Origin of the sequence: Ktedonobacter sp. SOSP1-85 (assembly GCF_016587415.1) — a bacterium.
Lineage (GTDB): Bacteria > Chloroflexota > Ktedonobacteria > Ktedonobacterales > Ktedonobacteraceae > Ktedonobacter.
The window spans coordinates 1,426,542-1,484,212 of record NZ_BNJI01000001.1 but is presented as its reverse complement, the minus strand read 5'-3'; the positions used below and the strand labels follow the sequence as shown (position 1 = coordinate 1,484,212).

The window sequence follows — 57,671 nt, the reverse complement described above, 5'->3', positions numbered from 1 at the left end:
ACTTTTAAGGTCAAATTTCTGTTTCTACAGAAATTCGTTGAAAATAGTAATTAAAGAGGGTGAAAAACGTAAAAAAACAGAAAAATCTCTTTTGCAGGTTTGCACGTTTCAAGATAACGTCAGCCTTTCCCTTCAGGAATCTTGTTTTGCCAAATGCAGGAAGGAAAGAAACCAAAGAGAATGTAGGGCTCCCGGACGTCGAAAACAATCCATTTAGATGAAGTGGCTCAGTACGGGCGTCCATAGATAAATGCCAATGAGGAGGCCTGCGAGGAAGGAGAGAAAGAGTGCCCCAAGAAACAGCAGCAAGGTGAGTGGACGGCCTTGTTGGGTCCCAGGTTTCATGGAATGCTGTGGTTGTAAGTGGGAAGGTGTGATGGGTTGCAGAGGGCGGATGCCTGGTGGGAGCGCGACTTTATCGGTATTGACCTCGCGCTCATCGTTGGCTCGTCGTGTTGTGACAGAAGGGATGTGGTCGCGCCCTCCCTGTAAGGCGACGAGGTGTGGACGCCCTGCCCTGGCGAAGCGAGGGAGAGACGTTGCGGTAGTATTTTGCTGCTGTGTATGTGAAGATGCGTATGCGCCACTGGACACCTGGCGGGAGGGCGAGGTGAAGATGTGTGCATAGAGTGAGGCATCTGGTGCGACGCGCGGGATGCGGGCAAGTAGAGTATCAAAATAGCGAAAATCCGCAAGTGCCTCACTACAGGAGCGGCAATATTGAAGGTGGCAGGTTATCTGTTGATAGATATCGGCTGCGAGCTGTGCGTCAAGGTAGGGGCTAAGAAGTTCCTTGACCTGCTCGCATTTCATTTTGCCGCTCCTCCCTGTTCCAAGGACCGATAATGCTCTCGAAAGGACTGACGCGCGCGCGATAGGTACATTTTAACGCCGCTCTCAGCGATGTTGAGGGTGTGTGCGATCTCGCTATAGGAGAACCCCTCCTGTGTATAGAGGATGAGGGCCGCCCTATATTGTTGAGGCATACGGCGAAGCGCGGCACGTACCAGCTCAGTGGTGCCATAAATTTCCTGTGGATCCGCGCTCTCAACATCGGCTGGTTCATGATCGAGATCTTGCCAGGGTAACCAGGCAATCAACTTGCGACGACGGAGCGCATCATAAGCGGTATTCGTCGCGATACGATAGAGCCAGGCCGACAATTTGAGATTAGAATCCATTTTAGGAAGGGCGCGAAAGGCCTTCAAGAACGTGTCTTGCGTTAGATCGTCAGCCTGTTCGCGGTCACCCACTAAATGATAGACATAGTTATAAATAGCTGTCTTATATTCGTCGTAGATTTGCTCAAAGGACCAAGTACATTCCTTTGTTTCCACCCGGGCCATGCGTTGTTATCCCTTCGATGGCTACAAATTATCACCTTGTCCGTTCCAAGCAAGAGATAAGCATCCATAAATGGGCAACATAACACGACCAGGTGCGTACACCTGTCGGGATGGCTTCATCCTTCTGTCTAGTGGAACGGACAACTACTGCAATCAGTAACATGTTTAAAGTCGTCTTAAGAGACTTGCAGTTATGCTATGTTTCGTCTATCATGGTAGCATACTTTAGGGTATTTCCTGCTATTTTGGCATGATGGTGTAGTACTATTGGGCGGACAGTGTTTACTTACTTTCCCCTCTCGTTACATTAAGGGAGCTTTTAGGCTTTTGCCAAAGCAGAGCCTGGTGGTGTATTTAGAGGGCGTATGTTCCCTCTTTTCGATACCCGGCAACTCTCCCTGGTGTCTAGTGTCCAGCTAATATCTTGAAGGAGGCTTGTGTCCTCATTATGAAGAGTCAAATCCAGCGCCAACAGATACGGACAGTCTGGTGGGAGGAGGATGAGCAGGGGGCTGCTGTCTGCCTGGTGGATCAGAGTCGCTTACCGTTGCAGGTGAATGTACTGCGTTTGCGCCATGAGCATGAGGTGGCCGAGGCGATTGTATCCTTAAAGGTGCGGGGCGCGCCTGCAATTGGGGTGACGGCGGCTTTAGGGATGGCGCTGGCGGCTCAACGCCTGTGGCGTGAGCAGGGTGAGCGCATGCCCTTACATGAGGCCTATGCTGCATTGGGCAAGGCCACGCGACTCCTGGGGGCAACGCGCCCGACCGCTGTCAATCTCTTTTGGGCGCTGGAACGCATGCAGGATTGCGCTCGGCGTGCTTCTGATGAGCTACAGGTCGAGACCCTGCGGCAACTAGCTCAATTGTTACAGCAGGAGGCGCTCCAGATTGCGGATGAGGATGCGGCCTCTTGCAAACGTATGGGCGAGCTGGGTGCGCAATTTATTCAGGATGGGGATACGCTGCTAACGCATTGCAATGCAGGCGCCCTGGCAACCAGCGGTATGGGATCGGGGCTTGCACCTATCTATATTGCGCAGCAACAAGGCAAGCATGTGCATGTGTTTGTGGATGAAACCCGGCCCGTGTTGCAGGGGGCACGTCTGACGGCCTGGGAATTGCAGCAAGCGGGGGTTCCTTTAACGTTGATTACTGACAATATGGCGGGCCATTTTATGCGGCATGGGGGGATCAAGGCGGTCTTTGTCGGGGCTGATCGTATCGCCGCGAACGGGGATGTGGCAAATAAAATAGGCACATATAGCGTGGCTGTCCTGGCTCATGCCCATCACATTCCGTTCTACGTCGTCGCGCCCTTCTCGACGGTTGATTTGACGCTTGCATCCGGTGAACTGATCCCGATTGAGCAGAGGAATGCGGAAGAGGTTACGAGCATACGCGGCGAGCGGGTGGCGCCCTGGGACGTCACGGTTGCTAATCCCGCGTTTGATGTTACTCCTCATGAATATATAACGGCGCTCATTACTGATTGCGGTGTGGCGCGCGCTCCCTTTACAACTTCACTGCGGGAAATGATGTCCAGCAAGTCCGAGTAAGAACCGGGTGGCACATGCGCTCTTTTCCGCGAACATGAGCAATGATAATACTGCTGCATGCCAGCAGGTACAGCGTATCTTCCCACCTGGGAAGCATAGATCAGAGCACAATCAAAGGCGATACATAAATTGACTATAGGGAGGTTCTGCTGATGGAAACCGATATTGTACATGCGACCGCGCAGTATGTGGAAGAGGTGTTGGGGAGTGAGGGATTGCGCTATGCCAGCGCGGTAGTCGCTAATTGTAAAATGCTCGCCCTCCAGTTGGAGGTACAAGAAGATGCTGCGCCTATCGATATGGAGGCGCTGGTTGTATCGGCATATTTGCATGACATCTCTAACGTTGCGCATGGCTTTGCGGATCACCATCGCAAGTCAGCGGATATGGCTCTCTCTTTCTTGCAGCGCGAACAGGCTCCTGATGCCCTGACGCAAAAGGTGGAACAGATCATTCTAACGCACACTTTGCAGACGAGCGATACCCATCCGGACGTTCCTGTGGAGGCTCGTCTTCTCTATGATGCCGACAAATTGGGGCGTTTGAGTGGGTTGGCGGTTGTAACCTCGCTAATTGAGTTTGGCGCGCGCTATCCCAATCGCGCGGTGAATGGCGATGTCCTGGCTGCGGTCTTGCGGCATGTTGAAGAGCGCTTTATTGAACTCTACCAGTCCTTGCAGACTGACCCAGCCCGTGACATGGCGCAGGAGAAGTTTCACCGCACACTGGCCTTTCTCGATGGTGTGATTGAGCACTTGAGTGATGCTACGCCTGTATAGAAAAACGTGGTACAATCCCCTCTGATGAAGAAAACTCTTTTGGAGGCTGTAAGTAGTGTCGATTCTTGTTGTGGGTTCTGTGGCCTTAGATGCTATTGAGACCCCTTTTCAGAAAGCCGATCGCGTCCTGGGTGGCGCGGCTTCCTTTTTCGCGACGGCGGCATCGCTCTATGACGAAGTCAACCTGGTCGCTATCGTTGGCAGTGATTTTCCCCGCGAGCATTTAGAATTCTGGCAACGCCATCGTATTGATCTCCGTGGCTTGCAGATACAGGAGGGCAAGACGTTTTCCTGGGGTGGGCGCTATCACCTGGATATGAACCATCGCGATACGCTCTACACTGAACTGGGTGTGTACGCGGATTTCCACCCGGTCGTTCCAGAGACCTATCGCCAGAGCCCCCTGCTTTTCCTGGCAAACATCCAGCCCTCCCTGCAATTGGAGGTTTTAGAACAGGCACCCAATGCGCGCCTGACCGTGCTAGATACGATGGAGCTATGGATTACGACCGCGCGCCAGGAGTTGACCGAGATCATCAAGCGCGTCGATGTCCTGCTTATGAGTGAGGAAGAGGTACGCCAGTATACTGAGCAGGCGAGCATCCTTGCGGGCGCACGCCAGTTGCTGGATATGGGCTTGAAATACCTGGTGGTGAAATTGGGAAGCTATGGCGCGCTCCTCTTTGGCGCGGATGCAACCTACTTTAGCGCTCCAGCCTATCCTCTCGAAGAGGTCATCGATCCAACTGGCGCAGGCGATGCCTTTGCGGGCGGCCTTCTTGGCTATCTCTCTACGGTTGAGCCTGGTTCCAATGGTGCCTATAGCACGGAAGATATGAAGCGTGCAGTGGTCCATGGCAACATTATCGGCTCCTTTGCGTGTAGTGACTTTAGTATCAATGGTCTGCGCGAATTGTCGATAGCGGATATCGAGCAGCGTTATAACGAGCTTGTGGCCTATTCGCATTTTGATCCACACTGGAACGTGCGCTAAGAACCTGTACCTGGCTCTCTGCCAATCGAAGCGATTTGTTGTACAATACTATTCAGTTTTGCTGTTGTTTAAGAAGGGAACAATTATAGAATGGCTATTTCAACGCGTGGTGATGTAAAGGATCTTTCGCTGGCTGCTCGCGGTAAGGACCGCATTGAGTGGGCCGCGGAAGATATGCCTGTACTGCGCCTGATCCGCGAGCGCTTTATCAAAGATCAGCCGCTGAAAGGCGTGCGCATGTCTGGCTGCTTGCATATCACAACTGAGACCGCGAATCTGGCGATTACGCTTAAGGCTGGTGGTGCCGACCTGGTACTATGCGCCTCCAACCCGCTTTCGACACAGGATGATGTCGCGGCCGCCCTGGTAAGCGAGTACGGTATTCCCACCTATGCTATCAAGGGTGAGGATGAGGAGACCTACTATCGCCACATCAATGCGGCGCTTGATCACAAGCCGAATATGACTATGGATGATGGTTGTGACCTTGTCTCGATCCTGCACACCTCGCGTAGCGAGCTGGTAGAAAATGTGGTCGCGGGCCTGGAAGAGACAACTACGGGCGTCATTCGCCTGAAGAGCATGGAAAAGGCCGAGGTGCTGCGCTTCCCCGTGCTGGCCGTCAATGACTCTGATACCAAGCATATGTTCGACAACCGCTATGGTACGGGCCAGAGCACACTGGATGCCATTATTCGCTCGACCAACAGGCTGCTCGCGGGTCGTACCCTGGTCGTCTTTGGTTATGGCTGGTGCGGTCGCGGTGTCGCGTCGCGTGGTCATGGCTTGGGCGCGAACGTGGTCGTCTGCGAAGTCGATCCTACACGCGCGCTTGAGGCCGTCATGGATGGCTACCGCGTCATGCCTGGGGTCGAGGCCGCCGCGATCGGTGACATCCTCGTGACGGTCACCGGAGACATTAACGTGATCGACCAGGATCACCTGGAGCATATGAAGAACGGCGCGTTGATTGCAAACTCTGGCCACTTCAATGATGAGATTAACATCCCCGCGCTAGAGAAGCTGGCGACCAACAAGCGCCGCGTACGTGACTTCGTTGATGAGTACACCTACAGCGATGGCCGCCGCGTTTATCTATTGGCTGAGGGTCGCCTCGTTAACCTCTCTGCCGCCGAGGGTCATCCTGCGAGCGTGATGGATATGAGCTTTGCCAACCAGGCCCTTGGTGCTGAGTATATGCTCAAGCTTGCCAAGGACCTTGAGCCTCGCGTCTACACCATCCCGGCTGATATCGACAAAGAGATCGCCCGGTTGAAGCTCCAGTCAATGGGGGTTCGCATCGACACGCTGACCCCTGAGCAGGAGAAGTATCTCAACTCCTGGGAGTCAGGCACCTAATCTCTACAGGTTCTTAAGGATATATCGTATGGGGTGTGGCGCGGGCAGATTGCCCGCGCCACACCCCATACCTTACCCCAAGGCGAGCTTGCGAGCTGAGGCAAGAGCTGGAAGAGTATTTGATGGTTCTACCTCTTGTATAGTTGACAATGGCTGAAGCTTTGACGTAGAATAAATTTAATAAAAAGCGTTCAGGCAGCATTCTGCTGAAGCGCTGTACTTCGAAAATGAAACAAAATACGCATGAGATCGCTCTCATCAAGAGAGGTGGAGGGACACGGCCCGACGAAGCCCGGCAACCCGCTTAACTTGTTTTGCAGTCATGAGTAATGAGGCAAGACGAGGGAGAAGGGTGCCAATTCCGGCGGACTTTTTATAGCCGCAAGATGAGGGGAATGAGCATAAATGCCATACCCCTGCTAAGCAAGGGTTTTTTTATGCCTACAATTCGCTAAGATCTTATTCCGAACCCCAACCCCCATTCGGGGGCGCAGCGCCACTCGCGTGACTAGCGCTTCCCCATTCGGGGACAAGCGCGCTCAGGGGTTTCGGAGAAGAAATAAGGCAAGAGAAAATATCCCGCGTCGCTCCTCGCGCCCACAGGCGTGACCCTGGTTGTATACCATTCCACCTGTTTCTGGCGTACGTTCATGTAGATGAACCTTGTTGTAAGAGAGGAAGGTGCCAACCTTTGAGTAATTTTATGGAGAGCCCAAAGTCGTTTTTTACCAGTGAGTCGGTCACAGAGGGGCACCCAGATAAATTGTGTGACCAGATTTCTGACGCCATCCTGGATGCGATTATCGCGCAGGATCCCCTGGCACGCGTAGCGTGTGAGACGGCAACGACGACTGGCCTGGTGTTGGTGGCGGGTGAGATCTCGACCTCCGCCTGGGTGGATATGCCTGCACTTGTAAGGAAAACAATCGAGCAAATCGGCTACATTAATGCAGACTATGGTTTCGATTATCGCACCTGTGGCGTCGTAACATCAATTGGCAAGCAGTCTCCCGACATTGATATGGGCGTGAGCGCATCGCTAGAGGCGCGCGATGTCCAGTTGCATCTCAGCGATGATGAACTGGAGCGCGTTGGCGCAGGCGACCAGGGCATGATGATTGGTTTCGCCTGTAACGAGACGCCTGAATATATGCCCATGCCAATCAGCCTGGCGCATAAGTTGACGCGCCAGCTTTCGCAGGTCCGTCGCAAGTCCTGGGGCGGCAATGGCCCGATGACCTATTTACGTCCGGACGGCAAGGCACAGGTCACCATCCAGTATGAGCATGGCAAGCCTGTGCGTGTAGATACTATCGTCGTTTCAACGCAGCATGCCGAATATGTGGATCGCGAACAGATTCAACAGGATGTGATCGATCATATTATCAAGCCGGTTATTCCTGAGCACCTGCTTGACTCAAAGACCAAGATCTTTGTGAACCCCACAGGGCGTTTTGTGCTGGGTGGACCGATGGGCGACGCTGGCCTGACGGGGCGTAAGATTATCGTGGACACCTATGGCGGCATGGCACGTCATGGTGGTGGTGCCTTCAGTGGCAAAGATCCCACGAAGGTCGACCGTTCGGCAGCCTATGCCGCGCGCCACATCGCAAAGAATATTGTTGCCGCTGGCCTGGCTGATCGCCTCGAACTCCAGGTCTCGTACGCCATCGGCGTCGCGCGTCCGCTCTCCCTCTTTGTCGAGACCTTTGGCACTGGCAAGGTATCGGACGAAGAGATCATTCGCCTGATCAATGAGCACTTCGACCTGCGCCCGGCGGGCATCATCCAGGACCTGCGCCTGCGTCGGCCCATTTATCAGCCTACCGCGGCCTTTGGCCACTTCGGGCGAACCGACATCGATGCGCCATGGGAAGAGCTAAACAAAGTCCCCATGCTGCGTAAGGGCGTTGGCGCCAACATCGAGAGCGACAAAGCTTTCTCCTAAGCTTTCTTGCACTTAAAAAGAAGGCGAGAGTGCCTACAGGTAATGGTCCTGTAGGCACTCTCGCCTTCTTTTCTTTTTGGTAAGAGAGAGTGGCCTGGCAAGTGGGCAGACGCCCACTTGCCAGGCCACTCTCTCTTACCTCCGAGCGCTACAGGCGCGAAGTAGGTGGGGTGAAAGCAACAACGCTTTGCTGAAATCGGATATAATATGATCTTGGTAGAGATTGCTACGCTCTACTGAAGGCAGCTATGTTGCAAGAAAGGAACCAATGGTATGGACTTTACACTCAACGACGAGCAGATAGCCATACGTGATACTTGTCGCGAATTCGCAGAGCAGGAGATTAAGCCGCGCGCGGAGGAGATGGACGCCACTGGCCAGTTCCCTTATGAACTGGTTGGCAAAATGGGGCAGCTGGGCCTGCTGGGACTGCCATTTCCTGAGGAGTATGGTGGCGCGGGCGCGGATTTTCTCTCGTACTGTCTAGCTATAGAGGAGATCTCACGTGGTGATGTCTCGGTGGGCATTACCATGGAGGCGCATACCTCGCTGGGCGCGACTCCGTTTTATCTCTTTGGCAGTGAGGAACAGAAGCAGCGCTATCTGCTCCCTCTCGCTACTGGTGAACGGCTCTGGGCCTTTGGCCTCACGGAGGCCGAGGCTGGCTCTGACTCGGGCGGAACGCGCACGCGTGCTGTGCTCAAGGAGGATGGCCAGTGGCATATCAATGGCTCCAAGGTCTTTATTACCAACGCTGGAACCAATATAACGGGCGGCGTGACGATTACGGCAGTGACGGGTCAACGTCCAGATGGGCGCAAGGAAATCACCAACTTGATTGTGCCAAAGGGTACGCCTGGCTATGTTATCGGGAATCCATATAAGAAGATGGGATGGAAGGCTTCGGATACCCGCCCGCTTTCTTTTGAGGAGTGCATGGTTCCCGAAGAGAATATCCTGGGGAAGCGTGGCGATGGCTTCAAACAATTTATGCAAATCCTGGATGCGGGGCGTGTCGCGATTGCGGCTCTCTCAGTTGGCCTGGCCCAGGCCTGCCTGGATGAGGCGCTGAGTTACGCCAGAGAGCGCAAGCAGTTTGGCAAGTCGATTAGTGCGTATCAGGCCATTCAGTTTAAGCTTGCCGACATGGATATGGAGATTGAACTGGCACGCCTGATGTACTATAAAGCCGCGTGGCTGCATATGCAAGGGAAGCCCTATCGGCGCGAGGCCTCAATGGCCAAGCTCTTTGCGTCCGAGACGGCCAAGCGTGCGGCAGACCAGGCGGTACAGATCCATGGTGGCTACGGCTTTATGGATGAATATCCTGTGTCGCGCTACTGGCGCAGCGTCAAGATCAACGAGATTGGCGAGGGGACAAGCGAGGTGCAGCGTATGCTGATTGCCAAGGAGCTTGGCTGCTAGCCAGGAGGCGTTATCTACCTGGAAGAGAAAACGCAAGATGGCCTCTCCAGCAATTGCTGGAGAGGCCATCTTGCTACCCCAATTTCATGTCTCTTTAAAGTTTATGAAGTAGGTTATGAAGGGGGAAGATGAAGGGGGGACAAAAAAATGAAAAAGGAGTTTCCTGATGAGCATCACACCCGCTGTAAATGAAAAAGAAGCTCACCACAAGAGCCTGGGACAGTTGAGGTTTCCGCGTTTCGACCATAAGCAGCATGGGCCTGTTGTCAATGTGAATGAGGCAGCCGATCAACATTTGACTGTTGGACAAAAAGTGGCTGACACTGTTGCGTCCAACATGGGTAGCTGGCGTTTTATTATTATTCAGAGTCTTCTTCTTCTGGCCTGGATTCTCTTTAATAGTGTGCAAGCATATTTCGGCCGCTTTGATCCTTATCCATTCATTCTGTTAAATCTGGCGCTCTCATTTCAAGCAGCATTCGCCGCGCCATTTATTATGATCTCGCAAAATCGGCAGGCTGAAAAGGATAGGCTTACTGCCCAGAATGACTACATTACTGATAGCAAAGGCGAGGAGGAGATCAGGCATATTATGGAGCACCTGGATCACCAGGACAACTTAATCCTCCAGGTTGTACAGAGCTTGGAGGACCAGAACAAGCGTTTAGAAATCCAGCATCAGCAAATGCTGAGTTATCTGAGCAAAGTTGACCCCCAGCTGGCGCAGGAAGCCATGAAGAATATCACGCCAGACGCGGAAAGTTAAGAGGGAGTAAGGAACTTAAAGAAGAAAGGCGAGAGGAAATTCCCTCTCGCCTTTCCTGGTGCATTAAGGTGTCTAGTTGTTGGGGGAGACGATCTTCGTGGGCCAGTTAAAGGTCTTAAAGGTGACCGTATTGGCTGGCTGAGTCGTGTTCGCATTGGTGTCGGGAGGAATCAGCCACACAGCGGTATCTCCATGGATAGAGAGGAAGAGCGTGTTGGCTGGAATCTGGGTCCCTACTCCCACCTGGTTGTTAGTCAGAACATCGAACATATTAATGCTCTTGTTCTTGTTCTGCCAGAGTAGGAAGCGGTTGCCGCCCTGGAGGGCCATGGATTGGCCTTCATCGCCAAATTGTTGCGGCGCCAGCGTGGTATCACTGAGCTGATAGCCGAAGAGGGTTCCCTGGATCATGGCATCGGCCTGCAATGGATAGGCGTTGGGATCGCTCTTTGCGATCAGGGGCGCCTGGGTTGGTTGCGTGATGGGTGTTTCGCCTTGGCCTGTTGTCACGGAAGGCGTGAGCACAGGGGTGCTTTTCGCCGCGGAAGGCGTAAGCGAGGCCACTGGCGTCTGTGAGTCTGTCGTAATAATGGGTGACGGCTTGTTTGTCTGATTTGAGGCATCCAGGGGGAGCGTGCTCAGCATAAAGAGCGTGTCGCCCACCACATGTGGATGGAAGGAGGCTTCATCGTTTTTAAACAGCGAACGTACCGTCTCGATATGCGGCGCCCAGCGACCATGCTCTGGCGCGGCCTCCTCTTCCTGGCTCTGCCAGATATTGCCATGCAGGATATTATCGTTCGTGGCCCACTCTTCTCCCCAGTAGATGCTTCTGCCATCGCTGCTTGCGGTAGGAGAAGCCAGGACATGACCCGCATTTACATGGGCCAGCTCCTCGGATTTTGGTGCCTGCTGAGCATCGAGCTGGTAGCGAGTTAGATGGGAGGTGCCCTGGTTATCAAGCCAGGAAACCAGCAGGTTATTCTGATAGGTGCTCGTTCCCTGAAGGGGTGAGTTTACCCATGCCGGAACCGTGTTCTGGTCATACAGCCCTTTGAGTAGGGTAATGGGCTGATTGGCGCTTGCCTCGTTCTTTGCACCTGGAAGATCGTTCTTGTTCGCTTTCGTATCTCCTGAACCCACGTAGAGAGCGTCGAGGCTCCAGGTGCGTGTGAGCGAGCTATTCTGCGTATCTAGAGGCTTGCCCGTGGTGGTTTTAGGTTTATCCAGTTGTAACCAGATGAGCCAGTTCTGGACGTTCTCAAGCAGATAGACGTTACTCGTTGTTGGTTTATCCAGCAGCGGTATCGGTGTGATAGATGGATCGTTGTTGGTATTGAGATGGACCTGTTCAAGCATCCAGGCAGGGTCGCTGCCATCTTGATAGGCACTGAAGTACATGGTATTGCGGTCCGCGAGCGCGCTGACGACATGCGGGTAGGACGTCTGTACCGCAATATTGGCAACCGAGAGAGATGCGCCTCTGGTCACGTTGGCTTGCTCGCCCCCGATAGCAGGTTTTCCATTATTCATTTGCGCCATGAGCACCAGGGATGAAATACCACCCGCCATGATCAACATCAGCACGGCGGCGGCTATCCCGACAATTGTGGTAGGTCCCATACGTGCCAGGCGTGGGCGCTTGCGTGTAATCGGAATAATAGGAAGGGGACCGGTTTCTGCTGACGAAAAGGTGGTAAGAGGCTCCAGGTGTTTTTCCTCGGCGACGATATCTTTGAGATAGGGTTTGAGGAAAGCAGGTGTCGGCGTTGAGAGTTCTGAAGATGTTGCACGCTGAATGTAGCGCGTATGCTCAGCGGCGAGCGCGCGCATGAGTTTAGCATGTGCCTCCGGCGCTGAGGACAATGTAGGTAGCGAGCGAACACTTGCACCGATAAAGTCGCTCTGTTGCTGAATCTGGCGACAGGCAGAGCAAGCCTCCAGGTGAGCATCTAGCTCTGGGAGGATTGCCGCCCGCTCCTTTTGTATGTCTCGATAATTAGCGAGGAGTTCTCGCGCTCTATTGCAGTTCAATCTTCACCGACCTCTTTTTTGTACAATGCGATAAACCGTTCCCGCGCTCGCATCAGGCGCATCTTAACCGCAGATGCACTGATATTGAGCACTTCAGCAATCTCTGCACAAGATAGGCCGTCGTTCTCGTATAGCCAGAGGCAAGAAGAGTATTTAGGAGGCAGTTGATTGAATACGCGCTCCACAAGCTCGCGATCAGCAACGCGATTTTCGAACTTACCGCCATCGTAGCCATTGCGCTCATAGGCAGTACTGACCGCTGTTGCCCGCGCCTCATGTACCTGCTCATCGCCCGCGTAGTTCTCTCCACCCGAGTTCCCGTTGTCTGAGACAACGCCAGCGCCAATGCCGCGATCTTCATTAAAGAGCGACAGTGGAAGCCAGGAAATCAGGCGGCGCCTGCGCAGGGTATCAGTGGTCGTATTTGACGCGATACGGTATAGCCAGGCAGAAAGTGCCCCTGGCTGTACTTGTGTGCCTCCTAATAGTGCCCTGTATGCCTTGACGAAAACGTCTTGTGCCAGGTCGTAGGCTTGCTCCCGGTTGCCAATGAGGTGGTAGATATAGTTCGTAATAGGCCCTTGATATCGTTGAAAGATATCCTCGAAGTCCTCTACGCTCACATGCTCGCTTGCTTGTGCCTGTGACTGCTGTTCTTCGTCAGCAGGTTCAGGTTCAGGTGCCTGTGGGCGAACTTCTTGTGTTTCGAGGGCCTGTTGCTCTACCTCATCCTGACTGGCTGATGTGGATCCTCCAGGAGAGCCTCGGCGTTCCTCTTCCATAGAAGAACGCAGACTGCTATTTGTATTGTACAAACGGATAGGGAGATCCATTGGTTACATCGACCTTATCAGTTTTGCAGAAGTTTTAAATCTGATTGTGTTGTGTGTCTGTGAAGTTTTTGCATATATAAAGTAGCATAGCATATGCTGTCTAGAAAACGCTGTGATCTGGTACACAGGAAACCGCGAAGCTGACAAACCGCTACCCTATACACTTATACGCCAGGCCTGGCGGATTGGTTGTAAACGAGGAGTTGGAATCTGTTTGTATCGCCCTGGTCCTTGTTTTGCGTTACCCATGAGATTTAGTATAGCATACAAACCTTCAAAGCCCTCTCCTGTGGTACCCAGGTCACAACTTGAGCAGGTTTAGTATCTGCTTTCGTGCCTGCGGCACTTCGGGTAACGTGTGTCAGGTGGCGGGTGGGCTTCGCCCACCCGCCACCTGACACACCTATTATCTTGCGTAGTGGCGTGCTTTTTGGTACCATGGGAGCATGATAACTGAGCAAGGACAGTCGCAACAAGGCTGGAATATTATCGGCCACGAACACAGTATCGATATCTTGCGCCGCATGCTGGCGTCGCAGCAGGTTCGTCATGCCTACCTCTTCTCCGGTCCCCCACGTATTGGTAAGTCGCTCCTGGCTCATCGCTTTGCGCAGACCTTGCTCTGTACGGGTGGCCCAGACCCTCGTGTGTCTCCGCTCAACCCCTGTAATACCTGCCTGGCGTGCCGCAAGGTACTGCATGGCAATCATCCAGACGTGCACATTGTGACCAAAGCTCCCGATAAGCAATTTATCGTTATCGAGCAGATTCGTGCTTTGCAGAACGACTCGTCGCGGCGCACGCTGGAGGGGCGACGAAACGTCTTCCTCATACCAGATGCCCACCAGATGAATGTGCAGGCGGCGAATTGTTTGCTCAAGACACTGGAGGAGCCAGAGCCAGATGTGGTACTTCTCCTGACCGTGCCGGAACCGGGTCTACTATTGCCCACTATTATCTCGCGTGTGCAGCAGTTGCCCATGCAGCTTCTGACCACAACGAAGATCCGCCAGGCACTTGTGGATGACTGGGAAGCCGATCCTAAGGAGGCCGACCTGGTAGCCGCCCTGGCCGCCGGGCGTATGGGTTGGGCTGTGCAGGCTATTGAGGATGAAGAGATGATGGAGGAGCGCAAGGCCCAATTAGAGGGGCTGGCCAAACTTCCTACACTGAACAGGGTGCAGCGCTTTGACTTCGTGCAACGCCTGGCCAGTGATAGCGAACGCGCTCGTGAGATGCTTGAACTCTTCCTGCTCTGGTGGCGTGACCTGGTGTTGGCAAGCAATAATTGCCTCGATCTGACCGTCAATGTCGATATGCGCGACCTGCTCAAGACGCAGGCCAGCAAAATTCTCCCCAACCAGGCGCAACAGATGGTGCGCTCGATCCTGAAGACCCTGGAAGCGCTTGAGCAGAATGTGAATACGCGCATGGCCCTTGAAGTTTTAATGCTTGATATGCCTACAATTAAGGGATAGTCAGATTTCACACATCATCAATGATGAGGAGTGTATGCATGCGAAGTGATTTCCAGCACCTGGTAACGCAAACCTCAGAGCATATTTCAACCATTACGATGAATCGTCCCGCAGTATTGAATGCCTTCAATGAGCGCATGCTCGCTGAGCTAAACGAGGCTGTCGCCGACGCCGCGCAAGATGGGGATGTTCGCTGTGTGATCCTGAAGGGAGCCGGACGTGGTTTTGGCTCGGGTCAGGACCTGAGCGAGTTCTCTTCGGCCAATGGCAGCGAGGAGCCGTTGGAGGTTAGCAAGCATCTGGGCAAGTATCACCAGTTGATTCGCACCTTGCAGGAGATGGCGAAGCCGACCATTGCCTCGGTACATGGGGTTGCCGCCGGTATCTCGTGCAATATTGCGCTGGCCTGTGACCTGCGTATCGCCGCCGATAACGCGCGTTTCATCCAGGCATTTGCTCGTATCGGCCTGGTGCCTGATGGGGGCGGTGGCTACTTTCTGCCACGCCTGGTAGGTATTGGCAAGGCCCTGGAGATGGCAATGCTGGCGGATGAGGTGAGCGGACCAGAGGCCGAGCGCCTGGGCCTGGTGAACAAGTGCGTACCCGCCGCCGAGCTGGAACAGGCAACTTTGCAGGTCGCGCAACGCCTGGCGCATGGCCCCACGCGTGCCTATGGCCTGATCAAGCAGCTTATGTACCAGGGCCTGGATAGCGACCTGGCTTCGTCCCTCAAACTGGAGGGCGAACTGCAAGGTCGCGCGATCACCACGGAAGATCACAGAGAAGCCATTCGCGCCTTCTTTGAGAAACGCGCCCCTAAATATCAGGGGAAATAGGCTTTAAAAAATATGCTGGTAGCATAGATTGATGAACGACCTATGCTACCAGCATATTTTTGCCCTGTTCAGTGAGCTTCTGGGCGGGTTATGCTAAATGGCAAGGACGTTACTGAAATAATGAAGGAGCGAATCGGATGAAGCTTTTGCTATTAGGGGGGACCGCTTTTCTGGGGCGGCATATTGTTGAGTCTGCCCTGGCACGTGGGCACGAGGTTACTATTTTTCACCGAGGCAAGACACGGCCAGGCCTCTTTTCCCAGGCGGAGGAGATCTTAGGGGACCGCGAGCATGATCTGCACTTGCTTGCAGGTCGCAAGTGGGACGCGGTTATTGATACCTGCGGCTATATACCACGCATCGTACGCGCCTCCGCGCAGGCGCTGGCTGGCTCGGTTGAGCACTATACTTTTGTCGCCAGTATTAACGTGTATGGCGACTTTAAAGAGAAGGGCATCGATGAGCTGTATCCACTGGCGACCTTAGAAGATCCAGGCATTGAAGAGGTCACGGGTGAGACCTATGGCCCGCTCAAGGCCCTGTGCGAGCAGGAGGTTGAGCAGGCCTTTCCTGGCAAGACCTTGCTGGTGCGCCCCGGCTTGATTGTGGGTCCCTGGGATGCCTCCAATCGCTTTACCTACTGGCCCTATCGCCTGGCTCAGGGGGGCGAGGTCCTGGCACCAGACCACCGAGATATGCCCTTGCAATGGATTGATGTGCGCGACCTGGCGGAGTGGATGGTGCGCATGTCTGAAACCAGGCAGACGGGTGCCTTCAACGCGACTGGCCCACAAGAGCCACAGCCTCTGGGCGAGGTGCTGGAGCGTTGTCGGGTCGCGTTGAATAACGAGGCGCATTTTACCTGGGTCGCGGAAGATTTTCTGGAGAAACAGGAGATCCAGCCCTGGATGCAACTCCCGCTCTGGATACCAGGCGAGGAAGGTGACGCCTTCTGTACTGTGAAGAACGCCAAAGCCGTCGCTGCTGGGATGACCTTCCGCTCCCTGGAGGAGACCGCGCGCGATACTCTGGCCTGGATTCATGGCCAGCAGCGCGAAGGGACGCTGGGCAAAACGCTCTCCCCAGAGCGCGAGCGAGAGGTACTCTCCGCCTGGCATGAGCATGTGAAGGCCCAGGCGGTTGAATAGGCTTTTTTCTCGCTGCCTGGGATAAGCGGCTAGTATCCGAGGCACACCACTCTGGGGAGGATGATAGAAGGCGTGTGTTTGCTCTCCACTTGAGATGATGATAGAATTCGACCATCATTTCGAGTGGAGAGGTAGAGGGACAATAGTGCGGATAGAGAATCTTTCTTATAGCAATGCACAAACGCAAGGCCCTGAACGACGTGAATGGTTGCGTACCCATGCAGCGCAGCATCTAGAGCAGTGCGAGGCCATGTATCAGCTCGCGTTGCATCGGCGCTCTGCCAGTACATCTGCCAGCATCGCTGTGTTGGGTGCGGGCGGTTGTACTGAGGTGCCCCTGGTATCATTATGCCGGGGCGCCGATGAACTCGTGCTGGCTGACCTTGATCTGGCGGGGATGCGGCGCGCCTGCGATGAACAACTGAAGAGCCCAGGCCAGCGCCGCAGGATGCGCCTGGTTGAGTGCGATCTGAGCGGACAGGTGAGTGGCCAGTTGCTGCGCCACACACGTCGCAGGCGTTGGGACGAGCTATCTAAGCAGGGGAGTAGTGCGGTCTTTGACGCCGCGGCCCAGTGCCTGGAGGAATGCCTCGTGCCTGACCCACCTGTGATTGATGACCTGGGCAGCGCGCAATATGGCCTCGTCGTAAGTTCACTGGTCATGTCGCAGCTATTTAGTTATCCCATTCTTGATCTGTTGGACGCGATTCAAGCCGCAGCCCCCGAGCTACTTGGTGAGCAGGAGCGCCATCGACGCTACCAGGAGGCCGCGCAAGCCTTTCGCCTGCGTGTCATCAACGCACACTTGCATCTGCTTCGCTCCCTGCTGGACCAGGATGGCCTGATATTGCTGCTGAGTGATGTGCGTGGCTTCGCCTTTAATGTCTACGGAACTGATCACGATGCCAGCCATCGCAGAGATATTCCCCTTGTCCCGCGTAATTTCTTTGACCTTGTCCAGGAGCAGTTTACAGTTCTGGAGGAGCGGCATTGGGAATGGATTACCGACCTTCCCGAGAACGAGCGTCTGGGGCGCGGCTACGAGGTAGTAGGCTATCTTCTGACCCCACGTTAAGCACAAAATTTTTGCAAAGCTTGACTTTCTTCAGTGCCGTCCGTATACTTTACATATAACATAGAGTTTGCTGTGATACAGAAATCGTCGCGAGGGACGAAATCAGCGGACAGCCAAAAAGACCAGCGAGATGGGGAGAGTGCAAGCCCGTCGCTTTGGATGGACCTGGTAGGCCCCCCTCAGGCTCTCAAATGAGCCACGATGCGGAACAAACACCCGTGAAAGCGTTCAGCAAGAACGGTTGTAATGGGTAAGTAATTCTAGCCGGTCGCCCTCCGTTACCATGGGGCAAGGCATCGAAGAGCCAGCCTGCGTGCTTGATTCTTGCAAAGGTGGTTTGCTTCCGTGCCTGTAGAGTGGAGAAGCTCTGCCTGGCTTTGTTGGCCTGGCGGAGGTTTTCAATTCAGGTGGTACCACGGGCTTGCTAAAGCTTAGCAATAGATAGAACAGCCCGTCCTGAGCGTTTATGCTTGGGGCGGGCTTTTTGTATGCGCGAAAACATCATCTCCGAGCTAAAACGCTTCCATTTGAGAGCAATCGATCCTGTATTCGCGAGCCATAAATACTAATACGTAAATACAAAAGGAGATGGATACATCATGACGACAGTGCTTAGTTCTTCTCAGATCGTTGAGCGCTACCTGGGTTACTTTCGTGGGCATGGGCATTATGAGTTGCCTTCCACTCCCCTCGCGGTGCCTGGTAACAGCACGTCCTTTATTATCGCGGGTATGCAGCCGCTGCTCCCCTATCTGCGAGCGGAAACCTTGCCTCTCTCGCCGCGCCTTAGCTCAGTGCAGCGCTGTCTGCGGACCGATGATGTCGAGGCAGTAGGCAGTAATGACCGTAAGATGAGCGCGTTTCTGATGCTTGGCAACTGGTCGATAGGAGAGTACTGGAAGCGTGAGGCGATAGAGATGGCGTTGGAGGTCTTGTTACAGCATTTGGAGGTAGAGCGAGAGCGGCTCTGGGTAACCGTCTATGCGGGCGACGAATCTCTGGGGTTGCCCGGCGACGATGAGGCGATCAACGAGTGGTTGCGCGTGGGCATGCCCAATGAGCGGATTGTGCCCCTGGGGAGTGAGGATAATCTCTGGACCATGGGTGATGGTCCTGGCCCCTGTGGTCCCAGCTCGGAGATCTTCGTGGATCGTGGCGTGGAACTGGGGTGTGGGCGCGTGACCTGCCGTCCTGGATGTGATTGTGAGCGTTTTATGGAGGTCTGGAACCTGGTCTTTATGCAGTATGAGCGTTACGCGGATGGCTCACTTACCACGCTGCCCCAGAGGAATATCGACACCGGGATGGGCCTGGAACGTATAGCGACGGTTTTGCAGGGGTCTGAGTCTGTCTTCTCCACAGATGTGTTTCTGCCTGCGCTAGAGCGCTTACGCGAGTTGGCGCCCGAGCAAGAAGGCGAGGTGAGGCGCACGCGACGAATGATCGTTGACCACATGCGCGCGGTGCTCCTGGCGGGCCTGGTGGATGTGCGGCCCGGGCGCGATGGGCGTAGTTCTGTGGTGCGCAGGCTTATTCGCCGCGCGGCGCGCCAGGGGCGTGTGCTGGGGCTGGAGCAGCCCTTCCTCGGCGAGTTATTGTCGCCCCTGGCGGCGGGGCATGGCTCACTGCTCACGTCGCAGGAGCATTCTCAGGTGCAAGGACTGGTGCAGGTCGTGACCAACGAAGAGCGCATGTTTTCGCGTGTGCTCACTCAGGGATTGAGCTTGCTGGAGCACATCGAGGCGAACGAGCAAGGCTATGTCGATGGGCGGGTTCTGTTCCAGCTGCACGCGGAGCGCGGCTTCCCGGCAGACCTGGCGGCGGAGATCCTCGTGGAGCGAGGACTCTCCATCGATTGGCAGCGCTACGAGCAGGCGCGCCAGCAGCACAGCCAGGTGAGTCGCGTAAGCGTGAAGACACATTTCCAGTCTTTCTGATTATTGTCTATCGCTTACTATATGTTGCATCGGACTAATTTGCCAATTGCCTCTACCAGAATGATCTTAAGTTCAATTGTGGTGCGTCAAGGTAATAGAGGAGTGCATGTTACCAGGGGCTGGAGGTGACATGTACTCTCTCTTTTACTGCAGAGAATAATTGGCACCCAGGCGTGTGTTATCTCTAGCGTAGATAGATACTGATGAATACAATAATATAAAAAAAGGTTCAGTTTCTTGAAGGAGTTTTATTAAATTTATGTCGCGCCTACATCCATCTTCTCAGACTATGCAGCGTCGTTCGCCTCGGGATGTGCCCTCTCTCGTCGCGCTATCACTGACACTTGTGCTCTGGGCCTCGGCCTTCGCAGGTATTCGCGCGGGTTTGACGGGGTATAGCGCCGGGGCATTGATCTTATTACGTTTTTTGATCGCTTCAGGGGCTTTGCTTATGTATGCGCTGGTCACGCGCATGCGTATGCCTGATAGGCGTGATATCCCGGCGATGATCCTGCTAGGGTTTATCGGTATTACCGTGTACCAGCTGGGCCTTACTTATGGCGAGACGAGCGTTTCAGCAGGGACCGCGGGCCTCCTAACGGTACTTTGTTGACGAAGGTTAAGCGGAACTGTAGAGAGCGAGGCCCTGCCCCCGCTCAAGCCCTTGAAAGAGGCGTTGCACGGCAGGAGGCGGGGGCAGTGATGACCAACCGCTCCAATAGCGCCTGAGCATGATCCAGGGCTCGAGCCATCCCCGCACGGCTCGAAGGGCTGCTGGCCACGACACCTGCGGCCGTCTCTCGTGGGCCGTGGTGATTTTTTTCCCCCGCGTCGGCTGTTGCGGCCGAGGCACTGGTGGCGGCAGCGGTTGCTGGTTCAGGCGGCTGGCTGAGCGCTTGGGCCGTGCACATGCTCGGATGACGGAGATGGTACCAGCAAAAGGAGAACGCGCAACAGACTAATTGCCAATGCCGGCGGATCGCTGTGTCGCTTCTCACCTGATACTGTGACCAGCCCAGGGCGTGTTTGACGTGTTTGTAGCTCTGTTCAATCCACATGCGCAACCCATAGAGCCTCATCACTTCTTCCACCGTGGCTGCAGGCCATGAGGATTCCGTTTCAGAGGACGTTGCCGAGGCAGGCAGGTTCGTGACCAGGTACGAGGTGGTGAGGTCAGGCAGTTCCTGCGGGTCGGTCGTCACCACCAGGGCCCGTTCCTTCTGATCTGGGCCAAATGGCCCCGCCACGATCTCCACCGCCCACCAGTCCTCTTGATGCCCATCGCGGAAGGTCCTGGTGATATTCACCCACTTGCCCGGATGCTCACTCCCCTTCCATCCAGCCTCGTGGGCGACCTCTTGCAAGGTTCCGGCCTCTTCTTCTGGATGCCACCAGGCGTGGGAAGGCTTGAGGGCCAGCACATACGGGACCTGTAGATCGGCTAAACCGCTTCGAAAGCCGCGATCCTCGCCATAGAAGGAATCGGCCACCACCGCTCGAAAAGGGAGTGCCTGCTGCACGGCTCGTTGCACGAGTTGCAGGGCAATCTTGAGCTTGGTGCGGAAGGCTGGATCTTTTTCCCCCTTGGCAAAATAGAGCGCCGGCGTGTAGGGTTCGACATCCAGCGGGTAGTAGACGCGCTCGTCGGCCCACAGACTGCTGACGGAGACCACGCCATTGTCAATCTTGCCCACATTGGCCAGGTACTGGCGGCTCACGTGAGCCGTTTTGTGCCCATCCTTGCGATCCCCTGTCTCATCGATGACCAGGACCCCGTCCTTGGTCGGCATTGTGCTGGGGTCCTCGCGCAAGATGGTGAGCCGCTCGGCTTGCACCTTGCGCTCATCCCAGTCCGACTCGGAGAGAAACCATTGTAAGGCTTGCGCTCGTGGCTGGTGCGCTCCCACCAGTGGCTCGGTGTTGACCAGCCCTGTGAGGGTCTTGTTCCGCTCGCTTGGCAGCAAGAGCCCCTCGAGATAGCGGCGGAACCCTTCGCGCTGATTGCTCTTGCCAAAGATGGGGTCAAAGTGCCTCGCATAGTCCTCCAGTGGCCCTGGAGCTGCGGCGACCTCGATGCGTTTCGTCATCTTCTTCTCTCCTCTTTCTCTCTTCTTCTCCTTTCATTCTACTCCCCCTTCCATCCTCGTCAACAAAGTACCGCTAATTGCTACTGTCCCCTGTTTCACGGTTATCCTGGCGACTTTGTTTCTGGGAGAGCGCTTCTCTGTATGGGGGTGGGTTGGTCTATTGATCAGTTTTACAGGCGTGGCCTTGATTTCGTTGAATGGAAATGGCGGGCTACATTTTACCCCAGGTGCCTTGCTTATCCTGCTTGCATCCTTCTCTGAGAGCGTTTATTTTGTGGCTCAGAAGCGCTATCTACGCAAATATAGTGGGTTGGAACTGGCGACGTATAACCTCTGGGGTGGCACACTCTTTATGCTGATCTTCCTTCCCACTCTCTGGCAGGAGTTGCCGCATGCCCCTCTAGGGGCGACGCTGGCTATTGTGTTTCTGGGCCTGTTTCCCGCAGCTGTCGCCAATCTCGTGTGGACCTTTGCCCTCTCGCGTACGAGTGCCTCAGCTGCCATAAGTTTCCTCAATATCTCACCCGTGTTTTCGCTCATCATTGCCTGGCTCTGGTTGAGAGAGGTGCCATCCCCTATCGCGCTGGGTGGCGGCCTGGTCGTTATTTTGGGTGTCTTGCTGATTAACCTGAAAGGGAAGGTACGTGTGCGAGCAGAACAGCCTGCCGAACCTCTTGCGAAAGAAGTGCAGCCTCAGGTGCTTCTTCTTGTCTCCGAAGAGGTGTCTACTCCAACCAATTAAATCTCACGCATTGTAGCGCCAGAAGAGAGAGCCCTGCGCTGGCAGGGCTCTCTCTTCTGGTCTCTTAAAGCGTTTTTACTGTTGAGCCGCGGGAAGCTTGGAGACCTCCTCCAGGGAGCGGTCCAGGATCGCGTGTGCCTCGTTGAGATCGGACTCGGTGAGGATCAACGGGGGGACCATGCGTAGCGTTGAGCCGCCCAGGGCGTTGAGCAGCAGACCGTGCTCTAGCGCTCGCTCCGCAATCGCGCCTGCCAGATCATGTTTGACATTGACGGCGCGCATCAGGCCGATGCCGCGTGGGCTATCGATGATGTGCGGATATTTCGCGCTGAGGTCCTGGAACTTCTTATCCCAATAAGCTCCCATCTTCGTCGCGTTCTCAAGCAGGTTCTGCTCTTTGATGGTCTTGATGGTTGCGACACCTGCGGCACAGGCGATGGGGTTGCCGCCGAAGGTTGTCCCGTGATCGCCATAGGCGAAGACGTCGGTGCGGGGGCCGGTAAGCATCCCACCAATCGGAACACCACCTGCCAGGCCCTTGGCCATGGTAACGATATCCGGCTTGATATCATAGTGCTCCCAACTGAAGTATTTGCCGGTGCGGCCCGCGCCGGCCTGCACTTCATCGCAGATCAGGACCAGGTTCTGCTCGTCGCACCACTGGCGCAGTCCCTGGAGAAACTCCTTGCTGGCGGGCCAGATACCACCCTCGCCTTGAACGGCCTCAACCAGGATCGCGACCGTCTTGGCGCTGGTGGCCGCTTTGACCGCGTTCAGGTCGTTGAAGGGTACCTGCTTAAAACCATCGGGCAGGGGAGCCCAGGAGGCCTGATAGGCTGCCTGGCCGGTCGCGGCGGTGGTGGCCAGCGTGCGACCATGGAAGCTGCGCTCCATGCTGATGATCTCAAAGGCCCCATCGCGGTGGAGGCGACCATACTTACGCGCCAGCTTGATCGCGCCCTCGTTGGCCTCGGCTCCGCTATTAGAGAAGAAGGAGCGCATGCCACCGCTCAGCTCGGCGAGTTGTTCTGCCAGTTCGATCTGGCGTACGTTGTAGTAGAGGTTAGAGACGTGAACGAGCTGCGTGACCTGCTCTTGTACGGCTTGAATGATAGCTGGATGGCAGTGTCCCAGGATGTTGACGGCGATACCAGCGACAAAATCAATGTACTCTTTCCCCTCGCTGTCCCAGACACGTGCGCCCTGGCCACGTACAAGCGTAATAGGGAGGCGCTTGAAGGTACCCTGATAATATTTCTGTTCGAGGGCGGCCCAATCTCGTTTCTGCAACTCCGTCGTTGTCATAGCTTTTCTCCTTATGACTTACTCATTATGCGAAAACCAACACCGCTCTCGCGGCTAGCGCTAGCGCGCTCAGGTTTTCGAGAGGTAGTTAGCGTGTGTACAAAGAATTTTCGTCAATATAGCCGTGGGTAAGGTCGCAGCCCCAGGCTGTGGCCTCGCCGTTGCCCAGGTGCAGGTCGATGGTAATCAGAACCTCGTCACCGGCCATGGCCGCGTGTGCCTGGTCCTGGTCATAATCTATCGCCATGCCTTTAGCGGCGATCTGGGTCTCGCCAATAAAGATATCAAAGGCATTCTGGTTAAACTCGCAGCCGCTGGAGCCAGCCGCAGCCGCAATACGACCCCAGTTGGGATCGCCACCCGCCAGCGCGCACTGCCAGAGCGGTGACCTGGTCAGGGAGCGTGCCGCCAGGACCGCGTCAGCCTTATCACGTGCGCCGCGTACGTGGATGGTTTGCAGCTTGGTCGCCCCCTCGCCATCACGCGCCATCTCGCGTGCCAGGTAGCGTGTAATGTAGCGTAATGCCTGGCGGAAAGTCTCCGCGTCGGGATGTTGCGCGTTGAGTGGGGTATTGCCGGCCAGGCCGTTGGCGAAGATCAAACACGTATCGTTGGTCGACATGTCGCCGTCCACTGAGACCATGTTATAGCTATCGTTGACCGCGTCTCGCAGCTCCTGTTGCAGCCATGCGCGTTCTACCGCCACGTCGGTAGTCAGGTAGCTCAGCATAGTTGCCATATTGGGGCGAATCATGCCTGCTCCCTTGGTGACGCCACCCAGGCGAACGGCCTGGCCCTCGATCTCGAACTCAAGCGCGAGGCGCTTAGGGCGAGTATCGGTGGTCATGATCGCCTCGGCAAAGGCGTCGCCGTATTCGCGGCCCAACTCGATCTGTGGGATGCCTGCTTCAAGCTTCTCCATAGGCAATTGGCGTCCAATGATGCCTGTTGAGGAGCAGAAGATAAGTTCTGGGGCGAGTCCGAGTTTGGTCGCGGCAAGTTCAGTCATACGATAGGCATTGTGTAAGCCTTGCTCGCCCGTGGCGCAGTTGGCATTGCCGCTGTTGACGACAACTGCCTGCCCCTGGCCGTCTTGTAAGCGCTCCTGGCAGAGCAAGACGGGCGCTGCGCGCAGGCTGTGGGTCGTAAAGACACCAGCAACAGTGCAGGGAACATCTGAGACAAGGATCGCAAGGTCCTTAATGCCAGCGTCAGACTTGATACCACAAGCGGTCGTACCGGCGCGGAAGCCCTGGGGAGCAGTAACGCAGTGATCAATTTCATGAAATAGTTCTGCCACGAAAGCATCTCCTTCTACTGAAGAACATTGTTGACCTGAGATGGGTGCTGTTTGGGCTCCATGCCAGGTCTGAATTCAAGGCTGTCAGAAAAAAGGGGCATAGTTGTCCCTGGGAGGTGTCGACAGCAAGAAATGCGCGGAGGGCCAGTGTATAAATCCTGGCGTGCAGTCGTGGTCTGGGTAGAATGCGCCTGTGTGTTGTTTCCCACCGTGTGAAACTCCTTCAAATGTGGACTAACTTCCTGGAAGGAACTGAGAGCCAATGGCTTTCCTCTGTTGCCCCTTCCGTAAACAGTTGAAGGGACGAGAGTAAAAGGAAAGGCTCCTTTTCACACCCGTGGTGCCACCCTACTTGTCTTTCGCTTCGAAGCGGCAAAAAGCTACGATGGAGAAGCTTCCTGCCCTACGTCGTTGTAGCGAAGATGAAAGACCACTTTTTCTGGTTCTCTGCTGCGTGGTAACCAGCCACCCAACCTACTTATTCCCTGTAACGGAGCCGCATTACCGGCATGATACAGGCAATTTTCTTCGGTCAGCCGCTCGCGAAGGCGTTCGAGAAGTGCATCTCCGTTCCGAACTTCCACTCTATTTCGGATCGCTGTTGGCCGCTACTTCTGTACTTTTTTCGTTCAGCGCGGGACAGGCTTGTTGTCTTTATTGACAACCTACTAATTTATGATATCAGGCTGGGATATGTAATGTCAATGGAAAACGTGTATGTAGGGTGCCGTGTTTTGCAAACGTCAGCTTTCGCGCCTGCGGCGCTCAAGAGTAAATGGTCGTGGCGTGAGACACGACCATTTACTCTTAGGGGGCATAAGCCCCAGCCACCTACTATATGAGAGGTTTGTTAATATATGTCGGGTTTCTCGCCGTTGAGGGGGAGGCGAGGGGTGATGAGCGGCATCTCCAGGTGAGTGGAAGGTAGCTCCTCCGGTATGCCTGCGAGAATGGAGGGGGTATCATACTGACCTTCGTTGATTGGCTGGTTGAAGAGTGACTCGAAGAGTGGTCCCTCCAGAGTCTCCTCCTTGATCAGGCGCTCACTAATCATGATAAGGCGCGTCTTGTTTTGTTGCAAGATGGTTTGAGCTCTGCCAAAGGCCTCGTGGATGATGCGATGAATCTCCTCATCGACCTCGCGTGCCGTTTGCTCGCTATAGTTGCGCTGCTCGCCAAAGTCGCGCCCGAGGAAGACAAGCTCGTCTTTATGTCCAAGCGCCATGGGGCCGATGCGATTACTCATGCCATACTCGGTGACCATGGAGCGGGCGATCTTAGTAACGCGCTCAATATCGTTGGAGGCCCCGGTTGTGACCGCGCCAAAGATAAGGAACTCGGCGACATGACCACCCAGAGCATAGGCCAGCATATCTTCAAACTGGGGCTTGCTCCAGAGATAACGGTCCTCGGTGGGGAGGAGCATCGTGAAGCCGCCTGCCTGGCCGCGGGCCACAATCGAGACTTTATGGACCGGGTCGCAGTTGGGCAGCATACGCGCGACGAGGGCATGTCCAACCTCGTGATAGGCGGTGATTGCTTTCTCGCGTTCGCTAATAATACGACTCTTGCGTGCTGGACCCGCCACGACGCGGTCGGTGGCCTCCTCTAGCTCGCTCATGCCAACGCGGTGCCTATTGCGGCGCGCAGCCAGGATCGCGGCCTCATTGAGGACATTGGCCAGGTCGGCGCCAGAGAAGCCGGGCGTCTGACGTGCGAGGGTCTCCAGAGAGATGTCGTTCTCCAGGGGCTTACCTTTGGCGTGAACCTGGAGGATCGCGATACGTCCGCGAATATCGGGGCGATCAAGCACGATCTGGCGGTCGAAGCGTCCAGGGCGCAGGAGCGCGGGATCAAGCACGTCGGGGCGATTGGTCGCGGCAATCACGATCACGTTAGTGTTATTATCAAAGCCGTCCATCTCGACCAGGATCTGGTTGAGCGTCTGCTCGCGCTCATCGTGAGAGCCACCCAGGCCCGCGCCACGCTGGCGACCAACGGCGTCGATCTCATCGACGAAAACAATGCAGGGGCTATTGCGCTTGGCCTGCTCAAAGAGGTCACGCACGCGGCTGGCGCCGACACCAACAAACATTTCTACAAATTCTGATCCACTAATACTGAAAAAGGGGACGCCTGCTTCTCCTGCGACGGCGCGAGAGATGAGCGTTTTGCCTGTACCTGGAGGGCCAACCAGTAAGAGGCCTTTGGGAATGCGTGCGCCAAGGGCGGCGAACTTCTCGGGATATTTGAGGAATTCTACGATTTCTTGAAGTTCTTGCTTGGCCTCCTCCACGCCTGCGACATCGGTAAAGGTGACCGAGGGCTTATTGCCCATAAACATCCTGGCCCGGCTTTTACCAAATGACATGGTCTGGTTATTGCTTCCCTGGGCCTGGCGAATGAGCACAAAAAATAGGACGGCGAGGATCAGGAAAGGGATCAGCCCTACCAGGCTCCCCAGCCAGTTCCAGACCTGGCTCGGCGTTTCATAGCGCAGGAGTAAAAGGCGATTGTTGACATAGTCAATGCCATTATCTTTGAGTACGCGAGTGGCATCGAAGCTCTCATTAATACTGGCCGTCTCCCTTGGCGCATCTGGTTGGGTGCCACGAATGAGCGTGAGGGTGTTGCTATCGACGCTCAGCGTATCCGTCTGATTTTTCGCGATGTCTTCTTTGACGTGTTGGAGTATCGTTGAGACATTAACCGTTTTGCTTCCGGTTTGTGGTCGAAGGATGATAAGGCCCAGGAGGAAAATCGCTATAATCGCCAGAAGCCAGAGAATACCCGTTCTGAGCCATCTCCTGTTACTTGGCATTCAGGCGCCTCTCTCTAGTATGTATCGGAAGATAAGCAATCAACGAACTACCTCTCTACTTCTATCGATAAGCAAATGATGTTACCGAATATATAATGATTGTCTCTTGTGTGCTTTATTATAACACACACGGTTATCGATCTCGTGCAGTACATCTTTTATAAAGGCTGTGACTCTGGGTAGTAGTTCTGGCTCGATATACTTTGCCGCCTCTTTTTTGCCTCGGGTGGTCGCCACACGAAAACCGATGCGTCCCGCTAGTGCGTCAATATGGCGCATTTCTCGATCAGGTATTGCTGCTCCTTTCGTCGCAGGTCGTGGACTGTGTACGATAGGCAGCGCCCGGTGTGAGACCTATGTCCGGTGCCAGGCCGAGGCAAGCACCAGTCCAGTGACCGAGTGAGCGCCAGCGGCGAAGAGCGGACGCGCGCATGCATCCAGGGTTGTACCTGTCGTACAAACATCATCAATGATAAGAATTTTACGGTTCGCGACGCCTGGGGTTGCAGCCGTAGAGACATAGAGAAATGCTCCCATCACATTCTGCTGGCGTGACCTGCCTGTAAGGGAGACCTGGGCCTGCGTTGGCCGCTGGCGAATCAGTTCTTCATTTACAGGAACGCCGGTCAAGCGGGAGCAGACGCGTGCCAGCAGGAGGGCCTGATTGAAGCCACGCAGACGCTGGCGTGCCGGATGGAGCGGGACAGGAAGCAAGACATCGGCCTCTAGTTGAAAGCGTTGATACGTCTGGGCCAGTAAGGCCCCCAGATGCTCGGCCAGGCGTGTCTCTCCATCATATTTCAATGTTTTGATGCAGGAGCGCAGTGGATCGGCATAGGGGCCAAAGGCATAAATGTCATGTATATGTCCCCGGGGTGGATAGAGCAGGCAGGCGTTCGGCCCTCCTCGCTGTGTGCAGAGGGGGCAGGGAGGAAGTGTTGGTAAGGCCTGGGCCTGAAGCCGGGCCTGGCAGCGTGGACAGAGAACGTGTCCAGGCTGCTGGCAGGAGGCGCAACGCGGAGGAAAGAGCAAATCCAGCCCCTCTCGCCCAAGCGTCTTCAACGTCGCAAGCAGGGGGGAAGCACATGAGAAGGGTGTAGGCATCGTATTCCACCTCCAACATCCAATACCATCATCTTTTTTAATCAAAACGTCTTTTGGGACTCTTTTTTATTACAGTACTATGTATTCGACGAAGAATGAGCTCAGTTTTCGCTGATCGCTATGGTAAAAGAGGAATGGCATCTATGCTCTAAGGAGGAATCACGTGAGGTACGCTGTGACGTATCGTCTCACTCATCCAGCTTACTTTCCTACGACCTCGATGGCGCAGATCGAGGCGCATACGCATGCCGAATTAGAGCGTAAACTTGCCAAAATCGTTTCCAAGTGGAAAGGGCTGGGATATAAGATTCGTGTGACGGGCGTGCGGCAGGAAGAGCGGACACTTGAGTAGACACGTCGATGGTGTGGTGCAGCAACCGCGTACGCAAGTAGCGGCTACTGCACCACATCGCTTATTTAGGCTTCGACCGTCTGCTCTTCCGCCGTTTTGCGCATGGTGGGGAAGAGAATAACGTCACGAATGGACTCCTGGTCCGCCATGAGCATGGCGAGGCGGTCAACGCCGATGCCGACACCGCCCGTGGGAGGCATGCCGATCTCAAGCGCCTCCAGGAAGTCTTCGTCCAGTACCTGGGCCTCCTCGTCGCCCTGGCTCTTCTGCTTCATTTGATCTTCAAAGCGCGCGCGCTGATCCAGGGGATCATTGAGCTCTGTGAAGGAGTTGCCAGTCTCCAGGCCGCCGATGAATGGCTGGAAGCGCTCCACCAGGCCGCTATGGGTGCGGTGGCGTTTGGTGAGCGGCGAGACATCTAGTGGATAGTCAATCAAGAAGATGGCCTGTTTTAGTTCTGGAATGCCCTTACGGAACATCTCGCCTTTCAGATCATCGATGAGGCGACCCCGGCCCAGTTTGGGATCCACGATATAGCCTTTGGCGTGCATCTCGGCGCCCAGGCTCTCGCGGTCGGGGAAGGCATTGACGTCGATGCCTGTGTATTTGTGGATGGCCTCTAGCAGGGGAATACGTGGCCAGGGGGGCGTCAGGTCAATCTCGGTTCCCTGATAAGTGACGCGGGTTGTGCCTTTTACCTCTTGCGCGATGTAGGCGATCATCTCCTCTACCAGCTTCATCATATCGTTGTAGTCCGCGTAGGCCTGGTAGCACTCCATCATGGTGAATTCGGGGTTATGGCTGCGATCAATACCCTCATTGCGGAAGTTGCGCCCGATCTCATAGACGCGTTCAAAGCCACCTACGATCAGGCGTTTGAGGTAGAGTTCAACCGCGATACGCAGGTAGAGGTCGCGGTCAAGCGTGTTGTGATGCGTGATAAATGGGCGAGCCGTGGCGCCACCATAGAGGGGCTGTAAGATTGGCGTCTCAAACTCCAGGTAGCCCTGGCTCTCCAGGAAGCGGCGCATGGCGCTGATCACCCGGCTACGGGTCTCGAAGACTGTTTTGACCTCCTCACCATTGGCGATGAGATCGAGATAACGTTTGCGCTGGCGAAGCTCTTTGTCTTCAAGCCCATGATATTTCTCTGGCAAAGGCTGCAAACCCTTGCCAATGACGCGCCAGCCTTTCACATGGAGGGTGCGCTCTCCGGTGCGCGTCACAAAGAGGAAGCCTCGTGCTTCGATAAAATCGCCCAGGTCAAGCAGTTTAAGAACGCGATAGCTCTCCTCACCCAGGTCGTTAATGCGGAAGTAGACCTGGAGTGCGCCGGTGCCGTCCTCAATCTTAGCGAAGGCGGCTTTTCCCATTTCGCGTAGGAGGCGCACGCGACCGACGAGGGCGAAATCTCCCTCGGGTCCAGCGTACTGGTCAAAGTGGGTGAGCACATTTTCAATGGTATGGGTACGCTCTACGCTATTGGGATAGGGGTTGATACCCTGCTCCCGCAGGGCGTTGAGGCGTTGGATGCGTATCTCCCTTTCTTCTGGCATGCTTTCTTCTTTCCCTTCAACATCTTCTGATCCGAAAACCCTGAGCGCGCTTGTCCCCGAATGGGGGTTGGGTTTCGGAATAAGATCCATAGTATTCCAGCGTGTATCGGTAGCATGCTTGCTCCACACAGCCATTATAGCGCGCATAGGCGATCATCTGAGGATAAGGTCGATGTGTGAGAGCGAGGCATGGATAGCTCGAGGTGCTGACCTTCTTAGACGAAAACCAACCCCCATTTGGGGGCACGGCGGCGCCACTCACATAGCTAGTGCTTCCCCCATTCGGGGACAAGCGCGCTCAGGTTTTCGAAAGGTAGTAAATCTCGTGTATTGTATCATTGTTTGTTGTTACTGAATAGTAGAAGCAGAAAAAAATCCCTTGAGGACTCGTATGGGAATGTTGCACGAGCCATCAAGGGATGAGCAATTGTTTTTAGGGGATAACCAGGGGCTGATCTGGGTTTATAATCGTATGATGGTTGGGGTGGCGCGTGAAGCTTTATTCAATGCGCGAAATCGTGTACTCTTTGACCCCGCCTGGCGTTGAGACGATGACATGATCACCGGCCTTGTGCCCGAGCAATGCTCTTCCGACGGGCGACTCGTTAGAAATACGCCCGGCACTGGGACTGGCTTCAAAGGCGCCGACGATGGTATAGCAGTAATCGCGTCCTTCACTCGATCTCAGATGGACGATTGAGCCGAGGGAGACTTCATCGGTGCGTGCATTGTTGATGAGCTTGGCCCTGGTGACCAGGTGTTCTAGCTCCAGGATGCGTGATTCCAGCAGCGCCTGCTCTTTTTTGGCATCATCATAAGCCGCGTTGTCGATGACATCGCCAGATTCCTTGGCATCGTGAAGGTACTGTGCAACCTTTGCACGGCCCTCGGTGCGCAAATTTTCCAGCTGACTTAAAGCACGCTGTAGACCATCATTTGTGAGGAATACGTCCTGTGTCTCCATCTTTTTTTCCCCTCATGTCTACGGTTAAGGAACTCCCTTAACCAGGTATCAGCACTCATCTGGAAGCGTATATCCTACATCTCCCCAGCTAATGCTGACCAGTTCACCCGAATGACTGCGAAGCAACAGAGCTCCCCCGTCATCCACGTCCTCAGCAACGCCGCTGAGGGTACGATCTCCCTGGCGTACCGTTATGGTACGTCCCAGGGTTGACAACTGGCTACGCCAGGTCTCGCGTAGCAATTGAGCCATAGACAGTTGAGAGCCCACGGTATCTCTCTCCTCTTGAAGGGGGAGATAGTAGCGCTCGATAGCGTGAAGCATGGCCGCAATGAGCCGTTCTCGACTCACCGGGTAACCACATGCCTCTTCCAATGTGGTCGCTCGCGCAACTGTTTTGCCGGCTGGCTGCTCGCTCTCCTGAGCGTTTTGAACGGAGCTTGCGCTCTGTTCACGATGGATATCTATCAGGTGTGCAATGGGATCGATGTGACCCTTCACATTGACACCTATTCCGATGATGGCAACCAGGTGACCAGATTGATCATGGCTGGTCTCGATGAGAATGCCAGCAACTTTTTGGTCGCCAATCAGAACATCGTTTGGCCATTTGATGGTAGCTTGTATGTTGCAGGTAGCCTGAATCGCTTCAACCAGCGCCAGGGGGGCTAGCATCATGAGCAAGTAGGGTGGAAAGTGCGGGCGGAGGATGGTAGAGGAGAGAATATTACATCCCTCGACATCTGCCCAGCTACGACCGAGACGACCTCTGCCAGCAGTTTGTTGCTCCGTGAGAACTACTGTGCCTTCTGCTATCCCTTCACGGGCAAATTGCATTGCCCTTGTATTGGTTGAATCAATAACGGGTATATAGATTACGTGATCGCCTTTGCCGAAGTTGTGAGTCTCTAACAGCTCTTGCAGTGCCTCGAGATTGAGGCGATCAAAAACGGCGTGTGCTTGTTGTCTCTCCAAAGTTTCCGCGTCCGCTTCTCTCTATCTACCTATCTACCTTTGTGTTGACATAACCTTGTGGGTTATTCGACAAGCCCGCTTCTATCGACTGAGCTGTTCCATGTCTCTTGAAGAGACGGGCTGGGGTAATAACTATAGGGTGTCATCCTACAATGCGAGGGTCTGAGATCCCCCTACCTTCAAATGAAGGTAAACCAGGCGCGACACGAAGGTGCCTCTGCGCTAGCAGGAGATGAGGCAGGTAGGTAGAAATGTCGTTCATTCCTGCCAGTGGTTGCTCACAACCCATTTCTCATATACGCTCGAAAAAAAGAGGAATGCTCATGGGCGATGCCTCTTTCCCTGAGAGGGGGTGTGGACCGTGAACGGTCATATAGCCAGTCGATTTGCTAGTGAATTACACTCACCATCTCTCAATGGAAAGTATTGTACCAGAGGATTTTAAGCGCTGTCAAGATTTTTCTGAAAACTCACTCATAACGAGGATGAGCTTGATTGGCTGAGTCGGCATGAGAAGTACGTTTAGTAGCGGCATCCTGATGTGAATTTTTCGTGAATTCAACCGGGCTTTTCTTTACAAGATTTTAACTTAAGCGGATGAGTATAGTAGGTGCCGTGGTATGCTGAGAAGGAATGGCACCGCGGCATCGAGAAAGGATGAGTTATGACCATCGAGCGTACCACGCATCCATATATTATACGCAATACCGCCATTTATGCCGGCGAGCCAATTATTGAGGGAACACGTACAACCGTTCGCCATGTCATTCTGCTGTTTCAAAGCGGACAGGATCCAGAGGAGATCGCTGATAGTCAGCATTTGAGCCTGGCCCAGGTCTATGACGCCATCAGTTATTTTTATGATCACGAAGAAGAGATTCGGCACTACATTTCACATGGCGAATAGTGGACAGAAGGGCCGTGGCAGCCTGTACCCGTTCACATATTTGCGCGCGTCACTTCTATGTTATACACTATACTCTGTATAGTAGCGTAAAAATGGTAGGGGGCCTGTTACAAGGGGAGGGACAACGCTACATCGCTCGATCTTCCACATCGTTTACTTATCCATGTTCATTGTCTGTGTCAGGCACATCTCTCAAAGAGAGTAGCTTATAGCCCCTGGATATCAACAGGGCTGTATGCATTGTGTGCCTGCATGGGAAGGCAAAGGGGCCTGTCGAAGACGCCGATTGTCTGCTGGTTCAGATCTGTCTGTCTCCGTTTCTTGCGACGTCACGGTGTTAACTAGTAGCACATATCCCCGGACTACAGGTAATGCCTATCCGGAAACCTGAACGCGAAGCGTTAGTCGCGAGAGCGACGTTGGTTTCTGAATAAGAGGGTAGTTAGACGAGTTGCAAAAGGAGGACTTGCGGATGAAACAACAGCAATATGTAGATCTGCTGGTTGATGCCCTCCTGGATGAGGGTTTTACATTGGATGAATCATTAAAGTTGATTCAATTGCAGGAAAAGTACGAAGAGCAGATACTAATTGAAGAAACAAATCATCACCGTTTTGTGCGCTGGTTAGTGGAACACGGGCGTTTGAGTGATTGGTAACAACTTGCGACGAGTTTTAAGCATGTTGTACAATAAAAAGAGCGGAGCAGATGGGACGGCGTGGCTATGCTACGCCGTCCTTCCTTCATAATTTCTTCTTTAAATCGAATAACGTTACACTTTTTTTGTTGGTCTGTGAAGGCAACCGGGAGAGTTGCCTTTGGCAAGGGAGGCCTCTATGAAAGCGGTTGTAATGGCCGGGGGAGAAGGATCGAGGCTGCGACCATTGACGATTCAACGTCCCAAGCCTATGGTACCGATTGCTGGGAAACCAGTGATGGAGCATATTCTGAATTTGTTGAAGCGTCATGGTATTACCGAGGTCGTTGTTACGGTTCAGTATCTGGCGAGCAATATAGAAGACTACTTTGGAAACGGTTCTCAGTTTGGTATGCGTATCACCTATTCGCGTGAGAATGAGCCGCTGGGAACCGCTGGTAGTGTGAAGAACGCCGAGGACCAGTTAACAGAGCCGTTTCTGGTGATCAGTGGCGATGCCTTGACTGATTACGACCTGACGGAAGTCATTAAGTACCACAACGAGAAAAAGTCTCTGGCAACGCTTCTGCTTGCGCATGTGCACAATCCCCTTGAATACGGTGTCATCATTACCAATGAGGACGGGCACATTACCCAGTTTCTGGAGAAGCCGAGTTGGGGCGAGGTCTTTAGCGATACAATCAATACGGGCATCTATGTCCTCGACCCCAAGATTTTCACCTACTTCGAGAAGAATAAGCAGTTTGACTTTAGCCAGGAACTCTTCCCCATGATGCTCAAGCAGGGCGATCCCATTTATGGATACGTCGCCCCCAAGGGCTACTGGTGCGATGTTGGTAACCTGAGCGAATATATGCGCGCGAACGCGGAAGCCTTGCAGGGCCTGGTCGACATCGATATTCCCGCGAAAAATATTGGCGGCAATATCTGGTGTGAGGAGGGGGTTGAGATCGCTTCCGATGCCCAGCTCTATGGACCAATCTACCTGGCGCATGAGTGTAAGGTGAAGCCAGGGGCTATTATTCATGGCCCAAGCACAATTGGGCATTATTCCATCATTGATGAGCGCGCCCAGGTGGATCGCAGCATCGTCTGGAACAACTCCTACATTGGTGAACGCTCTGAACTGCGTGGCGCCATTGTTGGTTCCTCGACCAGCGTCAAAGGGAAGGCTGTCATGTTTGAGGGGTCGGTCATCGGCGACAACTCAAGCATTCAGGAAGGCGCGATTATTCAGCCAAATGTGAAGATCTGGCCGGATAAAGAGATTGAGGCCGGGGCGGTGATCAATACCAGCATTATCTGGGGATCACAGGGACGCCGCAGCCTCTTTAGCCGCCATGGTGTGACCGGGTTGGTCAATATCGATATCACGCCTGAGTTCGCGACTCGCCTTGGCGCGGCCTATGGCGCGACCCTGCCTCGCGGTTCAGTCGTTGGCCTCAATCGGGACGATCACCGTACTTCGCGTATGATCAAGCGCGGCATCAATGCGGGCCTTCCCTCGGCGGGCGTTGATGTCAATGACATCAACCAGGTTCCTCTGCCAGTGGCGCGCTACTTTATTCGCAATACCGATGCGGTTGGCGGTGTTCACGTTCGGGTCTCACCCTATGATCCACGCGCGGTAGATATCAAGCTTTTCGATCAGAATGGCCTCGATATCAATAAGACGACCGAGCGCAAGATTGAGAATCTCTTCTTCCGCGAGGACTATCGCCGTGTCTACCTGGACGAAATCGGCGCTATTGAGGTTCTCAGCAATGCCGAGGTCACTGGTCGCTACCTTGAGGGCTTTAACAGTATTGTGGATTACGAGGCTGTGCGCAAGCGCAAATTCCAGCTTGTGGTGGATTACGCGCATAGTAGCACTATACAGCTCTTGCCCCAGATTTTCGATAAACTGGGCTGTGAAGTAATCGTGCTCAACACCACCGCCGATGATTTGAGCACCGGTCCCGTGGATGACGAGGGACGTAGTATGCAGCGCCTGGCTGCTGTGACCTCGGCCCTGAACACGGACATGGGCATTCGTATTGACGCGGGTGGTGAGCGTATCTCGCTCGTCGATGATCGCGGTCGTGTGCTGGATGGGATGAAGATGCTGGCGGTCATGGCCAGTCTCTACCTGCGCGCCCATCGTGGTGGAACGGTTGCCGTACCTGTGACGGCGCCCAGTGCCTTGCAGCATATTGCCAAGCGTTATGATGGTTACATTCAGCACACCAAGGTGCTCTCACACGCTTTGATGACGGCGGCCAGCCGTGAGGGTGTAGTGATGGTTGGTGATGGCCGGGGCGGATTTGTCTTCCCTGCGCTTCAGCCTGCCTTTGATGGTATGCTGGCGATTGCCAAGCTGCTCGAACTGCTCTCTACCTTTGATATGCGCCTCTCCGAGGTTGTAGATGATCTGCCGTCGTACTACATGAGCACGACGCACGTCACCTGTCCCTGGGAGCATAAGGGTAAGGTCATGCGTATCTTGAGCGAGCAGTATCGTGAGCGCCGCGCCAAGCCCATTGATGGCATTAAGATTGACCTGGGAAGCGAGTGGGTCCTGGTCCTGCCGGATGCGGATAACCCCCTCTTCCATGTTGTTGCCGAGTCGGTCTCATCTGAGCAGGCTCAGGCCCTGGCGGAGAAGTACGCGCGGGTCGTTACCGGTCTTCAGCAGTAGCCATACATGTTTTTGATAGAGGTTATCATGAGGGGCTGTTCTCCCGCTTCAGGGGAGAATGGCTTCTTCTGTTTTTGTGCAAGGAGTTTCGCAGGCAATGGCAAAGGGAGTTCGTACCCAGGCGATGCGTGCCCTGGACGCAAAAAAAGTTGCTTACACTGTACATACCTTCGATGACAGCATTCGAGACGCCCAGCAGGTGGCGCAGACGCTGGGCCTGCCACCTGAGCAAGTGTTTAAGACACTGGTATTGCTGCGCGAAGATGACTTACAGGGGCGCCCATTCCTGCTCATGGTGCCGGCCAATTGCGAGGTTGACCTACGCCTGGTGGCACGAGAACTGGACATAAAAGGGGTGCGCATGGCCAGCCATATGCAGGCCGAGAAACTGACGGGTCTGAAGGTTGGGGGTATCTCGGCCCTGGCTCTCCTGCAAAAGCCGTTTTCGGTCTATCTTGATCGTAGCGCACAGGCGTTTGAGGAAATTCTTGTCAGTGGTGGGCAGCGCGGAGTTGATCTACAACTGCGCGTCGCAGACCTGCTCCAGGTCACAGGTGCACAATGGCTCCATGCCGCCCAGGCGGCTGAATGAGGAAGTTGCCCAACGCTGCTCAATCACGTGTCTACATATAATAGCGTGTCGCACCCGTCTTCATATGTAGGTGCGTGCTTGAGCAGCGCCGCATTACTCTAGTAGGCGCCGGTGTGCGAGCCTGTGGTGCCAGTGTAGGCCAGTGTCTTGCCACGCAAAAGTCGTCCAACCGCTTGAATAGTCTTGTCGATATCCTGCTCGGTAATGCCCAGGTGCGTGACGGCGCGTATCAGCACGGGACCCATGGCGCTAAAGCGAATGCCTGCCTCCTGTTTGACCAGTGCCACAAACTGGGTCGCGTCAAGCCCTGTCTCAGTCACATCGAAGAGCACAATATTGGTCTCGACCTCTTCGGGATTTAAGAAGAGCCTGGGTAGTTTCGCCAGGCCACGCGCCAGGCGCTGAGCGTTCTGGTGATCCTCTGCCAGGCGCTCGACATGGTGTTCTAGAGCATAGACGCCCGCGGCCGCGATGATTCCTGCCTGGCGCATCGCTCCCCCAAAGAGCTGCTTATAGCGCCATGCCTCGTTGATGAACTCGCGGGAGCCAGCCAGCACACCGCCTACAGGGGCACCCAGTCCCTTGCTCAGGTCGATCCAGAGACTATCAAATGAGTGTGCGTATTCATGGGCGGGGATGCCAGTGGCCACGACCGCGTTGAGCAGGCGGGCGCCATCCATATGCGTTGCCAACCCATGCTGGTGTGCGCTCTCGCAGACCTCGCGGATGGTTTCGAGCGGCCAGCAACGGCCGCCGCCGAGGTTCGCTGTCTGCTCGACGGAGATGAGGCGGCTGCGTGGATTATAGCGATCTCGTTTGCGCAGCCCCTCCTCCAGTTGTTGCGCGCTAAAGACGCCGCGCTCACCCTCCAGGGGGCGAACAAGAATGCCTCTCAGGGGGGTGGGGCCGCCACCCTCAAAGTGCAGGGGATGGGCGGTCTTATCCATCAGGATCTCGTCGCCAGGCTGGCAGTGAACGGCATAGGCCGCCTGGTTGCACATGGTACCAGAGGGGAGGTAGAGGGCCGCCTCCTTGCCAAGAAGCTGCGCGATCATGTCCTGCAAGCGATGAACCGTGGGATCTTCTCCCAATTGCTCATCGCCTACCTCGGCCTCGCACATATAGCGACGCATCTCAGGCGTGGGTTTAGTCACGGTGTCACTGTAAAGGTCTATAGTAATAGGCGTGTCCATGAGGTTATGTGTGGCTCCTAAATAGCTTATATATCTGTTTGTCTGACGTAATTTTTATTGTATCTGTATTTTTTGCTTTCTATTTTAAATATATATCACACTGGTGATGATTATGAGTCAAGAAAAGGTGGAGAAATAGCTCGAAGTGGCTAGTAGCCTCAAAAGTGTGGAGCGGAAAAAGGCAGACGGCCCAGTGTTGGGTCTTCTGCCTTTTCCACTTCTCTGCCAGAGAGGATGTCGCCTTAAACATGTGCCAGAGAGGAGTGTCTGCTGACTTGCGCGAATTGAGGTTGCTGGTTTAAGGCGTCCTGGGCCTGCTGCTGCACGCGTAGGAGGTGCGTAATGCCCTCCTGGATTGAGACTCTGGGCTGCCAGTCAAGGACCTGGCGGGCGCGCGTGTTATCAAGTATGATGGCGGAATCCTCGGCCAGCGCGCCTGAGATGTAGACTGGCTCGATATCACTGCCGAGGGCCTGGGCGGCCAGCAGGTATAGCTGTTTGAGGGTATAGCCCTCACCACGACTGATGTGCAGCGTATGGTTATTGCCGCGCGTCAGGACTTGCAGATTCGCCTGCATGACGTCATCAATAGCGATGTGGTCGTGCATGCTCTCTCCTGTGCCGCGAATAATGGGGCGCCGTCCCTCACTGAGCATATGCAGGAAATAATTGAGCGGGTGTGGATTATTGATCTTCCCATTGCCGCCATAGACATCGGCGTAGCGAAGAATGGTGTGAGTTAAGCCGTGCTGCTGGCTGTAGTAACGAACATACCATTCTCCCGCGGCCCGGCTAATATCGGCGGGTTGGCGTGGCTGTAAAGGGGTCTCCTCGCTGAGTGGGAGGTACTCCTCGCCGACTGGTCCATAGAGCGTATTGCCGCCCGAGGCGAAGATAAACTTGCGTACAGAGGCATTCACACAGCTGTCGAGCACATGCAGCAGTCCGCGAATGTGGGTATCTGCATCCAGAAGCGATTGTGCCAGTGGCACTTCATACAGATGTTGATTGACGTGATGAGTGACCACATCGGGGCGCTCGTTCGCTAAAATAGCGCGGAGTTTTTCGTCGCGAATATCTATTTGATAAAAGCGGGCGCGTGGGTCAACCGCGTTTACTGAACCATTGTTAAGATTATCAATGACAATAACGTTATGTCCAGCATCAAGATATGCTGTTGTAAGATGGCTACCTAAAAATCCTGCTCCACCCGTGATTGCAATTTTCATAGAAAAAGATCCCTTCTCCTCCTGAGACATTGAAGTATTGCCTACCACTTGTAGCGTTGGTATGATAACGCTCTCCCTGTATTCAGTGTATCCCTTGTATGTATAGACTAAATTCAATAGGTGTTCTTAAAATGGACCTATCGCTGGTCGATTGGTATGGAGAAAAAATACATTGTGGATAGAGAGCGGCGAAAGGCGGGTTGATCTTGTTGAGGTAATGTTGGAGAAAAAAGAAGAACGGAGGCATCAACTATGCCTCCGTTGCGTGTTGTTCGGCATGGGTAAATGTGTGGATTAAATGCGATGACGTACTAACGACATTACTCGATAGGCACTGAGCTGTTAAGTAGTTGATCGAGCGTCGATTTCTTGATGCGGTATGCCTGGCGTTTCCCACGATGGGGCAGGGTGATCGCTTCTAACGCTCCACTCTTGATCCAACGGCGCACTGTTGTGTCGTCTACACGCAGGCGGCGAGCTACTTCGCGAACGGTCAACAGCTCTTCTCTTGCGTCTTCTACCATTATGCCATCTCCTATGTTAATCTGGCGCGCTCCTTCAGCGAGTGCACTACTTTTCTGAAAAACACCTTTGTTTCCCTCAAGCCCTCCTCCAGGAGGCTGATGGTGGGTATTACCATCAAGGGCTGTCAAACATCGCTGCACTGACAGTTGCTGTAAGAGTCCTAGCATGGTACTCTATTGTTTTCAAGTTGTCTGTCTCTCTCCTTGCGTAACTGATGACGCAACGAAACTACATACAACACTGCCTGCCAGCTAACTATACTATACATATAGGCGCAAAATATACATATTGGCGCAAACCCACTGACATTCCTCCGCCAAAGGCGCGAAGCTTCTTCTTTCATCCAACCCGCTTGCCCATTTTCATCTTGTGGCGAGTCTGCTAAAGCGTCTATTTTGGTCTTCTTGTAGTAGCCATGTGTTCCAACGAAGGTTGTCTTCTTGATAGTCCCTTGCTTGACGTGATTGTTGAACATGTCTCTGATCATACCAAGTTTCTTTTGTGCCTCTTGTGCAGTATAGTATCCTGTAGCGATTTGCTCTTTAAGGTTTACCCCATACCGCCGCTGAAAGCCCCTGAACTTCAGTCATGGGGATGAAAGCGGCGTTCCTTTTTCGGGGCGAGGGTGTGGAGGGAAACAGATGATGCGAACAAATGTTCTTGACGGCAGATAGCTCTTAGCTGTATACTGTATGCGATGAGTGAAACCTACAAGAGCAACCGGAACGTGTATTATAGTTGCCACTACCATGTGGTCTGGTGCCCGAAATATCGGCGAAACGTGTTGATCGGGCCAATTGAAACACGCCTGAAAGAGATCATTGCCCAGGTGTGTCAGGAATGCCAGGCCGAGGTGGAAGAACTGGAAATCATGCCTGATCACGTGCATCTGCTGGTCAGTGTCGATCCTCAGTTCGGCATTCACCGCCTAATAAAGCTCATCAAAGGACGTTCCTCCCGGGTTCTGCGACAGGAATTTCCTGCGTTGAAACGCCGCTTGCCGAGCTTGTGGACGAATTCCTATTTTGTCGGAACAACTGGGGGAGCGCTCCTCTCCTTGATCAAGCAGTATATTGAGCAACAAAAGCATGTCTAAGCGAGAGAAACCACCAAAAGAGAAAAAGCCGACCAGAACCTACCAGTTCAGGCTCTATCCGACACACAAGCAAGAGCGAACATTGGAAGCATGGCTGACGCTCTGCTGTGAAGTCTATAATGCGGCTCTCGATGAACGCAAAAGCGCCTATCGCATCGCAGGGAGGTCTCTCTCGTATGAGGATCAATGTGCCGAGTTGCCCGGCTGCAAAGAAGTTCGCCCAGATCTGGCTCTTGTGCCCTCCCAGGTGCTCCAGGATGTGGTGAAGCGGGTGGATCTGGCCTTTGCCGCGTTCTTTCAGCGTGTCGAAGAAGGAAAAACCCCGGGCTTTCCCCGCTTTAAATCACGTTTTCGCTATCATTCGCTGACCTTCAAACAATATGGCAATAGCTTCAAGATCCATACCCAGGGCCAGAAGAACCGAGGGATGCTGGAACTGGCAAAATTCGGTCAGGTGAAAATGGTTCTGCATCGCCCGATCACAGGAACCCCCAAGACAGCGATTGTCAAACGCACTCCGACGGGCAAATGGTTTGTGAATATCACAGTGGAAGGCTCTCCGAAACAGACCCAGGAGAGCCACATGCCGCCTTCAGAGAAAGAAGTCGGCATTGATGTTGGCTTGAAAACCTTTGCCTACTTGAGCACAGCGGAAGAGATCGCCAATCCCCGCTTTTTTCGCGAGGACGAAGCAAGGCTGGCGCGCGCCCAACGCAAACTCTCCAAAGCTGCCAAGGGAAGCAAAGAGCGCGACAAGAAACGCAAAATTGTTGCGCGCACGCACGAGCGGATTGCCAATCGACGCAAAAACTTCATTGAGCAAGAAGTGTGCAAACTGGTCGCCCGCTTTGGCTTCATTGCTGTGGAAGCGCTCGTCGTGCGCAATATGGTCAAAAACCCGCGCCTTGCGAAATCGATCGCCGATGCGTCGTGGTCACAGTTTTTCATGCGCTTGCTCGCCAAAGCGGAAGAAGCTGGGAGGCAGGTCGTGAAAGTCAACCCGGCGTATACGTCCCAGACCTGTTCTGCTTGCGGTTGTCGTCAACCGATGCCGCTGTCAGTGCGGGTCTACGAGTGCCCCCAGTGTGGTCTGGTCATCCACCGCGACCACAATGGAAGCCTCAATATCTTAGCAAATGCACGTCAAGCCTGTGGACGAGCAGGCCGAGTCATTCCAGAAGCCCCCGGCTTGTAGCCGTGGGGAGTCGTCACTAGCCCCTTCTTCTTACTCGGCATGAGTTCTCTCTCTCTGCTTTAGATTTGCTTTAGTCTAACATAGACTGTAGCTGACTTGTGTTGGAAGTGTCAAATTAGCTAAAATAATTGACATAGTCAAGAACACGAAAAAGTTTTGTACCTCAAAGTCCAGCTTTCTTGATTGTGATCTGTTCCCCGTGTACAATCCTGATATTAAGGCTATTTACAGCTTTCTCGGCAAGCGTGGGTTGTATTAGGCTGCAAACGTGCGGTATACCAATGCTTAACTGCAACGGTTAGTGTGGTATCATCAGAAAAATAGCACTGCGGATGCCTTTGAGTTGGAGTGCGTAGAGGAGTATGCCGAGCCTGCTTCAAAAGTCTCTATCCCCTAGAAGCTGGCTTGTTTGGCTGGTTTGGCGCGAATATATGCCACAAAACAAAAACGGCTCTTTCCAGTTTCGCGCCCGCAAGAAAGAATAGTTAGAGAGGCAACAAACGATGTTGAGAGAGTTGGGGTTCTCAAGATGACACAAGCAAACAAGCGAAAGAAGCTCGTACTAATCGACGGCCATGCCATTATTCACCGTGCCTTTCACGCGGTGCCTGAAGATCTTTCCACGAGTAGCGGCGAGCCAGTCAATGCGACCTTTGGCTTCACCTCGATGCTGATGAAGGCATTATTGGAGGAGCGACCAGACTATATAGCGGTGACCTTTGACCGTCCGACGCCGACGTTTCGGCATGAGCAATACGCGCCGTATAAGGCGCACCGGCCAACGCTCCCCGATAATATGCGCCCTCAATTTTCGCGTATTCGCGAGGTGGTGCAGGCCTTTGGCATTCAGATCTACGAAAAAGATGGCTATGAGGCCGACGATGTGCTGGGAACCCTCTCCGTGCAGGCGAAGGCGCAGGGAGTTGATACCATTATCTATACCGGGGATATGGATACTCTGCAACTGGTCAATGAACAGGTGTTAGTGAAGGTTGCCAAGCGCGGTATTTCTGAAGTCGTGGAGTATGATGAGAAGGAAGTCCAGGCACGCTATGGCTTCGCTCCTCACCAGTTGATCGACTATAAGGGCCTGGTTGGTGATAAGTCAGATAATATTCCAGGTGTGGCGGGGATTGGCGCCAAGACGGCTACGCGCTTGATTGTCGAGTATGGCAACCTGGAAAATATTCTCGCCCATGCCAGTGAGTTGAAGCCAAAGGAGCAGAAACTGTTGCAGGAGGGCGAGGAGCAGGGGCGTCAGAGCAAGTTTCTGGCGACCATCGTGCTCGATGCACCCGTCTCTCTGGACCTTGAAGCGTGCCGCATGACGCATGTGGACAGCGAGCGCATTTTAACCCTCTTTCGCCAACTTGAGTTTCGCAACCAGGTCGAACGCGTCTTCGCGCTCTTCCGTCAGCTAGGTGTCAGCGTGACCTCTGAGGGCGATTCAAGGCTTCAGACGCTTGAAGAGCCGGATGCGCGCTCCGCCAGCGAAGCCGCTGCTGGAGATGAACGCGAACGCCTGATTTTAGCGTCACCGCTGGGTATCGTCCCCATCTTGCCTCTGCCGCAACCACCGGGGCGTGAGGAGATAGCTCCCGAGTATGTAGCCACAGCACCTGCCTCTACGGCGGAAGCCAGGGTTGCGACAGAGCCAAGAGTACTTCCTGAGACTCAGGAGCAGGAGCAGGATGGCCCCATGCAGTTAAGCCTCTTCAATACGCCAGAGCCGCGTGCGGAGGTTGCGCGCAAGTTGCGCCTACCAGGACCTGCATTGGTCGAGACCTCGCTCTTCTTTGAAGAAAGCAATGTGCAGCCGCCGACGAGCACCATGATCATTAACTCTGAGGAAGGGTTAGATGTACTGGTGAAGAGTTTGCGTGGCGCGGGCCACTTTGCCTTTGATACTGAGACGACCTCTGAGGATCAGCGCAAGGCCGACCTGGTTGGCCTGTCGTTTGCAATGGCCCCTGGCGAGGCGTACTATATTCCCGTCGGGCATATCACCACCGTCGATGGGCAGGAACCAGGGACCCAGTTACCGTTGCCGCGTGTTCTAGAGCAGCTCAAGCCCATCTTTGAAGATGCAAGCATTGGCAAGTACATGCATAACGCAAAGTATGATATAGCCGTCATGCTGCGTTACGGCATCCAGGTGGAGGGACTCAGCTTTGATAGCATGCTCGCCGCCTACCTGATTGAGCCTGGACGCCGTGGTCTGGGCCTGAAAGAGCAAGCCTTTCAACGCCTGAGCATCCTTATGACACCCATCACGGAGCTGATCGGCAGCGGCAGTAAGATGATTAGTATGGCGCAGGTTCCCATCCGCCGTGCCGCTGACTACGCGGGTAGCGATGCCGATATGACGTTGCGCCTGGTTGCTCCCTTGCATAAAGATCTGCAAAAGCATAACTTGCTTGATCTGTTCTATCGCCTTGAGATGCCTTTGATCAAGGTGCTGATGCAGATGGAACTCTATGGTGTCGCGCTTGATGCCGAGTTTTTGCATGAGTTTGGCGAACAGCTCGATGAGCAACTACGGAAGGCGGAGCAGACCATCTATGACGCAGTAGGGCATCACTTTAACGTCAACTCGCCTAAGCAACTGGGCGAAGTGCTCTTTGTCGAATTGAAGCTGCCCGCGGGAAAGAAGACCAAGACAGGCTATTCTGTGAGCGCGGACGTGATCGAGAACTTGCGTGGTATGCATCCTGCTATTGATTCATTGCTGGAGTACCGCCAGCTCAGCAAGCTCAAGTCGACCTACATTGATGGTTTACAGACCCTGATGGATCGCCAGACGGGGCGTGTCTATACCTCGTTCAACCAGACGATTGCCTCCAGTGGGCGTCTCTCCTCCAGTAACCCAAACCTGCAAAATATTCCCGTGCGTACTGAGCTTGGCCGCCAGATTCGGCGCGCCTTTATTGCGGATCCCAGCTATGTCCTGTTGACGGCTGATTATTCGCAGATCGAGCTGCGCATTCTGGCCAATATTACGAATGAGCCACGGCTGGTGGAGGCCTTTAACCAGGGCGAGGACATTCATACCATTACCGCGGCCTCCCTCTTTAGCGTGCCGGTGGAGGAGGTGACCCGAGATCAGCGGCGTCTGGCGAAAACGGTGGTATATGCCGTGCTCTATGGGCAGTCGGCCTATGGCCTCTCCCAGGTAACGGGGATGCGTCCCGGCGAGGCGGCTGACTTTATTAAGCGCTATCATGAGACCTTCCCCAATATCAAGGTCTACGTGGAGAGTACGCTGGAGCAGGCGCGCCGGCAGGGGTATGTCAATACCTGCTTTGGGCGCAAGCGTTTTATCCCGGATATGCGTGTGCTCTCGCATGTCGAGCGCCAGGCGCTGGAGCGTGAGGCAGTCAACATGCCTATTCAGGGGTCGAACGCCGACCTGATTAAGATTGCCATGTTGCGTTTGCAGCATGCCTTCCTGCAAAATGGCATGAAGACACGTATGATCTTGCAGGTGCATGACGAGCTTGTCTTTGAGGTGCCCGTCGAGGAGTTGGAGCGCGCGAAGCGGATGGTGAAGGCGGTTATGGAAGGGATTGGAACGTTATTGGTGCCCCAGAAGGTGCCGATAAAAGTAGATATGAAGTCTGGAAAGAACTGGTTTGCCGCCGAACCTGTGGTATAACAAGAGAAAAGATCCATTCCAGACGAGGAGTACATTTTGGTCCAGCTATCTCATCTTATTGAAAACTTGCCGCCGTTTCACTTTGCTGACGCAAAGCGGCGTATCGCGGAGAAGACCGCGCAGGGCGTGGATGTCGTCAATCTCTCGGTAGGCGATCCCGACCTCCCAGCTCCTCCCCAGGTCGTCGAGCGCCTTTGTGCTGAAATGCGTGTGGCGGAGAACCATCGCTATCCCGAGTATCGGGGTATGCAGGAGCTACACGAGGCCATCGCCAGTTGGTTCCAGCGTCGCTTTGGCGTGGAATTAGCACCCCAGCGGGAGATTATGCCCTTGATCGGCTCGAAAGAGGGTCTGGTCTATGCCGCCTCCTGTGTGCTTAACGCTGGTGATATCGCGCTCGCTCCTGATCCCTACTATCCTGTGTATATCTCGGCGAGCGCGAGTGTCGGCGCGCAGACATATCTGCTGCCTCTACGGGAGGAAAATGGCTTTCTCCCAGACTTGCAAAGTATCCCGGGGGATGTCCTGGCGAAGGCCAGGCTGCTCTGGCTGAACTATCCTAATAATCCAACCGCTGCCAGTGCCCCACGTTCATTCTTTGAGCAAGCAGTAGCCCTCGCGCGCCAGCATAACCTGGCGCTTGTGCATGATATGGCCTATGCCGAGGTCTATTATGACAACCACGAGCGCCCGCTCAGCCTGCTCGAAATTCCGGGCGCCAAAGAGGTCACGGTCGAGTTGCACTCCCTCAGCAAGACCTATAACATGGCTGGATTTCGTATAGGTATGATGGTCGGTAACCCGACGCTAGTAGATGCGGTGGCGCGCTTGAAAAGCAACGTGGATAGCGGCATCTTCCGTCCCGTCCAGTATGCTGCGATTGAAGCGTTAAACCTGCCCGAAGACTGGATTCTGGAGCGCAACGTCATTTATAAGCGGCGTCGCGATGCGCTGGTGCAGGGGTGGAATGCGCTTGGTTTGCGCGCCCCACTCAATCAAGCGGGCCTGTATGTCTGGGCGAGCGTGCCTCAGGGCTTTACCTCGAAACAATTTGCAGACTGGCTCTTTGAGAAGGCAGGTGTATTTCTGACGCCTGGGACGAACTTTGGCCCCTCGGGCGAAGGCTATGTACGTATCTCGCTGACCGCCCCCGAGGAGCGTATCCAACTGGCCCTGGAGCGCATCCAGCGGGCTTTTTCCTCATAGTGCAAGCGTTTTTAGGTTTGGAGTGTGTGTAGCCCTGGCAGCCCGTGGCTGCCAGGGCTACACACACTCCAAACCTATTTCTCTTTTTTCATGAAGGCCGCATAATATTGGTATATGTTGCTGGACGTTGTGGTTTGGAGCGTGCTAAACTTCCATAGGATGTAAAAATCTTCACTTTACTCGAGCAACTTGTATTACCTGCCATATATTTCTATATGCTTTTTGTTCTTTTGCGTTATACATCAATACCATAGGGAGATGAATATCTGAGTGATTACCGCAAAGCCTTAGAGAAAGAGCTCAAGGATGAAAAACGCGCACAAAATACGGATCAACCCGACGCCTGAACAGGTGGAGTATCTCAAACGTGCCTGTGGTACGAGAAGATTCATTTACAACTGGGGGAGAGAACAGTGGGAGAAACAGTATCAAGCGTACAAAGTGGAACAGGAAACGGTCCCCGAGGCCGAGCGCACGCTCACGTCCCCCAACGCGATGTCCCTGAAAAAGCAGTTCAACAAGATCCGGGAGCAGGAGTATCCGTGGACCTACGACGTGACGAAATGTGTGGTGGAAGGAGCTTTTGATGACCTGAAGAAAGCCTACGACAACTTCTTCGCAGGCCGAGCCGAGTATCCCAGGTACAAGAAAAAAGGGAAATCGCACGAATCCTTTTACCTTTCCAATGACAAATTCACCCTCGGCAGTCATTGGATGTCAATCCCAGGACTTGGCCGCTTCCTTCTGGATCAGCGCAAGATCGAGAAAGGGCGAGGGAAACTGCTTCGCAAACTTGGGACCGTTAATCTTGCCGAAAAGCTGCGCTTTGTGGAGGAGGGAAAAGCGCCACAGCCGACGAAGAAGCGCAACCAGCGCAAGCAGGTCATCTGTGAGTCGGTCAAAATGCTGAGGGCAACGGTCTCCTGTGAAGCAGGTCACTGGTATGTGAGTATTCAGGTCGAGATCAAGAAACAGCGCCCTCCCACTCCCACGGCTGTCGTGGGGGTGGATGTGGGCATCAAGCAGGCTGCTGTGGTTTCCGATGGGCGACGACTTGAGAACCAAAAGCCGCTCGAACACCATCTGGGGAAGCTCGGCAAGCTGCAACGAACCCTTGCACGGAAGCAGAAAACGAAAGACCCGGAGACGGGCCGAACCGTTTTCGGCAAAAATTATGAGAAACAACGGGTGAAGGTGGCCCGCGAGCACCAGAAGATCGCCAATATTCGCCGGGATGTCCAGCACAAGTTTACCACCGAACTGGCACGGACCGCTGGAGTGATCGGCATCGAAGACCTCCATCTGTTGGGGATGATGGCCAATCACAAACTGGCGAGAGCTGTGGCTGATGCGGCGATGGGACAACTCTTGCAGTTCCTCAAGACCAAGGTCGCCACCGCAGGAGGAGACGTGTTCATTGCTTCGCGCTGGTTTCCTTCCACCAAACGGTGTTCGTGTTGTGGGCAGGTCAAAAAGCGCATGCCACTCAAACATCGTACCTATCAATGCCTGGTTTGTAAACTCATCCTGGACCGCGACGTGAATGCCGCGTTGAATCTCGCGTGGTTCGCCACCGACATGCTTCGCCAGCTTCACGCCTAAAGCTGGCCGTCCTGGGTAGTGGCTACGACCGATGACGTAAAAGCGCCTGTGGAGTCAATGTGAGACCGAAACGGGAGGGCTGATCCAAAGGTTCCCGTGCGCTGGCAACTGACGATGAAGCAGGAACAACTGACCGCTTAAGGGTGGGTTCGCTCACCTTTGAGTATGAGAACGGTAGCAGAATACACATACACGCTTGTAGGTAAGTAAGGAGCGTTGACTGATGATTCTGGATCATACGTCTGTTGAGAAGCCTCAACAGCAGGGACCAGATGCATGGCATCTGCGTGTTGGGCACGATATTTGTGGTGATGTGCAGCAGGCGCTTAATCATGAGTGGTTGGTGACGAATGGCCTGGGAGGGTACGCAGCTGGTTCGATTTGTGGCGCAACAACCCGCAGCTATCATGGTCTGCTGGTGGCTGCGCTTCAGCCACCCGTGGCGCGCACTGTTTTTGTAAGTAAGGTTGATGAAGAGATTACCTTGCCAGGCGGCGAGGTGCTCAAGCTAGGAGTTAATGAGTATCACGACAAGGTGGTGGATCCTCAAGGGTATCAGTATTTGCAAGAAGTGGTGCTGGATGGAGATGTTCCTTGTTTCCGCTATCGTCTCACGGATCAGTTGGAGCTGGTCAAGCGTGTCTGGATGGAGTATGGACAGAATACAACCTACATTCAGTATACCCTTGAAGGAGCGGGCGATGAGATAGCCGATGAGAACCTGACGCTGACACTGGTGCCTTTCTGCCTCTCGCGCGACTATCACGCTTCGACGCAAGGGTCCGACGATTGGCATTTTATTGTAGATAGCCAGCATAATCGCTGCCGTATTCGCGCCTATAATGAGGCGCCAGTCTATCACTTGATAGCGGGTCCCTCGGCGTTTTTCTCCCCCACGGGCCTCTGGTACTGGCGTGTGCTGCATCGGCGGGAGAGCGAACGTGGTCTGCTGGATCAGGAAGATGTGTATCAGCCAGGAATTTTTCGCATGCCCATTACGACGGGTATGCGTGTCACCTTTGTCTTAAGTGCTGAACAGAATCTCCCCTCGGACCTGGGTGGACCACGCCATGAAGAACTGGTCACGGCGGCGCTGGTTCGTCACCAGCGACGTGTGCGTCAACTGCTCTCCGTGGCTGAGCGTACTATGGATAATCTAGAAGAGCGTGATCCAGTGCTGGCACGCCTGGTTGTGGCCGCCGATCAGTTTATTGTTGCGCGCCCAAACTACGCGCAGGCAAAGGCCTCTCGCCAACCATTGCGCCTTGCTCCAGATCGCAAGACGATCATCGCGGGCTACCCCTGGTTTACGGATTGGGGACGCGATAGCATGATTTCATTGCCGGGCTTGTTGCTGGCAACGGGTCGCTATAGTGAGGCCCGCGGACTGCTCAAGGCCTTTGCCTCCTACACACATGAGGGCCTGATCCCCAATCGCTTCCCCGATCAAGGCGAGCACCCCGAGTACAATACCATAGATGCCACTCTCTGGATGTTTCACGCGCTTGGGTTGTACCTACAAGCCACCGATGACTGGTCACTCCTCAAGGAGCTTTTCCCAGTACTGCAAGAGATTATTGTTCGCCATGAGCAGGGAACGCTCTTCAATATTGGGATGGATGCGACAGATGGTCTCCTGCATGGAGGAACGGACGGGGTCCAACTCACCTGGATGGACGCGAAGGTTGACGGTTGGGTCGTCACGCCGCGACGAGGCAAGCCAGTAGAGATAAACGCGCTCTGGTATGCCGCCTTAACGAAGATGGAGGCCTGGGCCGTGCGCCTCTCGACGGATGCCTCACACTATAGTCAATTGCGTACCCTGGTGCGACAGCATTTTGCCAGGCGTTTCTGGTATGCAGAGGGCGGCTATCTCTATGATGTGGTCGATGTTGATGGGAACGCGGGCCAGACGGATGCCTCGCTTCGCCCCAATCAGTTGTTCGCGGTCTCCCTCTGCCGGGACCTGCTTTCGGGGGGGCAATGTGCCAGCATTTTGCAGCAAGTTGAGCAGCATTTGCTTACGCCTTTGGGGCTACGCTCGCTCAGTCCAACCGATCCCGCGTATCATCAGCACTTTAGCGGAAATCGTTGGCAGCGTGATAGCGCATACCACCAGGGAACCGTCTGGCAGTGGTTGCTTGGCCCCTTTATCGATGTGCATTTGCGTGTGCACAAGGATCGTGATCAGTTACGTACCTTGCTCTTGACCGCTCTGGACCAACTCTGGCAGAATTGTCTCGGGACCATTAGTGAGGTGGCTGAACCAGAACCACCCTATGTCGTGGGCGGGTGTGTGGCCCAGGCCTGGAGCGTGGCGGAGTTCTTACGTTGCTGGCTGCTCTTGCAAGAAAAGTAGCCCGGGACTTTCCGAGTGGGGACTTCTGGCAGGAGGCCCCTGGTTTTTCATGTTGTTCTAATGTCTCCAGTTTATAGTGTAGACATCGTGTTGGCTACCTATGCCGCAGGAGTCGTGGTGGAGGTAACCAACATGATGCGGCTTTCAATGTACGAGGTACGGTGTTATGCGTATCCTGATTATAGAGGATGATCCCCGTCTGGGTCCGAGTTTGAAGAAGGGCCTCGAAGGTAGCCATCATGCGGTCGATTTGTTAGCCGATGGCGAAGATGCGGTGTATATGGCTACCTCCATTCCTTATGACCTGGTCATACTCGATATCCTGCTTCCCGGTTTAAGTGGCTTTGAAGTCTGCCGTCAGTTGCGTGAACAGGGCAAGACGATGCCTATTTTGTTGCTAACCGCGCTGGGCGAGGTGGAGCATCGTGTCAAAGGATTAGACCTGGGGGCAGATGATTATCTCACCAAGCCCTTTGCATTTAGCGAGCTTGAGGCGCGTGTACGAGCCCTTCTGCGTCGGGGGGGACCAGTCTTATCTGCAACATTACAATTTATGGATATTACGCTTGATACCAGGACGCATGAGGTTAAACGCGCGGAGCGCCTGATTCCCCTGGGAAACAAAGAGTATGCTCTCCTTGAGTTTTTTATGCGCCATCCGCACCAGGTGCTGAGTAGATCGATGATTGTCGAGCATGTCTGGGATGGCGACACCGAACACCTCTCCAATGTTATTGATGTCTATATTCGCTATCTCCGGCGCAAGCTCTGCAATGAGAATGAGCCAAATGTCATTCAGACGATACGTGGCTCTGGTTATCAGCTCAAGGAACCCTTATAATATGCGAATGCGTCGGCCACAGCTCTTTCCCCCCGGACTGCGTGTACAATTAACCCTCTGGTATATTGCCGTCTCCGCTACGCTGGTGATTTTGTGTGCTACGGCCTTCTATATGATAGTCAAAATTCAATTGGAGACGAATTTTGATACCGCGTTGCGCCTGCGAACACAACAAATTGCTCAGGCCTTGATCGTCTCACAAGGACGCATGGATACCTCGGATATTGCGGGGCAGATGTCGCAGTTAGGCGCAACCGCTGCCTATATCGATACGCATCCTGGCCAGAGTAAGCGTACTTTTCAACAGGAGAAAGACGTTTCACCAGGCGATTTCTTTGTGCGCGTACTAGATGAGCACGCACAAACACTCTATGCGACCACAGATATGCGTCGACTGGCGTTAAATACGGCAAGCGTCCATGATCCGCTTCACGGAATCCCCTGGCGTGGAACTGTCTATGATGCTGATGGTCAGCAGGTGCGGGTATACTGTACGATGCTCGTCTGGCAGAACCAGATTATTGGCGTTATTCAGGTTGGACAGTCGTTAGAGAGCCTGAATGAGCAACTGCAAACAGTTCTGTATATCCTCATCGGTATCTGCTCGGTCTTATTACTTGTGTGCGGCCTCTGTAGCTACTGGTTCTCGGCGCGAGCATTTAGGCCGATTCATCATCTTGCGCGGACTGCGCGTATGATCAATGCCCAGGATCTACAGAAACGTGTGCCTCTACCCCGAGCCAGAGATGAGGTCTATGACCTGGCATTACTCTTTAACCAGATGATAGGACGCCTTGAGCGCGCCTTTGAGCATCAGCGTCGCTTTGTTGCCGATGCCTCGCATGAACTGCGCACACCGGTGGCCGTGATTCGTAATATGACAGAGGTCGCGCTCTCTCGTTCCGAGAAGACGGAAGAGTATATTATGGTCCTGGAGGGCATCAACGAAGAGACCGAGCGCCTGGGAAGGCTTATTAATGATCTCCTGGCCCTGGCGCGTGCCGATGAACAGAAGATGCAACTCGATTATGAGCCTGTGCGCCTGGATTTTCTGGCGGCTGATGCGATTGAGAGCATGGAACCCCTGGCCCAGGAACGCCAGGTAAGCCTGGCGAGCGGCCTTCTACAGGCGGCAACGGTCATGGGCGATGCCGCGCGCCTGATTCAGATTATTCTGAGCTTGCTTGACAATGCCCTCAAATATACAAATAGTGGTGGAAAGGTGACGGTATCGGTTGAGATATGTGAGGACCTGGCACAGTTGCGTGTTCAGGACACAGGCATAGGCATATCACCTGAAGAGAAGCAACATATCTTCGAGCGCTTTTATCGCGCCGATCCCGCGCGTTCAAAGGCGCTTGGTGGTTATGGCCTGGGCCTCTCTATTGTGGAACTGCTGGTGCGTTTGCAGCACGGCACTGTCTCGGTCGAGAGTGAGCCTGGCAAGGGAGCACTGTTTATTATCACCTTCCCGCTGGCCTCAGAGGCTGCCGGGATAGGGTTATAGAAGTTTCTCTCTGAGGCTTCTCTCTGCGCGGGCAGGCTCTCAGTTAGAGCACGTGCACGACAATCGCGCTTGCGTTCCCTTCGCCCCCGGCATTATTGGCTTCTTGTACCAGCAGGCGCGCTATCTCTTCGGTACGAGGATGTTGACGTAAAATGTCTTCAATTCGCTTCTCAGGCAGCATATGCCAGACCCCATCGGTGCACAGAATGAGCAGATCGCCAGGTTCCAGGGCGCGCTGAGAACAGTCAACTGTCACCATGGCATTTTGGCCCAGTGTACGGTAGTGTTGATGGCGTTTGGCGCTGGCGCGCACTTCATCTGCCTGGAGCAATCCAGCATCAACAAGATTGGCGGCGATGGTATGGTCGTGGGTCGCACATTGTAAGCCCTGTCGCTGGCTAAAATGGTAAACACGGCTATCGCCCACGTTGGCAACATAGAGTCGCTCTCTATAGAGCAGGGCTACCGCCAGGGTTGTGGCCATCGTCGCGTCATAGTCTGCGTTACAATGGTAGACGACGCGGTTGGCTTGCCGCACTGCGTCGGCAAGCCATTGCTCCAGAATTTTCTCGCTCATGGGTAATGCCTGGCGCTGACCTGAGAAGGTGGCGCCTGTGTCTCCAGGCGTGCGTGGAGCATTAATGGGTGTGCCGCGAGAGTGCGAGCGTGTGGTATCTGCCAGTAAAGGGACAAGCGTATCGGCGACGGTCTCAACGGCCAGTCGACTGGCTTCATGCCCTAATGCAGGCTTCCCCTGTGGTCCGAGAAGACCATCCGCAATAGCAAAGATGGCGAAGGGGTGTGGTGATGGTTGTACATTCACGCAGAGTCCTTGGAGGAGCAGGAGCATATCCTCGTTCTCCTGGGCCTTGCGCCCCCTATCGCTTTCATAGCTGGCCTCGCACTGCGCCCCAAGCGTGGGCATCGTCTCATCCAGTCCATGCCCACAGTGACGACAGAAGCGAGAGCTGCTGCGGTTCTCCCTCCCGCACTGTGGGCAGGGATTTTCGGGCATAACGGTTCGCGTGATCACGTTCGAGCTATGCGAGACGAGTGTGAGATCGGCGATGGTCGGCTCTGAGGAGATCGTGTTTGTCGCCAGAGCTGCCCGCACAGCCGCTGCGAAGTCGCCAGCGCTTTGATAGCGCTTGCGTGGATCGAGATCCATGGCGCGCAAAATGCACGCATCGACCTCTGGTGGCAGTGCTTGATTGAGTTTGCTGGGCGCGGGAATTTCGGTGGCATGTGTCTTGATTACCGCCTGCACAGGCAAAAGACCCGTAAATATCTGGTAGGCGACCACACCCATCGAATAAATATCGCTGGTGGGTTCCGCGTTGCCCTGATCCTGCTCGGGCGCGATATAGTGTTCTGTGCCTAAAGAGAGGCCGCGCTGTGTTAGTGGTTTCTCCTGTTGCATAGCGCGGGCGATGCCAAAGTCGGCCAGGATGAGATGCCCATCATCCTGTGAAATAAGTAAATTGGAGGGCTTAATATCGCGGTGTACGATCTGCTGCGGATGCGCATGAATTGTATCGATGGCAGCAGCCATGTCGTCCATGTAACTCAGGGCCTGCTGTGTCGGCAGGGGAAGCTCGGGTTTGAGCAAGGCCTTGAGCGTCCCACCTGTGATAAGCGGCATTTCCAGGTAGAGAAGAGGCCCATCCTGCCCAAAGTTATGAACCGACACAATATTTTTGTGCTTGAGCTGATGGGCATAGCGCGCCTCGCGTCGAAAGCGCTCGATCGCGGTTTGCGGATCCATGATACTATTTTTGAGCGAGAGGACCTTGAGCGCGACCTGACTCATTTCGAAGGTGTCGCTGGCACGGTAGACCACACCCATCCCGCCCATGCCTATGAGCGTCTCGATGCGGTAACGACCCGCTACCAGGGCTTCAGGCAGCAGGCATTGGCAGAATGGATTGGTGCATTGTAGCGTGCCAGGTGGATAATCAATCTGGCAACGTGGATTTAGACAACGTGGCATACAAACTCTCTTCTTCCAGGAATGGCGTTTCTTCCCAAGTGTATGAGAGATTCTCTCCTGCTGTCAATATCGACAAAGTTGTATGAAATATGTAGTGTTTGGCAGCATTCCCTTGATTGTATTTCTCCCCTGGCAAAGGAAGGTACTGAGACAAGAAGTAGCCAGGCGTTATTGTGTTTTTGCCTGACTACTCTTTAAATGCTTGAAAACTCTAATAAATATACGTTGCAAGTGCATGAAAGTTGTAGCCATAGGTAGGATGACTAGAGTTTGCCACAATCTATGAAGAACGGTATAATCTGTCAAGATATTGATATGGAAAGGGCTGTATTTCTCCTCCATGTCCTGTTTACCTCCTATCGGAAACCTGAGCGCGGAGCGCTAGCTACGGGAGTAGTGTTGGTTTCCGCATGAGAAGACGGAAGAGCTTAAAGGATAACACGATTCTATGCTGCAAACACTCCCACTCGTCCTATACATAATCATGATCGAATTGACGATTGGCTCCGTGAGTGTGCTGGTCTTTCTCGATTGGCGCAACGAGGTCAAACGTGGTTTTCTGGTCTCCTACGCTTTTATCTATCTCGCCCTTGCTGGACTGACGTATTTGTTTCAGCAAAACTTCGCCACCGGTGAACTACTCAATACCTATCGCTCCCTGGATCATAGCTGGACAGGCTGGCAGACCCTGCCATTGCTCCTCTTCTTTGTGCTGCTGATCCCTTACACGCTCTTTCTCTTACTAGATAAGAAAGCCGGTGTGGATGGAAAGGTGGAGCATGAGAAGGCTGAAGACGAGGCCCAGAAAGAGGGGAAACCCGCTCCGCGCCGTTCGATACTGCGTGGATTACGCCTCTTAAGCGGTGTGGCTACGGTCATTGCGGGCCTGGTGACGCTTCTGGTGTTGGGGATGATCTTCCGTCCGCTGGCTGGGAGCATTGCGGGTGGTGCCTTTACCGTCGCGGGTTTCTACGCAGCGGCCTTTGCCCTGGGTGGCGTGATGACCGCCATGTGGCTGGGTCACTGGTACCTGGTCACGCCCGCGCTCTCAGAGCGACCACTGCTGTTCTCTACCAGCGTTGTCTTACTGGCTATTATCGCGCAGATTATCTTCTTGCCACTGACCGGCCCAACCACGTCGCATGCGAACCAGGCCTCTTCCAGCCAGCCAGCTGTGGTAGCCTCAACACCCACGCCCGCGCCAACTCAGGCCTCCTCTAGCCAGGTGAAGCCTGCTGGCCAACCGGTCATTACTCCTCTGGATACAGGTGCGATTAACTGGCTGCGTATTCTGGTGAGCTTTGTGCTTCCCCTCATCCTGGGCGGCCTCTCCTGGAAGCTCGTCCGTGATCGCTCGTTCCAGTCGGCGACGGGCATGCTCTACCTGGTGGTGGTACTCACCCTGGCGGGCGAGATCATGGCTCGTGGCCTCTTCTTGATGGGCCTCTAATCCCCGCTAGTATTGACACTCCCCCGGTTAAAACACGGGGGATTCTTCCTTCATCCAGCTCGCTTGTCCGCTCTGGCCTTGCGACCAGAGCGAGTAGAGGCGGTCTGTCCAGAAGCGTTCGGTGAGGCTTGCGCCTCACCCGTTCCTGTCTGCCCGACAGTACGGTATGCCTTTGCTAAAATGTTGAGCGACGCATTGTGGTCCCGATCAAGCACCAGGCCACAGGAAGGACAGATGTGGGTCCTCACACTGAGCGACTTCTTGACG

The 57,671-nt window shown here is 54.3% G+C and carries 44 protein-coding genes, 1 pseudogene and 1 riboswitch (1 of these 46 only partly in view); of the genes and pseudogenes, 28 read left to right on the top strand and 17 right to left on the bottom strand.

Annotation, left to right across the window (positions count from 1 at the left end; translation table 11 throughout):
- Positions 1 to 213: 213 nt before the first annotated feature.
- Together KTE_RS06375 and KTE_RS06370 are read right to left on the bottom strand one after the other, a co-directional pair.
- On the bottom strand, positions 214 to 813 hold the full coding sequence (locus KTE_RS06375; RefSeq protein WP_201379621.1) for an anti-sigma factor: 600 nt from the start codon (positions 811 to 813) through the stop codon (positions 214 to 216).
- Positions 810 to 1,346: an RNA polymerase sigma factor gene (locus KTE_RS06370; RefSeq protein ID WP_007906236.1), complete on the bottom strand. Its 537-nt coding sequence runs from the start codon at positions 1,344 to 1,346 to the stop codon at positions 810 to 812. Before KTE_RS06370 ends, KTE_RS06375 begins: the two co-directional genes overlap by 4 nt.
- Positions 1,347 to 1,794: 448 nt before the next feature.
- On the opposite strand from KTE_RS06370, the gene mtnA reads away from it, so the two are divergent.
- The 7 genes from mtnA (at position 1,795) to KTE_RS06335 (ending at position 10,175) form a co-directional block, all read left to right on the top strand.
- On the top strand, positions 1,795 to 2,904 hold the full coding sequence (mtnA, locus tag KTE_RS06365) for an S-methyl-5-thioribose-1-phosphate isomerase (RefSeq protein WP_201379619.1): 1,110 nt from the start codon (positions 1,795 to 1,797) through the stop codon (positions 2,902 to 2,904).
- 152 nt (positions 2,905 to 3,056) lie between these two features.
- Entirely contained in the window at positions 3,057 to 3,683 is a 627-nt protein-coding gene (locus KTE_RS06360) for an HD domain-containing protein (protein WP_201379617.1), read from the top strand.
- 55 nt (positions 3,684 to 3,738) lie between these two features.
- Complete coding sequence (locus tag KTE_RS06355) at positions 3,739 to 4,677, top strand: PfkB family carbohydrate kinase (RefSeq protein ID WP_201379615.1); 939 nt, start codon at positions 3,739 to 3,741, stop codon at positions 4,675 to 4,677.
- 90 nt (positions 4,678 to 4,767) lie between these two features.
- Positions 4,768 to 6,036 (top strand): adenosylhomocysteinase, encoded by a 1,269-nt coding sequence (gene ahcY, locus KTE_RS06350; RefSeq protein WP_201371478.1) that lies wholly within the window; start codon positions 4,768 to 4,770, stop codon positions 6,034 to 6,036.
- 252 nt (positions 6,037 to 6,288) lie between these two features.
- A riboswitch (SAM riboswitch) is annotated at positions 6,289 to 6,429 on the top strand.
- 310 nt (positions 6,430 to 6,739) lie between these two features.
- A complete protein-coding gene (gene metK / locus KTE_RS06345; protein WP_201372378.1) occupies positions 6,740 to 7,984 on the top strand; it encodes a methionine adenosyltransferase in 1,245 nt (414 codons plus the stop codon).
- Between the two features lie 273 nt (positions 7,985 to 8,257).
- A complete protein-coding gene (locus KTE_RS06340) occupies positions 8,258 to 9,409 on the top strand; it encodes an acyl-CoA dehydrogenase family protein (protein WP_201379613.1) in 1,152 nt (383 codons plus the stop codon).
- A gap of 166 nt (positions 9,410 to 9,575) precedes the next feature.
- Positions 9,576 to 10,175, top strand: coding sequence for a DUF1003 domain-containing protein (locus KTE_RS06335; RefSeq protein ID WP_201379611.1), 600 nt, complete (start codon positions 9,576 to 9,578; stop codon positions 10,173 to 10,175).
- Positions 10,176 to 10,247: 72 nt separating this feature from the next.
- On the opposite strand, the gene KTE_RS06330 is transcribed toward KTE_RS06335, so the two are convergent.
- Together KTE_RS06330 and KTE_RS06325 are read right to left on the bottom strand one after the other, a co-directional pair.
- A complete protein-coding gene (locus tag KTE_RS06330) occupies positions 10,248 to 12,209 on the bottom strand; it encodes an anti-sigma factor (RefSeq protein WP_201379609.1) in 1,962 nt (653 codons plus the stop codon).
- The gene (locus tag KTE_RS06325) at positions 12,206 to 12,991 is read right to left on the bottom strand and encodes an RNA polymerase sigma factor (RefSeq protein ID WP_201379607.1); all 786 of its coding nucleotides are present in this window, start codon (positions 12,989 to 12,991) and stop codon (positions 12,206 to 12,208) included. The genes KTE_RS06330 and KTE_RS06325 overlap by 4 nt, the downstream gene beginning before the upstream one ends.
- A gap of 497 nt (positions 12,992 to 13,488) precedes the next feature.
- Here KTE_RS06325 and holB point away from each other — a divergent pair, with 497 nt between their 5' ends.
- The 6 genes from holB to KTE_RS06295 all read left to right on the top strand — a co-directional run bounded on the left by holB (position 13,489) and on the right by KTE_RS06295 (position 20,129).
- Complete coding sequence (gene holB / locus KTE_RS06320) at positions 13,489 to 14,520, top strand: DNA polymerase III subunit delta' (RefSeq protein WP_201379605.1); 1,032 nt, start codon at positions 13,489 to 13,491, stop codon at positions 14,518 to 14,520.
- Between the two features lie 38 nt (positions 14,521 to 14,558).
- Positions 14,559 to 15,356, top strand: coding sequence for an enoyl-CoA hydratase/isomerase family protein (locus tag KTE_RS06315; RefSeq protein ID WP_201379604.1), 798 nt, complete (start codon positions 14,559 to 14,561; stop codon positions 15,354 to 15,356).
- 137 nt (positions 15,357 to 15,493) lie between these two features.
- Complete coding sequence (locus KTE_RS06310; protein WP_201379603.1) at positions 15,494 to 16,504, top strand: NAD-dependent epimerase/dehydratase family protein; 1,011 nt, start codon at positions 15,494 to 15,496, stop codon at positions 16,502 to 16,504.
- A 145-nt stretch (positions 16,505 to 16,649) separates the two neighbouring features.
- A complete protein-coding gene (locus KTE_RS06305; protein WP_201379602.1) occupies positions 16,650 to 17,579 on the top strand; it encodes a hypothetical protein in 930 nt (309 codons plus the stop codon).
- Between the two features lie 599 nt (positions 17,580 to 18,178).
- A complete protein-coding gene (locus tag KTE_RS06300) occupies positions 18,179 to 19,516 on the top strand; it encodes an alanine--tRNA ligase-related protein (protein WP_201379601.1) in 1,338 nt (445 codons plus the stop codon).
- Between the two features lie 259 nt (positions 19,517 to 19,775).
- Complete coding sequence (locus KTE_RS06295) at positions 19,776 to 20,129, top strand: DMT family transporter (protein ID WP_236600305.1); 354 nt, start codon at positions 19,776 to 19,778, stop codon at positions 20,127 to 20,129.
- 43 nt (positions 20,130 to 20,172) lie between these two features.
- On the opposite strand, the gene KTE_RS06290 is transcribed toward KTE_RS06295, so the two are convergent.
- Positions 20,173 to 21,603 carry an IS701 family transposase gene (locus tag KTE_RS06290; RefSeq protein WP_201379600.1) on the bottom strand — a complete coding sequence of 477 codons (1,431 nt, stop codon included), beginning with the start codon at positions 21,601 to 21,603 and terminating at the stop codon, positions 20,173 to 20,175.
- Between KTE_RS06290 and KTE_RS06285 the strand changes: the two genes are divergently transcribed.
- A complete protein-coding gene (locus tag KTE_RS06285; RefSeq protein ID WP_236600304.1) occupies positions 21,590 to 22,345 on the top strand; it encodes a DMT family transporter in 756 nt (251 codons plus the stop codon). The genes KTE_RS06290 and KTE_RS06285 overlap by 14 nt on opposite strands.
- Before the next feature lie 75 nt (positions 22,346 to 22,420).
- On the opposite strand, the gene KTE_RS06280 is transcribed toward KTE_RS06285, so the two are convergent.
- The 4 genes from KTE_RS06280 to KTE_RS06265 form a co-directional block, all read right to left on the bottom strand.
- The gene (locus KTE_RS06280) at positions 22,421 to 23,650 is read right to left on the bottom strand and encodes an aspartate aminotransferase family protein (RefSeq protein WP_201379599.1); all 1,230 of its coding nucleotides are present in this window, start codon (positions 23,648 to 23,650) and stop codon (positions 22,421 to 22,423) included.
- Between the two features lie 88 nt (positions 23,651 to 23,738).
- Entirely contained in the window at positions 23,739 to 24,950 is a 1,212-nt protein-coding gene (argJ, locus tag KTE_RS06275) for a bifunctional glutamate N-acetyltransferase/amino-acid acetyltransferase ArgJ (protein WP_201379597.1), read from the bottom strand.
- Between the two features lie 850 nt (positions 24,951 to 25,800).
- Complete coding sequence (ftsH, locus tag KTE_RS06270) at positions 25,801 to 27,771, bottom strand: ATP-dependent zinc metalloprotease FtsH (RefSeq protein ID WP_201379595.1); 1,971 nt, start codon at positions 27,769 to 27,771, stop codon at positions 25,801 to 25,803.
- A 354-nt stretch (positions 27,772 to 28,125) separates the two neighbouring features.
- On the bottom strand, positions 28,126 to 28,875 hold the full coding sequence (locus tag KTE_RS06265) for a ComF family protein (protein WP_201379593.1): 750 nt from the start codon (positions 28,873 to 28,875) through the stop codon (positions 28,126 to 28,128).
- Between the two features lie 163 nt (positions 28,876 to 29,038).
- Here KTE_RS06265 and KTE_RS06260 point away from each other — a divergent pair, with 163 nt between their 5' ends.
- Complete coding sequence (locus tag KTE_RS06260; RefSeq protein WP_007906175.1) at positions 29,039 to 29,227, top strand: hypothetical protein; 189 nt, start codon at positions 29,039 to 29,041, stop codon at positions 29,225 to 29,227.
- Positions 29,228 to 29,292: 65 nt separating this feature from the next.
- Here the strand turns inward: KTE_RS06260 and lysS are convergent, their stop codons facing one another.
- The 3 genes from lysS to KTE_RS06245 form a co-directional block, all read right to left on the bottom strand.
- Positions 29,293 to 30,783: a lysine--tRNA ligase gene (lysS, locus tag KTE_RS06255; protein ID WP_201379591.1), complete on the bottom strand. Its 1,491-nt coding sequence runs from the start codon at positions 30,781 to 30,783 to the stop codon at positions 29,293 to 29,295.
- Between the two features lie 499 nt (positions 30,784 to 31,282).
- Positions 31,283 to 31,747, bottom strand: a complete 465-nt coding sequence (locus tag KTE_RS06250) for a transcription elongation factor GreA (protein WP_201371496.1) — start codon at positions 31,745 to 31,747, stop codon at positions 31,283 to 31,285.
- Between the two features lie 48 nt (positions 31,748 to 31,795).
- Positions 31,796 to 32,722: a biotin--[acetyl-CoA-carboxylase] ligase gene (locus KTE_RS06245; protein ID WP_201379589.1), complete on the bottom strand. Its 927-nt coding sequence runs from the start codon at positions 32,720 to 32,722 to the stop codon at positions 31,796 to 31,798.
- Between the two features lie 664 nt (positions 32,723 to 33,386).
- Here KTE_RS06245 and KTE_RS06240 point away from each other — a divergent pair.
- From KTE_RS06240 to KTE_RS06225, 4 genes are all read left to right on the top strand, one after another.
- Entirely contained in the window at positions 33,387 to 33,629 is a 243-nt protein-coding gene (locus KTE_RS06240; protein WP_007906169.1) for a DUF433 domain-containing protein, read from the top strand.
- A gap of 472 nt (positions 33,630 to 34,101) precedes the next feature.
- Positions 34,102 to 34,287 (top strand): hypothetical protein, encoded by a 186-nt coding sequence (locus KTE_RS06235; RefSeq protein WP_007906167.1) that lies wholly within the window; start codon positions 34,102 to 34,104, stop codon positions 34,285 to 34,287.
- A gap of 178 nt (positions 34,288 to 34,465) precedes the next feature.
- Complete coding sequence (locus KTE_RS06230) at positions 34,466 to 36,964, top strand: mannose-1-phosphate guanyltransferase (RefSeq protein ID WP_201379587.1); 2,499 nt, start codon at positions 34,466 to 34,468, stop codon at positions 36,962 to 36,964.
- A 97-nt stretch (positions 36,965 to 37,061) separates the two neighbouring features.
- Entirely contained in the window at positions 37,062 to 37,556 is a 495-nt protein-coding gene (locus KTE_RS06225; protein WP_201379585.1) for an aminoacyl-tRNA deacylase, read from the top strand.
- Positions 37,557 to 37,654: 98 nt separating this feature from the next.
- Here KTE_RS06225 and KTE_RS06220 read toward each other — a convergent pair whose 3' ends face one another.
- The 3 genes from KTE_RS06220 to KTE_RS06210 form a co-directional block, all read right to left on the bottom strand.
- Positions 37,655 to 38,749 (bottom strand): low specificity L-threonine aldolase, encoded by a 1,095-nt coding sequence (locus KTE_RS06220; protein WP_201379583.1) that lies wholly within the window; start codon positions 38,747 to 38,749, stop codon positions 37,655 to 37,657.
- Between the two features lie 242 nt (positions 38,750 to 38,991).
- A complete protein-coding gene (locus tag KTE_RS06215) occupies positions 38,992 to 39,978 on the bottom strand; it encodes an NAD-dependent epimerase/dehydratase family protein (RefSeq protein WP_201379582.1) in 987 nt (328 codons plus the stop codon).
- Positions 39,979 to 40,298: 320 nt separating this feature from the next.
- A complete protein-coding gene (locus tag KTE_RS06210) occupies positions 40,299 to 40,502 on the bottom strand; it encodes a helix-turn-helix domain-containing protein (RefSeq protein ID WP_007906152.1) in 204 nt (67 codons plus the stop codon).
- 698 nt (positions 40,503 to 41,200) lie between these two features.
- Here KTE_RS06210 and tnpA point away from each other — a divergent pair.
- From tnpA to KTE_RS06170, 8 genes are all read left to right on the top strand, one after another.
- Positions 41,201 to 41,599 (top strand): IS200/IS605 family transposase, encoded by a 399-nt coding sequence (gene tnpA, locus KTE_RS06205; RefSeq protein ID WP_201379581.1) that lies wholly within the window; start codon positions 41,201 to 41,203, stop codon positions 41,597 to 41,599.
- On the top strand, positions 41,592 to 42,794 hold the full coding sequence (locus KTE_RS06200; RefSeq protein WP_201379580.1) for an RNA-guided endonuclease TnpB family protein: 1,203 nt from the start codon (positions 41,592 to 41,594) through the stop codon (positions 42,792 to 42,794). Before tnpA ends, KTE_RS06200 begins: the two co-directional genes overlap by 8 nt.
- Positions 42,795 to 43,323: 529 nt before the next feature.
- The gene (gene polA, locus KTE_RS06195) at positions 43,324 to 46,449 is read left to right on the top strand and encodes a DNA polymerase I (protein ID WP_201379579.1); all 3,126 of its coding nucleotides are present in this window, start codon (positions 43,324 to 43,326) and stop codon (positions 46,447 to 46,449) included.
- Positions 46,450 to 46,485: 36 nt separating this feature from the next.
- Positions 46,486 to 47,655, top strand: coding sequence for an LL-diaminopimelate aminotransferase (locus tag KTE_RS06190; RefSeq protein ID WP_201379578.1), 1,170 nt, complete (start codon positions 46,486 to 46,488; stop codon positions 47,653 to 47,655).
- Positions 47,656 to 47,961: 306 nt separating this feature from the next.
- A complete protein-coding gene (locus KTE_RS06185) occupies positions 47,962 to 49,257 on the top strand; it encodes an RNA-guided endonuclease TnpB family protein (RefSeq protein ID WP_201379576.1) in 1,296 nt (431 codons plus the stop codon).
- Between the two features lie 223 nt (positions 49,258 to 49,480).
- Positions 49,481 to 51,616, top strand: a complete 2,136-nt coding sequence (locus KTE_RS06180; protein WP_201379574.1) for an amylo-alpha-1,6-glucosidase — start codon at positions 49,481 to 49,483, stop codon at positions 51,614 to 51,616.
- Positions 51,617 to 51,782: 166 nt separating this feature from the next.
- The gene (locus KTE_RS06175; RefSeq protein ID WP_201379572.1) at positions 51,783 to 52,457 is read left to right on the top strand and encodes a response regulator transcription factor; all 675 of its coding nucleotides are present in this window, start codon (positions 51,783 to 51,785) and stop codon (positions 52,455 to 52,457) included.
- 1 nt (position 52,458) lies between these two features.
- On the top strand, positions 52,459 to 53,964 hold the full coding sequence (locus tag KTE_RS06170) for an ATP-binding protein (protein WP_201379570.1): 1,506 nt from the start codon (positions 52,459 to 52,461) through the stop codon (positions 53,962 to 53,964).
- A 43-nt stretch (positions 53,965 to 54,007) separates the two neighbouring features.
- On the opposite strand, the gene KTE_RS06165 is transcribed toward KTE_RS06170, so the two are convergent.
- Positions 54,008 to 55,954: a protein kinase gene (locus tag KTE_RS06165; protein ID WP_201379568.1), complete on the bottom strand. Its 1,947-nt coding sequence runs from the start codon at positions 55,952 to 55,954 to the stop codon at positions 54,008 to 54,010.
- Positions 55,955 to 56,402: 448 nt separating this feature from the next.
- Between KTE_RS06165 and KTE_RS06160 the strand changes: the two genes are divergently transcribed.
- Positions 56,403 to 57,404: a hypothetical protein gene (locus KTE_RS06160; RefSeq protein WP_201379567.1), complete on the top strand. Its 1,002-nt coding sequence runs from the start codon at positions 56,403 to 56,405 to the stop codon at positions 57,402 to 57,404.
- Positions 57,405 to 57,454: 50 nt separating this feature from the next.
- On the opposite strand, the pseudogene KTE_RS06155 reads toward KTE_RS06160, so the two are convergent.
- Positions 57,455 to 57,671 (bottom strand): annotated as a pseudogene (locus tag KTE_RS06155) (RNA-guided endonuclease InsQ/TnpB family protein); it runs 987 nt beyond the window's last position.

Bases quoted from the DNA above. Each gene is read 5' to 3' on its own strand.
- KTE_RS06375 (WP_201379621.1), bottom strand. From the start codon at position 813: ATGAAATGCGAGCAGGTCAAGGAACTTCTTAGCCCCTACCTTGACGCA.
- KTE_RS06370 (WP_007906236.1), bottom strand. From the start codon at position 1,346: ATGGCCCGGGTGGAAACAAAGGAATGTACTTGGTCCTTTGAGCAAATC.
- mtnA (WP_201379619.1), top strand. From the start codon at position 1,795: ATGAAGAGTCAAATCCAGCGCCAACAGATACGGACAGTCTGGTGGGAG.
- KTE_RS06360 (WP_201379617.1), top strand. From the start codon at position 3,057: ATGGAAACCGATATTGTACATGCGACCGCGCAGTATGTGGAAGAGGTG.
- ahcY (WP_201371478.1), top strand. From the start codon at position 4,768: ATGGCTATTTCAACGCGTGGTGATGTAAAGGATCTTTCGCTGGCTGCT.
- metK (WP_201372378.1), top strand. From the start codon at position 6,740: ATGGAGAGCCCAAAGTCGTTTTTTACCAGTGAGTCGGTCACAGAGGGG.
- KTE_RS06340 (WP_201379613.1), top strand. From the start codon at position 8,258: ATGGACTTTACACTCAACGACGAGCAGATAGCCATACGTGATACTTGT.
- KTE_RS06335 (WP_201379611.1), top strand. From the start codon at position 9,576: ATGAGCATCACACCCGCTGTAAATGAAAAAGAAGCTCACCACAAGAGC.
- KTE_RS06325 (WP_201379607.1), bottom strand. From the start codon at position 12,991: ATGGAAGAGGAACGCCGAGGCTCTCCTGGAGGATCCACATCAGCCAGT.
- holB (WP_201379605.1), top strand. From the start codon at position 13,489: ATGATAACTGAGCAAGGACAGTCGCAACAAGGCTGGAATATTATCGGC.
- KTE_RS06315 (WP_201379604.1), top strand. From the start codon at position 14,559: ATGCGAAGTGATTTCCAGCACCTGGTAACGCAAACCTCAGAGCATATT.
- KTE_RS06310 (WP_201379603.1), top strand. From the start codon at position 15,494: ATGAAGCTTTTGCTATTAGGGGGGACCGCTTTTCTGGGGCGGCATATT.
- KTE_RS06300 (WP_201379601.1), top strand. From the start codon at position 18,179: ATGACGACAGTGCTTAGTTCTTCTCAGATCGTTGAGCGCTACCTGGGT.
- KTE_RS06295 (WP_236600305.1), top strand. From the start codon at position 19,776: ATGTCGCGCCTACATCCATCTTCTCAGACTATGCAGCGTCGTTCGCCT.
- KTE_RS06285 (WP_236600304.1), top strand. From the start codon at position 21,590: ATGCGTTTCGTCATCTTCTTCTCTCCTCTTTCTCTCTTCTTCTCCTTT.
- KTE_RS06290 (WP_201379600.1), bottom strand. From the start codon at position 21,603: ATGACGAAACGCATCGAGGTCGCCGCAGCTCCAGGGCCACTGGAGGAC.
- KTE_RS06280 (WP_201379599.1), bottom strand. From the start codon at position 23,650: ATGACAACGACGGAGTTGCAGAAACGAGATTGGGCCGCCCTCGAACAG.
- ftsH (WP_201379595.1), bottom strand. From the start codon at position 27,771: ATGCCAAGTAACAGGAGATGGCTCAGAACGGGTATTCTCTGGCTTCTG.
- KTE_RS06265 (WP_201379593.1), bottom strand. From the start codon at position 28,875: ATGCCTACACCCTTCTCATGTGCTTCCCCCCTGCTTGCGACGTTGAAG.
- lysS (WP_201379591.1), bottom strand. From the start codon at position 30,783: ATGCCAGAAGAAAGGGAGATACGCATCCAACGCCTCAACGCCCTGCGG.
- KTE_RS06250 (WP_201371496.1), bottom strand. From the start codon at position 31,747: ATGGAGACACAGGACGTATTCCTCACAAATGATGGTCTACAGCGTGCT.
- KTE_RS06240 (WP_007906169.1), top strand. From the start codon at position 33,387: ATGACCATCGAGCGTACCACGCATCCATATATTATACGCAATACCGCC.
- KTE_RS06235 (WP_007906167.1), top strand. From the start codon at position 34,102: ATGAAACAACAGCAATATGTAGATCTGCTGGTTGATGCCCTCCTGGAT.
- KTE_RS06230 (WP_201379587.1), top strand. From the start codon at position 34,466: ATGAAAGCGGTTGTAATGGCCGGGGGAGAAGGATCGAGGCTGCGACCA.
- KTE_RS06225 (WP_201379585.1), top strand. From the start codon at position 37,062: ATGGCAAAGGGAGTTCGTACCCAGGCGATGCGTGCCCTGGACGCAAAA.
- KTE_RS06220 (WP_201379583.1), bottom strand. From the start codon at position 38,749: ATGGACACGCCTATTACTATAGACCTTTACAGTGACACCGTGACTAAA.
- KTE_RS06215 (WP_201379582.1), bottom strand. From the start codon at position 39,978: ATGAAAATTGCAATCACGGGTGGAGCAGGATTTTTAGGTAGCCATCTT.
- KTE_RS06210 (WP_007906152.1), bottom strand. From the start codon at position 40,502: ATGGTAGAAGACGCAAGAGAAGAGCTGTTGACCGTTCGCGAAGTAGCT.
- tnpA (WP_201379581.1), top strand. From the start codon at position 41,201: ATGAGTGAAACCTACAAGAGCAACCGGAACGTGTATTATAGTTGCCAC.
- KTE_RS06200 (WP_201379580.1), top strand. From the start codon at position 41,592: ATGTCTAAGCGAGAGAAACCACCAAAAGAGAAAAAGCCGACCAGAACC.
- polA (WP_201379579.1), top strand. From the start codon at position 43,324: ATGACACAAGCAAACAAGCGAAAGAAGCTCGTACTAATCGACGGCCAT.
- KTE_RS06185 (WP_201379576.1), top strand. From the start codon at position 47,962: ATGAAAAACGCGCACAAAATACGGATCAACCCGACGCCTGAACAGGTG.
- KTE_RS06180 (WP_201379574.1), top strand. From the start codon at position 49,481: ATGATTCTGGATCATACGTCTGTTGAGAAGCCTCAACAGCAGGGACCA.
- KTE_RS06175 (WP_201379572.1), top strand. From the start codon at position 51,783: ATGCGTATCCTGATTATAGAGGATGATCCCCGTCTGGGTCCGAGTTTG.
- KTE_RS06170 (WP_201379570.1), top strand. From the start codon at position 52,459: ATGCGAATGCGTCGGCCACAGCTCTTTCCCCCCGGACTGCGTGTACAA.
- KTE_RS06165 (WP_201379568.1), bottom strand. From the start codon at position 55,954: ATGCCACGTTGTCTAAATCCACGTTGCCAGATTGATTATCCACCTGGC.
- KTE_RS06160 (WP_201379567.1), top strand. From the start codon at position 56,403: ATGCTGCAAACACTCCCACTCGTCCTATACATAATCATGATCGAATTG.